The sequence below is a fragment of the Cupriavidus laharis genome, assembly GCF_914271435.1.
In the GTDB taxonomy this organism is placed as follows: Bacteria; Pseudomonadota; Gammaproteobacteria; order Burkholderiales; family Burkholderiaceae; genus Cupriavidus; species Cupriavidus laharis.
Map to the genome: position 1 here is coordinate 1 of NZ_CAJZAI010000011.1, position 57,264 is coordinate 57,264.

Consider the following 57,264-nt stretch of genomic DNA (forward strand, 5'->3'; position numbering starts at 1 on the left):
CCCGAAGTCACTTGAGGGCAGCAGGCAGCTGTCTGCTTTGCCCGGAGCGCCTTATAAAGAAAGGCTTTGCGGGGAAACCGTAATATTTTGCACAAAAAGGACGACTACCCCAGACAACGCCAAGGCACGCTCCACATGATTCATTTGCGATAGCTGCAGCGCTTATCGGCACTATTCGATCGAAGCCGCCGCTCGAATGGCCGCTTGACGGTGAAGGCAAGCGGCAGTAACTGGCCGAGATGGAATGGACACCGCCCTCCCTTCGGGGAAGCAGGGCGCGAGAGGAACACGGAGGCCCTCCAGAACCGAACGGCATCAATGTGCCAAAGTGGAGATTCAACACTTCCACTCGAGGAACGGAGGGCCCAAATGAATGCTACGACATACGGACTGGATGTTGCAAAGCAAGTCTTCCAGATGTACTGGGTCGACGCGCAGACGGGAGAGATAGCAAATCGGAGATTCCGACGCGACGAGCTGATTTCGTTTCTAGCGCTGCGGCCTGGGGGTCGTGTGGCGCTTGAAGCTTGCGGCAGTGCGCACTGGTGGGCCCGCAAGATCAAGGCGCTCGGGCACGAGGTGGTGCTGTTGCATCCCAAATTCATTCGTCCATTTGTCCAAACGAACAAGACCGACGCAGCGGACGCGCGGGCAATCTGGACGGCGGTGCACCAGCCAGGAATGCGAACCGTAGCGGCGAAATCAGAAGACCAGCAGGCAATCCTCGCTCTTCACCGCATGCGCTCGCTGCTGATTAAGTTCCGTACCATGCAGGTGAACCAGATACGAGGGCTCCTCTACGAGTTCGGTGTGTCATTCCGCGCCGGACGCGTTGCCGGACTCACTGAGATCCGTGCACGAATGGCGGAGCTCGAAGACACCCTGCCGGGAGCCGTGATCAGCAGTTTGCAGGACCAGTTGAAACGCATCGACGGAATCGAGCAGGATATCGACAAGCTTGAGAAGAAAATAAACGTCTGGCACAAGAACGAGGAGGCGTGCCGCGCTATTGCTGAAGTACCTGGCATCGGCAAGCTCACCGCAACTGCGTTGGTCGCCACGATTGGTGATGCAAGGACGTTCAGGTCTGGACGTGAGTTTGCCTCATTCCTTGGGCTGGTACCCCGGCAAACTGGCACCGGCGGAAAAATCCGGCTGGGATCAATCTCCAGACGAGGTGATCCGTACCTGCGCACACTCCTGATCCATGGTGCGCGCTCCGTAATGTGTCACGCGAAAGTCCCGACGGCCTGGCAGAAGGCAATCCAGGAGCGAAGACCAGCGAACGTTGCGGCAGTGGCCCTGGCCAACAAGATGGCGCGGACGGCATGGGCTATTCTTGCGCACAGTGGCACATACGATAAGCACCACGTTAGCGTCAGGCTCGCTTAGCAGTCAGCAGTAAAGGTAAACGTTGGAGTACCGATAGGTTGCTGAGGTTGATTTCGATGTGATGGCAAAACAGGTCGGACCGCAGGAACGCAAACCTGAACACAGCCTTGCGCTTAAAAGTGCGTGGCCGAGATGAGGACGTTCCTGGCGAATTCCATCAGGGCCCGCAGGCTTCGGCTTGCAGAACAGGCCGGATATAAGACTGCAGCCGATACCCTGTTAAGGGCATCACAACAAGATCAACTTGGCAAACCGGGCGGTGTCCATATAAGGTTGTGTGAAAACACTAGTGCATCGCCTAGACTGAAGCAACTTGTCAGCGCGGGACGGTCCATGAACACTGGAACAATACGTTGGAGACCGTTTCCTGCCTGGACCATTTCGCGAGATAGGGCACGAACAATTGGGCGCAGCGGGGGTGTCGACTGATCTCTACTACGATGACTACTGCGACAAACCTACTCCGACCCCCCCTCCCGGAATTGCGTAGGCGATATGCCGGTCCATCGCCTGAACGCACGAGCAAAATTGCTGGTGCTGGTAAAACCGAGGAGGAAAGTGATTTCGGTGACGGAGCGTGTTCGCTGTTGCATGTAATTGCAAGCCAGATCGCTGCGTGTGTCGTCCATCAATTGCAGGAAATTGGTGCCGTGCTTCGCTAGACGCACCTGCAAAGTCGCCGGGCTCATGCACAACACTTCGGCGACCTTCTCCCTACTGCAGTCACCGGAGGGCAGCAGTTCGATGATCTTCTGGGTGACTCCAGTCACCACGTCGTTCTTGTCCGGCCGCGCAAGATATTGATTCGCGATGTTGTCATTGACTTGCGCCAGTTCCGGGCAAGCTCCGTTGAGCGACTGCAACAACTCATGCTTGTCGAACGTCAGCGTCGTGGCCTGATTCGAAAAACTGACCGGGGCGCGCATCAGGGCGCGGTATGGCTCGTCACCTTCACGCGGCATCGGACGATGGAATTCCACGGATAGCGGGTTGAAGCCCGGTTTGTACAACATGCGCATCGTCAGCACCAGGAGACGAACGCGTCCTCAGTTTCGCCGCTGACCTCGATATTGAAGTCGGTGCCGCGCAGGGCGATCCTGTTGCCTGCCTCAATGACACGGAGGGTCGCTGCCTGCGACACCAGCCGGAAGTGCCGCTCCAGCCGGCGACAGAAATCGAGCAACGTGCTGCTGGCGGCGAGCGCGTAGCCGAGCGCATGCAAATTGGAGATATGGATGTGCCGGGCGACCGACAGGCCGAAATACGGATTGTTGGTGGCGTCCACACAGGCGCGATATAGCCTGGTCAGGGTAGCGGCGGGCAGCCGGACCATGGGACCGTTCGCCATGTGGGGTTGCACGCCGACGGAGCGGAAAATGCGATCGCTGTCCACGCCGCGTGCGTCCAAAGCCTTGGCGATTGCCGTGCAGTACCCCCCTATGGTCGTCGCTTCCTGTGCTGCGGCGAGGGGGGAGTGGCGGTCGGATTTCAAGACGGTGCGATGTTGGCAGATGGGGCGCTGTTGATTCTACACCGCCCTTTCCGGTCAGGGCGCGCTCAAGGCGGCCACCTTGAGCCATGCCAGAAGGGCAACCTTTCCTCCACATTCTTCTCCCGCTTGTACGGTCCGCAGATGACTGCCCGGATCGCTTTGGGGAATGCACTTTTCGCTCCAAAGAGCCGCGCGGTCGCTTCCCTCTTCCTATGATGCTTTCCACCAGCGGACAGGTTTGCGCCATTCCGCCACAACAAGAATCACGGCCATCCAGGAGACACCATGACCGAAGAAGTATAGCTGTTTGAAGTCGCCGGCACGGTCGCGCGTCTGACGCTCAATCGTCCCAAGGCGATGAACGCGATGAATATGGCGCTGCTGGCCGAGCTGGACCGCCGGCTGGCACAGATCGCCGCCGATGATGCGATTCGCGTGCTGGTGGTAAGCGGCACCGGCCCCGCATTCTGCGCTGGCGCGGACTTGAAGGAAGTGCTGGCCAGTCAGAAGGCGGAGCCCGGCGAAGCCGATTTCCTCGACCGTGCCGACGCCACACTTGCGCGCCTGCGCAACTTCCCCAAACCGGTAATCGCCGCGCTTAACGGCGTCACCATGGCCGGCGGCTTGGAGCTGGCGATGTGCGCCGACATCGTCATTGCCGCGGAGAGCGCCACCATCGGGGACGCCCACGCCAACTTTGGTGTCTGTCTCGGTGCTGGCGGCGCAGCGGTTTTGCCGCGCCTCGTTCCTCAGAACGTCGCCATGCATCTGCTGTTCACCGGCAAGACGCTTTCGGCGGCGGAGATGAAGGCTTACGGTTTCGTATCCGAAGTGCATCCCGACGGCGAACTGGCCGAGGCCGCGATGAAGCTGGCTGGCCAGATTGCCGGGAAGAGTCCGATTGTGTTGCGGCGCATGAAGGAAGTCGCGCGCACCTCCGCCGACAAGAGCCGGGACGACGCCTTGCTGCATGAGCAAGTCATGTTGCGCCGCCATCTGCGCAGCTTCGACCTGCAGGAAGGCTTGCAGGCATTCGCCGAAAAGCGCGCGCCAATTCCAGGGCCGTTAAGCCCGTCCGATCTTTTCATCCCGCTTTTCTCATTCCTCTTTCGGGAATTACATGAACGATATCTATGTTGCCGGCGTCGGCATGACGCCGTTCGGACGCTTACTTGAGCGCAGCGTATACGACATGGTCGGCGAGGCTGTCACCCTGGCTTTGAAAGACGCCGGCGCAGAGGCTGCCGACATCGGCTCGGCATTCTATGCAACGCTGACCAATGGCCAGTTCCAGGGGCAGACCGCGATTCCCGGACCGATCGCCATGCGCCGCCTCGGCATCGAAGGCATTCCGGTGTTCACCGTCGAAAACGCCTGTGCCGCCGGCTTATCGCGAGCAACGCCACGGCTTCGAGAATGGAACACTAGCGCCTGCCATTCTGGCAGAGCTTGAGAAGGTGCAATGGGCCGACCTGGTGATCTTCCACTTCCCGATCTACTGGTTTTCTATGCCGGCGATCATGAAGGGATGGATCGACCGCGTCTTGATCTCCGGCCTGTGCTACGGCGGGATGCGCTTTTATGACCGCGGGGGACTGGCAGGCAAGAAAGCCATGCTGGCCGTGACCATCGGCGGCCAGCCTCACATGCTCGAAGACGGCGGCATCCATGGCGCGCTAGAAGACATGCTACGGCCGATATTGCGCGGCACGCTCGCCTACACCGGGATGGCGGTGCTACCACCGTTCGTTGCACACCACGTTCCCTACATTTCGCAGGAGCAGCGCGTTGCGCTGCTGGAGCAATATCGACAGACCCTGCAGCGCCACGCCGAACTTGTTCACTTGAGATTTCCGTCGATGGACGATTTCGATAACCAGCTCTGCCCGAAGCAGCTCTAAGCCACTCCTCGTGATCTCCGCGTGTAACGCGGGGCATATTTTTCCGGCGTGGCTCCCGGTCAGGTGCGTGCGCTTCGTTGGAGGCACAGTGATTTCAGGGCGGGCATGCAACGCTCGCCGCCAGACCACGAAAAGCCAGGAGACGTCCGCTCACGGCCTGTGGATGGGGATGCAGCCGACAGTCCGCTCAGGCTGAACTTACTGTATGACGCACACCAGGCTTCATCGGAGGGCCGAAACGGGTCGCTATAGGACCTTCGTCGCCCCCAGGAGCCCGCGATGAACCATTTTGTGATCTATCACACCAGCAGCGTGGCGCCTGCCCAAGCAATCAGCACGACACCAAGCACGCGGCCAACGCGCTCTCCTTCGGGCAGGATTTTCTCCACGAAGACGATGAGCGACAGCGCGGCAATCCAGACGAGATTCATGATGCCACCGACGAACAACAGCGCCATCAGCAGCCAGCAGCAGCCGACACAGTAAATACCATGGCGCACCCCGAGCAGGAAACTGCCCGCAACGCCGAGGCGCCAATGAGCGGTGAGGAAATTGACAGGTGAACGGCACTGCTTGAGGCAAGCGCGCTTGAGAGGCGAGAACTGATAGAACCCAGCCGCCGCCAGAACGATTGCGGAAAGGGGCGCGCTCTTCGACCACAGCATCATTTCCGAAATCAGGCCGGTCGGTTCCAACGTTTGCTGCAGCAGTGCTGCGCAGATCGAGAATGCCAGCCATGCCGTCAAGTAGCCGGCCAGGAGAAACATTGACGGAATGGCGGGCTTGGCATCGACCGCGCTGTGATACCGCAATACGCGTCGATACAACAGGATGAGCGGCGCCGCGCTGGGCGTCATCATTGCGATCATCATCACCCACCACATGAGGATCACGGTCGGCAGCGGCGGATCCATGCTCCCGCCGCCGTCTGCCAGTCGATGAGGGAAAAGCGTGACAGCCGTCATCTCGAGCGCAGACATGCCGACCCCTGCGCCCGTCCAAAGGTAGTACCACGACAACCCGGCGAGGGCGGCTATGCCAAGCGCTGTGATGACGCGCTCACGTCCGAGGATATTTTCGATGCTGCTCATGCAGCAGCGCGATGCCGGATCAGTCCCTTGTTATTCATGTGCAGTCGCGCGAACTGCGCATAAGTCCCATTGAGATCCAGTGCGATATTTCCATGCGAGCGACTGGTGCCGGAGCCGATCTCGGCAAGCTCATATTCGAAGCCGTGCGGCAAGTCGATCCGGGCGCGATGCTCGTTGCCCGTCACCGGATTGCGAATTGGTTCGCCGACGACGTCGAATACGCCCTCGACATGAATCCGACCGCGCCTGGCATCGACATCGACGTCGAAGTCGATCTTCGTAAAGATCGGATCGAATGCCTGGTCAAGCGTCGATGCGAATACGGAGAACATCGTGGCGAATGGCTCGGTGTCCTGCCCTGTCATGATTTTCAGAATCGCTTCGCGTTGTTCAGGGCTGGCCCGTTCGTCGACGATTGGCTGGCACTTGCCCTTGCCTTCATGGATCGGTCCCGGCCACTGAAACACGACTGCGATGTTGATGTCGTCGAGTCGCACTTCGCCGTAGTAACCGTTGCTGATCGCGATGGCGCCCATCGCTTCGCAGAAACCGTGGGTCGGCAGCGCGTTGAACTGGCAAGGGCAACCGTATGAGCAATTGCAGTTGATCAATTCGGTGCCTTGAATTTCCCAGGGAGTCACGGTTGTTCTCCTTATACTCCGCGCGGGGTAGCGTGGTTCGAATCTAGTGCACGCCTAGGTGGAAGTCAAAGTTGGGGGTGAGTGGGCGAGCAGGCTGTTGTGATGGACGCCGCATGTGATGTTTTGTCGGAGAAGCCAACCGTCAGATTGACCGCTATCTGATCGCAAGCCTGCCATCGATACACCCAATGTCGTCAGGCAGCTTCGGGTCGATTTGAGACGATCAGCCATGCAGTGCCCGTGGCGCTTGACGATGAGCGGACACAGACACGAAATTCCTCTTATAGATCATGGCGTTATGCCATATTTGGCGAAAATTTCACGATTATGCTCAGCGCCGGATTATGCGCAGCGACGGCCTGAACACTGCTAGTGGCGGGCGTTCCGGGCCGAACGGGCCGAGGCCGAAGTGGCGCTGGCGCGCCAGCTGCTGGCAGAATTGCGGATGGGGCCACCTGAGCGAATGGGTGGCGGTGGGCGGCGGCGCCAGGCGAAATACGGGACGAACAGCAGGACGACAAGCAGGGCGCGCCAGCCGATGTCCTGAATCCGGAAGTCGGCAGCGACAGCAGTGACAACAGCAACGACACCAATGACAGAAATCAATGAGCGGGCGGCGGAGATCCGCTGGATCCAGAATGAGATGGCCGACTACGGGCTGACCATGGAGGAGCTGGCAGCGGCGGGGTGCTTCGACCCGCCTCCGCCACCACCACCACCGCCGCCACCCGCACCCGCGCCACTGCCAGTAGTGGTCTGCTACCGCAACGCCGCGGGGCAGAGTTGGGACGGGCAGGGCGATATGCCCGACTGGCTGCGGCGGGCGGTCAATGCGGGGCAGTCGGTGGAGTTTTACCGGGTCGGATAAACGAAGCTCAGTTACTGCAAGCGATGATTGTTCTTTTCAATAATCGGCTTGCAGAGGGGATATGGGCGGATTTTTTGTGAATCCCGGGCGTGGGGTGATCGTGCTTTCGCTGCAAAATGATACGTCGGCTGGCGAAATCCTCTTTGAAATCAACAATTTACAGAACAACGGTTTTTCCACGAAAAGCTCTTTGCACAACTCGTTGATACAGAAGGATTTTCTTGCGGACATCGCGTCAATCAGCACCGAAAGCACGATCACCGTAACCGTCTGCGGAACCCGTCTGGCGAGTAGAGGGCAGCGATGAGAAGGTAGGAGCTTCACGATCTCTGGGGGTGAAGCGATGGCTGATCAGCGGGAAGGTAAGAGCGGACGAGCCGGCGCAAGGTATGATCGCCACGATGTGGCTTTCTGGCGCGATCTACTGGCGCAATGGCGGAGCAGCAGTGGGAGCATTCGCGCCTACTGTCGGCAGCACGGCTTGGCGGCTAGCACTTTCGGCATGTGGCGCAAGCGTTTGAACCACGAGCAGCAATCGCCGGTGGCGCCGCCAATGGCATTGACGGCAGACACGGCATTCATCGCCGCGGCAATGGTCGCAGTGCCGACTGTCGTGCCGGCGAGCGACCCACTACCATTCCTTCAGTGACTTAATTCAGTGACGAAGGCTCGACACACCTGAGATTCGTCTGGATCTCCGGTGCCTCATGCTTGCTGCAGGGCTGCCCGTAGTCCGTCGTTACTCACCGTTCATATTGCCTGACCGGGGCAGCACGTTTCGCCTTTTTTACTGAAGGAACGCCTACTAAAACGTCACGTATGCTGAATAGATTAGCAATCGTTGCACTTTTCCTCGGGACGATCCCGCTGGCCTTGGCTGGCGACGCAACGCCGTACGTTGTGGGCCAGCATGTCGAGGTGGTGGGCCACGTCTACATGCGCGGCAACGCACCCTTTCTCTACCCCGTGCTTCAGACAAGCGGTGGAATCATATGGGTTTTGGACGGCGTTGACCGCCAAGCAATCGAGCCCTGGATCGGAAAGGCGGTTCATGTGAGCGGCGCCGTTTCCAGATGGGATGAACCCCATTCGAATCTACCGATCATTGATGTCGACGCGTTCCGTCGAGCGCCACCCTGACCAGCGCGCTAGCGATACACGCACATTGTCCCCACCATTTTGCCGTCGGAAGAAACGTTGTTCGTGCCATGGCAATCGCGATGGCCACGCCGGCCTCCAAGGAAACAAGATCAAACTCGCGCTGGCAGGTCTGTACAAAAGTCTCTTTCGGACATGCCTTGCCGCGCAAGTTTTCCTAGTTCAACCATTTCGGGCGGCAGTATGTGACACCGCAATGACGTCAGACGCCCGCAGCCTGCGCGACACCATACGTTTTTCGCAATCCGACCCCATTTCTCTAGGGAATTACCCTTGTTTTCTCTAACATACATCACGACATGATGTATGGTTTGGCCCTTTAGAAATCGACGCGGCCTGGCGAGGATTAGTCTCAACGCCTGCCAATGCGTCTTCAAGGAGCCAGCCGCATGCGCATACGCAAGCAAACAGACTTCCTTTCCGGCCTGATGTTCATCGTTGTCGGTCTGAGTTTTTCCTTCGTCGCCCGTGGCTACTCCATGGGCACCGCTGCCCGCATGGGCCCTGGATATTTCCCGTTCTGGCTTGGCATCGTGCTGGCTCTGCTCGGCGCCGTTGTGGCGTTCGGCGCCACCTCGAAGGAAGGCGAGGCCGATCGCATGGCCCGCTGGGACATCAAGACGCTGCTGTGGATTCTCGGCTCGGTTGTGCTTTTCGGTCTTATGCTCAAGCCGCTGGGTATGGTGGTGTCGGTGCTGGCGCTAGTGCTGGTGTCGTCGATGGCCAGCCATGAGTTCAACTGGAAGGGCGCCATCCTGAATGCGGTGGTGCTGGTGGCGATCAGCACGGTCGCATTTGTCTACGGCATCAATTTGCAGATGCCGATGTGGCCGGCAATCTTCACCAACTAGGAAACTCTCGATGGAACTGCTCAGTCATCTCGCACTCGGGTTCTCCACCGCGCTGTCGTTGCAGAACCTGGCCTATGCCTTCCTCGGCTGCGTTCTCGGCACGCTGATCGGTGTGCTGCCCGGCCTGGGGCCGCTGGCCACCATCGCCATGCTGCTGCCGATCACCTACACGCTGCCGCCAGTGGCCGCACTGATCATGCTGGCCGGCATCTACTACGGCGCGCAGTACGGCGGCTCGACCACCGCTATCCTGGTCAACCTGCCGGGCGAGTCCTCGGCGGTGGTGACCACGCTCGACGGCTACCAGATGGCTCGGCGCGGCCGGGCTGGCGTGGCGCTTGCCACGGCGGGCATTGGCTCGTTCTTCGCCGGCAGCGTGGCCACGCTTATCCTGGCCGCCTTCGCCACACCGCTGTCGGAGCTGGCGTTCAAGTTCGGTCCCGCAGAGTACTTCTCGCTGATGGTGCTCGGGCTGATCGGTGCCGTGGTGCTGGCGTCGGGCTCGCTGGTCAAGGCAGTGGCGATGATCGTGCTGGGCCTGCTGCTCGGGCTGGTTGGCACCGATGTGAACTCCGGCGCCGCACGCTTCTCGTTCGACGTGCCGGAACTGACCGACGGCATCAGCATCACCGCACTCGCGATGGGCCTGTTCGGATTTGCCGAAATCATCGCCAACCTGGAGCAGAAGGAGCACCGCGAGACCTTTACCGATCGTGTCACCAACCTGTTCCCGAACAAGGAGGACTTCAGGCGCATGATCCCGGCCGTGCTGCGCGGCACTGTGTTGGGCTCGTCGCTGGGCATCCTGCCGGGCGGCGGCGCATCGCTGGCATCATTCGCCGCGTACTCGCTGGAGAAGAAGGCGTCCAAGCATCCACAGGAATTCGGCAAGGGCGCGATCGAAGGCGTTGCAGGGCCCGAGTCGGCCAACAACGCCGCGGCACAAACGTCGTTCATTCCGCTGCTGACGCTGGGCATCCCGCCCAACGCGGTGATGGCGCTAATGGTCGGCGCCATGACCATTCACAATATCCAGCCGGGGCCGCAGGTGATGACCAGCAACCCGGCGCTGTTCTGGGGACTGATCGCCTCGATGTGGATCGGTAACCTGATGCTGGTGGTGCTGAACCTGCCTCTGATCGGCATCTGGGTCAAGCTGCTGACGGTGCCGTACCGCTTCCTCTATCCGGCGATCCTGGTGTTCTGCAGCATCGGCGTCTATTCGGTCAACAACACGGTCTTCGATGTCTTCGCCGCGGCCGCGTGCGGCCTGATTGGCTACATCTTCCACAAGCTGCGCTGCGAACCCGCCCCACTGCTGCTGGGCTTCGTGCTGGGGCCGATGATGGAAGAGAACTTCCGCCGCACTTTGCTGCTGTCGCGCGGGGACTTTTCGGTGTTCACTACACGGCCGCTGTCACTGGGCCTGCTGGTGGCCGCCGCGGCGCTGGTGGCTGTGGTGGCACTGCCCTCGATCAAAGCAAAGAGAGAGGAGGCGTTTCAGGAAGAATAGGATGGCAGCGTTGCGGCCTGAAGTGTGCTCGCATTTCAGGTCGCTCTCCTTTCCTTGAATCAGGTGGTCAGATCCAGCCACATAGCCGGCGATTCTTTGAAGACAATCTGACAAGCAATTCGCGCACCACCATGCGTGACGATAGTGCCCATTCACCATCCCATGATTGATCCAACTGGCAGCCATGCCGATGAAACGAGCGAGTCCACTCCCTTCTGGAAGAGGTGCTCTTTCAATCCCTTGTGACCGTGCCGCAAACACAGGTGGTCTGTCCGCTGGGACAATGAATACCGGCTGCAGGTGACTCTCAGCGCAATGAGGCGGTTCTGCCTGCTGTTCGAGCCACGACTGGTGCCGGTATGCTGCCATCCGCAACTCGCTCAAACCTCGCGACAACTGAATCTGGCCCGTTATATGCGAGAGATCGCGAAAGCTAAAAACGAGCAACTCGTTGTGGTCCATCTCATCGGAACATGGCACTGGATTGCCCGAGCCGGCCGCTACTTGATTGTGATGCGCTCTGTATGATACTTAAGATGCCGCACGGATGTTCCGTCGCATTTTATTCATATTGATGTCGCCTTTCCCGAAGCCAAGGTGCCTCCGTGTCTGTTACTCCGCTGTCGCCACAGGCTTCTGCAACCGGGGGGAGTGGCCCCCGCTCTTTCGAAATGCGAATGGTACAGAACCGAAATCTACATGTTGTGTACGACGGCACGAAGTGGGCGATAGCTGAGGAAGGCATTGGACGCGTGGCGTCAAATCTTGAACTCGCGAAGGCCATCGCAATTGCGACCTCGCTTGCCGTCGCGCGGGGGATACTGATATATGTTCACGAGAAGGATGGTTGTATTGCTAAGCGGGTTGATTTTAGGGGACCGCTCGACCTCCGGGAAAAGAATGTCCCCTAGCTAGTCTAGCAGGCCGCTGAAGTACTCACCGCGCAAGCGGTGAGGCCTCTCCCGCAAGGCTTGCGAGTCCGCTATGTTTCACAATCCGGAAGCTGAGCGTCACTGCATCGACTTTTTCCGCATTTTTCGCCAACTTGCGCTTCTGCTGCGAGACGGCATAACCGGCGCTGCAAGCTATGTCATCAGGAACAGCCGAGGCGCCGCCCAGAAGTGTTCTGCGCCACGTGAGGCGTCACCTTCATTTCCAGGCAGGCTTGAATGGCTTGAATGGCTTGAATGAACTCGTCGGAGCCTTTGTCCGCGCCCACGGTGACTTCCACATTCAGGTCTTCAGTCGCCTGCCTGGCATAGTTGAGCAGCAACAACTACTTGCCACTGCTATGGCTGGCGGCATTTCCGTGCGCACCGGTCGGTGATGCTGCGCCTGGCACAGGTGCTGGAATAGGAGTCGACCAGCCAGTCGCGCACGCTGCTGGCGGCACTTGCGGCGGTGCTGGACAATGAATCCCTGCATCGCAAATGGATTGCCGCCGACGCCGATGTGAGCTTCGCCTCGGAACGCTGGCGCAAACTGGTGCGCCGCCCCCGCGACCAGGGCGCCCCCACCAACCGGGGCTCTGGAACTGTGCTGATGGGGGCCAGTGGCCTACCGACACGTGGCGGACGACTACATTGCGGTGTTCCGGCACTTCATCCCGCCTGGCGTGTGGGAAGCGATCTACGTGATGGAGGGCCTGCTCAAGGGATGCCAATGCGAAATACAAGCACATCGACCGCTGGTTCTCTGACACGGTTGACTGGGACCTGATTCCCTTCCACTGGCAGGACCTGATGCAGGTCGCGCTGTCGATCCAGGCGGGAACGATCTCCTCTCCGCTCCTGCTGCGCCGGTTCGGCTCGGAAAGCCGCCGCAATCGCCTTTTCCTGGCCGCGCAAGAACTCTGATCCAGCGCGTTCCCAGCCTCGGTCGCATCGGTCGGCGGCTCTCGTGATGCGCCCCGATGTTCTGTCACAGGCCGCGCCCAGCGCTGGCGTGATGCTTGCGGCGCTAGCCGTGCATTTTGCACTGTCCGTCGCGCTTGGCCTGATCATGGCACCGTTCAGGTTTGATTCGAGCTTCGGCATGGCATCGCTCGCAGGTGCGGTGTTCGGTGTCTTACGGCCCGCTCAGCGATTCCGCAACCTGCCAGTGTCACTGAGTAGAGAAGTGCCGACTCTTCTTTGGCTCGATCTCGATGCCATGGATCATCAGCACCGCGTCTTCTGCTATAGCCATATGTACGCCTGCGGCAATCGCTGCACCGCGAGATGGATAGATAACCCGAGTCCTGCTCAGATCGTCGGTCTCTACCGCCCAACGTGATTCTTCGGTCAGTATGACCCGAACTTCGGTGACTAGCATATTGTTCACCTCTTCGTATGAACATGTTTCTAATGGTCTAGTTGAATCATGCCAATTCCGGTGTCAGGCGACCTCCTACTTTCGCGAATGGCGATATCAAAAGGGCCCTTAGCGACGCTTTCAAACCTCAAAGGTGAGTCGCTGCGAGTGAGATCGCTGCGATCGGGAAGCCATAAGCTGGGCGTCCACAACTTATTGCTGGCGGCCGTCGAGAGTCGATTCGGAAACGCACTACAGCTGGAAACTGATGTCTGAGCGACATCAATTCGGAGCTACACGGGGAACAGGAGTCGTGCCTACTATGCTCTAAGCAGGATTCGATTCACCGGGATCGAGGCATCTCGCCTATACAATTAGGGGGCATACCATGGGAAGGAATGTTGCCCAGAAGCTTATCGACGCCCATCTTCTTGAAGGTGACACGCGGCCGGGTAAGGAGATAGCACTCCGTATCGACCAGACTCTGACCCAAGACGCGACTGGGACATTGGTCATGCTGGAACTGGAGGGAATGCAATTGGATCGCGTCAAGACCGAGCTTTCGGTCCAGTACGTGGATCACAATCTGTTGCAAGAGGATTTCAGGAACCCGGACGATCATCTGTTCCTCTACAGCGCCTGCAGGCGCTTCGGGATCTGGTACAGCCGCGCTGGCAACGGCGTCAGCCATCCCACTCACATGCAGTACTTCGGCTGTCCCGGCAAGACACTAGTCGGCTCGGATAGCCATACGTGCGCTGCGGGCTCGCTAGGCATGCTGGCGATCGGCGCTGGCGGCATTGAAGTCGCCATGGCCATGGCGGGTGAGCCCTTTTTCCTGAAGATGCCGGCGATCTGGGGCATCACGTTGACCGGCGAGTTGCCTTCCTGGGTTAGCGCCAAGGACGTGATTCTTGAGATGCTGCGTCGATATGGCGTCAATGGTGGTACCGACCGCATTATTGAGTACCGTGGGCCAGGCCTGATTAAGCTGTCGGCCATGGACCGCCACGTGATTGCCAATATGGGTGCCGAACTCGGCGCGACGACGAGCGTATTTCCCGCTGATGAGGCAGTGCGGCGTTTTCTGGCGGCCCACGCTCGCGAATCCGATTTCGCCAACTTGCTGGCGGACGAGGATTGCCAGTATGACCTCGAGGACCAAATTGACCTATCGTTGCTCGAGCCGTTGATCGCCAGACCTTGCAGTCCGGACGATGTTGTTCCGGTGCGAGAAGTGGCTGGCGAGGAGATATATCAGTCCTATATCGGGTCCTCGGCCAATCCAGGCTATCGAGACTTTGCAATTGCGGCACAAATAGTCCGGGGGCGAATGGTTGCGCCGCATGTTTCTTTCGACGTCAATCCGACCTCCCGCGGCCTGTTGGAGGCCTTGATACGCGACGGTCACATTGGACACTTGCTGCACGCGGGAGCGCGCCTGCACCAGGCCGGCTGTAACGGCTGCATCGGCATGGGCCAGGCACCCGCGACCGGGAAGAACAGCCTGCGCACTGTGCCGCGCAACTTCCCTGGCCGCTCAGGTACCCGAGACGATCTCGTGTGGTTATGCAGTCCGGAGACAGCCGCAGCTTCGGCCCTGGCTGGACGCATCACAGATCCACGCGAGTTGGAGATGGACTACCCGGATATCGCCGAGCCTGGCGATTCAATGATCGACTGGCAGAATCTCGTGGCGCCGCTGCCCCATGAGCAGGCGCGCGCGGAGACCTTGGTGAAGGGTCCGAACATTCTTTCATTGCCTGACTTTGAGCCGTTTCCGGAGCAGATCAGGCTGCCACTGCTGCTTAAGGTCGGCGACGACATTTCCACGGATGACATCATGCCGGCGGGCGCCGCCGTGCTCCCCTATCGGAGCAACATTCCTGCCATCAGCGAGTTTGTCTACGAACCAATTGACAAGTCTTATGTGACGCGCGCAAGGGCAGCTGGCGATCACGCGATCGTTGGCGGGCTGAACTATGGCCAGGGCTCGAGTCGCGAACACGCGGCAATCGCGCCGCGGTATCTTGGGCTACGAGTGGTAATCGCCAGGGGCTTTTCCCGCATCCACTGGCAGAACCTGGTCAACTTTGGGATCCTTCCGTTAAGGTTTGGCGATGCGGCTGATTACGACAGACTTGCGCTAGGCGACGTGCTCGTGCTCGAGCACCTCGATAGGGCTCTTGCCACGGGAACCGAGATCGTGGCCAGCATCGCCAACCGCGGCGAGCGCCTGCTATTGACTCATGGGCTCTCGCCGCGTCAGGTGGCAATACTACGCGCGGGAGGGTTGATCAATTGGCTGCGGGAGCTGAGCTGAGCACTGCCGAACTAGCCTGCCGTCCAATGCGGCCACTGGCAGGCGGACCGTCGAGCGGATTGACGCTTTCGACCCCAGTCGTTTTCCCCCGATATGCGCGAGGCACAACCAATGGGGAACCGGAATGTCGCGATCGGGCCGAGCCAATGCAATCAAGACGTTCTTGCTGAGGACGCATCAGCGGAAGCAAACGCCGACACCCCTCTCACCGCACTGAGCCCTATGCTCAGCGGTCTCTGCTGATCGCCTCCAGAAATTGTCGGCCTTTCCCGGTCACCTGGATCTGACTCTGGCGTGGTGTCGCAGCTTCGAAACGGACCAACTGGCGTTCGACAAGGGCGCCAATGTCAAAGGGGTCCAGTTCACAGGATGCCTCCGCGTCACTGAGTACCATCAGGGCTGCGATCTCGTGGGGACTAAGCATCTTTTGTCTCCGGCAGAATTTGACGGACCAAGCGTGGTACGCAGCACCAGCCTTTCCTGACATCTGCCTGTCACTATAGAAGACGATGCTGCGAAAGGAGCCGCCAGATTCCGGATGTTTGCGCTCCATCAAGATGGAGACGTCACTTTATGCTCCGCGCGCAACCCTAATGTGGAGAAAGCAGGCCTGCCACAGCCAAAGGGAAAAGGAACAGGGCCCGCTCACGCACTAAAAAGATCAGGCACCGACAGCCCGGGAGGCCGTCAGTAATTCTGCAAAAACGCACACCAGTAAGCAGCTCGCGACGCTCTCTCAATTGAACAGGCCATTCGGAGACATAGACGTCCGCATATGGCAGTAACGAATGCATCACTTCACGCTACTGCATGGCGTGGTGGCCGGCCAGCGGCGCGCAGAGCAGGACGCGGCGTGCCAACTTGCTAGTTCTGTCTCGAACACAAGAAAAGCTGCGCAACCGCCAAAATTCGGTCTCCGCCACCACCGACTCTTGTACCGGCATTTTCCGACCATCGAACTCAACCTGCTCAATGTCAAACGCCGGCGGACCCAGTGACTTGATGGCTTGCTGGAAGAGCCCCATAGCAATGCGTAAATTGCTGGGCCTTCGAGGCCTCCGCCAGCTGCAGCATTCCGCGAAACGGCATCATTCCAATCCATTCGCCCCATAGGGCAAGCGGGTTGAACAGGGCCCCTGGGGACGCTGCCGACCTAATTCCATGGGCTTTCCTTCGCCAAGCGAGGCACGGATGCTGACCGAACATTTATAACTAAGGTTAGCTTGCGAACGCCTCCGCTTCGCATGACCTTTATCGCCAGCAACTCAGGCAATTCCGCCAAAGTGGTTTGCATTAGAGGGAATGCTTCCTTTCCTGGCACCATGCGGTTGCACTTTTGGTGCGCGTGTACACGTTGTCTGGAGACCCGTCGTGACGAATCCACAGCCTGAGACCAGAACACCCGGCGAACCCAGAGACCCTCAGGGGGCGGCTTCGAGGCCAGCGACTCCAGATCTGCAAGCCCCGCATCGCGATGAGCCGGGTGAGCTCGAGTTGTTTCGCGCAGTCGACCGCATTGCCGCCGCCGTGGCGGCAAGTGCAAGTGGCGGGATCTCACCCACTGCCTTGTGGCTGGCCTATTCCGACTGGCTAGTACATTTTGCCCGGTCTCCTGGGAAACAAGCTGAGCTTGTCATCAGGGGAGGGCTGATGTCGGCTCGGCTGGTAGCCCATGCCCTGCGCCGAATGCTAGCTGGAGGCAAGACACCACCTTGCATCGAGCCGCCTCCAGGCGATACGCGGTTTCGCGCCGAAGTCTGGACAGAGCCACCATTCTCGCTCTGGTATCAGACCTTCCTGATTACGCAGCGATGGTGGCATGACGCCACCCATGACACGCCAGGTGTCTCACCTCACCACGAAAATGTCGTGTCGTTCGCGACGCGCCAGATGCTGGATGTCTTCTCGCCGTCAAATTCGATCCTCACCAATCCGGAAGTGATCAATCATGCGTTGCAGACAGGAGGATCGAGCTTTGTCGATGGCTTCCAGCGGTTCCTTGATGACCTCAGCCGGAATTTGAACAGGGAGCCGCCTGCCGGCGCCGACAAATTCCGTGTCGGCAAGGAGGTTGCGGTCACGCCTGGCAAGGTCGTCTACCGAAACCACCTGATTGAACTCATCCAGTATGCGCCGTCGACCGACACGGTCCACGGGCAGCCACTGCTTATCGTTCCGGCCTGGATCATGAAGTTCTACATCCTGGATCTGTCACCAGAAAACTCGCTCATTCGCTATCTCGTCGGCCAAGGGTTTACGGTTTTCTGCATTTCCTGGCGCAACGTCACAGCCGCCGATCGCAATCTCGGACTTGACGACTATCGCCGTCTGGGGGTAATGGCCGCGCTTGCAGCCATTCGCACGATCGTGCCCGACAGCAAAGTCCATGGAATCGGCTACTGTCTCGGTGGCACGCTATTGTCGATTGCCGTCGCCGCCATGGCGCATGTGGAGGATGATCGGCTCGCCTCCATGACGCTGCTTGCCGCCCAAACCGATTTTAGCGAGCCGGGAGAACTCGAGCTTTTCATCGATCACAGCCAGCTCGAATCCCTCGAGGGTCTGATGTGGCAGCTGGGCTACCTCCCGGCGTTCCATATGGCAGGCGCTTTCCAGCTATTGCGATCGAATGACCTCATCTGGTCGCGTTTGCTTCGCCATTATCTGATGGGCGAAGCGCCGGCGATGAACGACCTCATTGCCTGGAACGCGGATGCGACACGGCTTCCCTACCGCATGCATTCTGAATACCTCAGGTCACTCTTCCTGAACAGCGACCTTGCTGCTGGCAGGTACGTGGTGGATGAACATCCGGTCGCAATCCAGAACATCCGGGCGCCGATCTTCGCCGTCGGCACAGAATGGGATCACATCGCACCATGGCCGTCCGTCTACAAGATCCACTATCTGAGCGACACCGACGTAACTTTTGTACTCACCAGTGGCGGCCACAATGCCGGAATCGTCAGCGAGCCCGGCCATCCGAGGCGGCACTACAGGCTCGCGCACAAGGCGGCGGAGGACCCGTGCCTGCACGCGGACCGGTGGAGCGAGCGGGCCGAACTGCACGAAGGCTCCTGGTGGCCAGCATGGGTCGATTGGCTGCAAGCGAGGTCATCGGGCCAGCGCGTCACACCCCCAACAATGGGCGCGCCAAGCCGGGGCTTGCCTATTCTGGCGGACGCACCTGGGACGTACGTTTATCAACGTTGACCCAACGTAACGGATTCAGCCCAAATCAAAAATACGCCATTACACGGCGCAGCCGGGCCTTGTCATAGAATCCGGTAAGCGTCGCGTGCTTCGAGACCCAGTCGAATAGAAGGGCAATCGCTAGTGCATTCGGAACTGCGCGGCCGGGACGGTGACGAAGCAATATGCGGACTGTAAACCTTGCCTCCGCGCTATCCGGCCTTTCTGTCCGCTTTTGAGGAGGTTCCGCACCACGGCCACCTTAGTGGCGCGGGCCGTCACGGCCAGCATTACGCTCTGGACATTAGAGGCGCCATGACACCGAGACGAAAGACCTTATTGGGCATAGTGCTCTTCTGGCTGAGCTGCTCAGCCCAAGGGGCGCCGCCGATCCCTGAAGATCTGTCGCCGTTGGCACGCCTGCTAGTCGGTCTGGCAGAAGGCCAGGAAATCGGTATGAATGGCGCAGGCGGATTGCAGCGCGGTGCCGAGGCAGCCAGTCATGCATTGCGCGATGCTTGCGAAGAGGTCGCCAGCAAGACGCCGCGATCAATCGATGAACTCAGTGAATTTATGGGTTGTAGCAACGACGGAATGCGACTCACCTTTATCGTCAGACTGAGCGGATTTGATGCGGACCGCGCCGGCACGCAGGATGCCATGTCGATGGTACGCAAGGACATCGGACGGCAGATCTGCCGAAATCCCGATGTGCCAGCATTGATTCGCCTCGGGGTAACGCTTGTGTATCGGTATATCGGAGCCCATGGGAGGCTGGTTGGTGACGTGGTTATCGGGCCGACCACGTGTACGGTATGAGGGCTTGGAGATCATCCTGGATAGCAATCCAATGCGCGCGAGCGCCATGCCCCCTGCATCGGGTGGAAGAACCTATCCGAATGCGTGTTCGCTGTACCTATGGCAAGCGGCACAGGAAGTTCATCATCATGAAGCTAATTTTTCATCGCCGTGGTCATCCAGAGCAACCCTTGCACGGGATTCGCTACTACTTGAGCATCGTAATAGGACTCGTCTTGATTGCTGCGTTGTACCTGCTGTGGCTTGAGTGAACCCGCGCGTGCGGCGGGCTCTCCATCACTACGGTACTGCTGCATTCGCGATTGGCGTAAGTCGACGATAACTAGCGGAGCCCGCCAGTTGGGGCGCCTTTCTGATCGTCATGGAACGTCTTGGGTGCGCAACTTGCTTGCGCATATCCTGCCAGCTCACGTTAGGGGAAGGCCATGGTTTCGCAAAAGCCTATCATTCTGATCACCGGTTCCGAAGGTCGGCTCGGGAAGGCGATCGCCGCCGAGTTGGCCGGGGCCAATGCGATCGTCGGCCTGGAACGTAAATGTCACGAGCAGGGGAATGACTGCATCGATGCGGACATCACATCCAGCGAATCGCTGGAGCACGCGTTCGCACAGTTGCGCCAGCATTACGGTACGCGCCTGGCCTCGGTCATTCACCTTGCAGCCTTCTACGATTTTTCAGGCGAACCCAAGCCGCAATACGAAGCGGTGAATGTCGAAGGGACGCAACGCCTGCTGCGCGCATTGCAGTCATTTGAGGTGGAGCAGTTTATCTATGCCAGTACCATGCTCGTCCATGCGCCGACGGCTCCTGGTCAGCCTATCAACGAAGATGCCCCACTCAAGCCGGCGTGGCCCTATCCGGAGTCCAAACTTGCTGCTGAGCGTGTTCTACATGCCGAGGGCGGCAGCATCCCTGCCTTGACTTTCCGCATCGCCGGAGTCTATAGCGATCTTTGCGAGTTGCCGGGGTTGGCCTATCAGATTCAACGCATCTATGAGCGGCAGATGCAAAGCCGTCTGTTTCCCGGCGATGTGTCGCACGGACAAGCATGCGTCCATCTGGAAGATGTGGCGTCGGCCTTTCGCAAGGCGGTAGAGCGGCGCGCGTACTTGCCTCAGGAAACTACGGTTCTACTTGGCGAGCCGGTGACGGAAAGCTATGAAGCCTTGCAGAACCTGATCGGGCAGTTGGTGCACGGTGAAAAGTGGGACACGAACGAAATCCCGAAAGCTGTCGCGGCCACCGGGGCATGGCTGCAGGACAAGGCGGAGGCGATGATCCCGGATGCCATTGATCGCGGGGAGGAAGCGTTCGTCAAGCCATTCATGGTCAGACTAGCGGACGACCATTACGAACTCGACATCGGGCGCGCCGAAAGCCTGCTCGGATGGCAACCTCGGCACAGCTTGCGCCGCAGCCTGCCGGCAATGATCGGGGCTTTACTCAATGATCCTAAGCACTGGTATCAGCGTAACAAGTTGCCGTTGCCTTTGTGGCTGGAGGACCGTGCAGACCAGGAATCGCCGAGCCCTGATGCAATCACCGATTATCACGCATTGGACCGCTCCGAACATCAACGCTCGCTGTGGTGCCACTTCGCAAATGTTGCCTTGGGGCTTTGGCTGGCTACGAGCCCGTTTATCCTGGGCTACGCCGACAACTGGATGCTGGCGGTTGAACCCATCACGCCGACGGGGCGCGGATTGGCTTACTCCGATACGTGGATGACCCTCAGCGATGTCGTCACAGGAACTTTGATTGTGCTATTCGGGCTGGTGTCCTTGTCGCGGGATGCCGGATGGGCACGCTGGACCGTGGCAGGACTTGGCTTGTGGCTGCTATTTGCGCCACTGCTGTTCTGGACACCCAGCGCGGCGGCGTACGCCAACGATACGCTGGTCGGCGCGCTTGCCATCGCGCTCTCGGTTGCCATTCCGTCCGCGCCAGGCATCAACCCGATGGCCCGCATCGGGGGCCCGGATACGCTGCCGGGCTGGGACTATAGTCCGTCAGGATGGACCAACCGCATGCCGATCATCGCTCTCGCGTTCGTCGGCCTGTTTATCTCGCGATACCTCGCCGCTTACCAGCTTGGTCATATCGATGCAGCCTGGGACCCCCTTTTTGGCGCCGGTACCGAGCGCATTGTCACCTCGTCGGTTTCAGAGGCATGGCCGGTCGCAGATGCAGGACTCGGCGCGACCGTCTACGTGCTGGAAATCATTACGGGCGTGATTGGCGACAAGCGGCGCTGGCGCACGATGCCGTGGCTTGTCCTGCTGTTCGGCATCCTGATCGTACCGCTCGGCGTCGTCAGTATCGGCTTCATTATCATCCAGCCGATCTGGATCGGAACGTGGTGCGCGCTTTGCCTCGTCGGCGCGCTGGCGATGCTGCTCCAGATTCCATACTCGTTCGACGAGATCCTCGCGACCTGGCAATTCCTGAAAGATCGGCGGCGGCAGGGCAAGAAGTGGTGGTACGTACTGATGCGCGGCGATTCCATGGACGGCGGCAGCGTCGATACTTCAGACGACTTTGCGGCACCTGCCGGCACGGTGGTGCGCGAAATGCTCTTCTCGGGCGTCAACCTGCCTTGGACTTTGCTCGCAAGCGGCGTCATTGGCGTCACGCTGATGTGCTCTCGCCTTCTTTTCGACGCTTCGGGCGTAGCGGCGAGCAATGATCACGTCCTTGGTTCCTTGGTGGTTACCGTCTCGATCATGGCGTGGGGCGAGGTCGCGCGTCCGTTACGCCTAGTGAATATCGGCTTCGGCGTGTGGCTGATGGCCACGCCATGGGTGATCCAGGGTTACACCGATCTGGGAGCAGCGGCTTCCGGTTTGCTCGGGGTGGCACTGGTCCTTCTTTCCATCCCACTGGGTCGCATCGAAGGCCATTACGGCGAATGGGACCGGATTGCACGCTTGCGTCTGCACATGCCATTGCGACAAGCGAGTGCCTGAATGGCGCAGATGGGGGCCATCCTGCGGCGCACTACGTTCCCATGTAAGCGATACTCATATGCAAGCCCATGTCGCGGCACCGCCTAAAGTTGGAGCGCGCATGGGCCTGCCGCTGGCCAGAACGGCTGGTTCACCGTCGGCGCCGAAACGAGCATGCCATGCCGTCGTCGTTTTCTCTTGGTCCGAAAACATGTCATCCCGGACGGCCTTGCGAAGCGTTCAATGGTCCAGAGATCATTTCTTAGCAAAGCGGTATACCAACCCCTTTGGCTGGCCATCCTGGATGGTGGCTTTCTTTACCTGGCGCTGCCCTTCGAACTCCGCCGTGATGCGATAGGCGCCAGGCGGCAACTTGGCGAATAACAAAGGGCCAGGGGACGTGGTGTCCAGAACCTTCGCATTATCGGCGTTCTCGATCATCACCCTGACATCGGCCAAGTACTCTCCGCTTCCCGGCCGCGCGAAGGTAAGGCGGAGGTTGTAATCCTTGCGCATGACATTCATCGCGTCCTGCTGTCTATCGCCGATACCGCCGCTCACATATTCAATGCCGGAAGGCGTCGTTTGTGGCTTAATGATCGTCGTTTCCTGCGCTATCGCGAAGGTGCAGGTTGCGGATATCGCCAACGCGAGAACCGCTCTGAGAGAGATCAATCTGCTGTTCATAGCAAAACCCCCTTCAATGACTTCGGTTTCCCTGCTCGTCAGAAGGCGCATCATCCATGCCAATCGCCAGACGACAGTTGTGCCGTGTTGCCGGGCAGCTGCCTCTCTACCATTTACAGCGCCTTCTGTGCTTCGGGCGGTACCAACTGGAATCCTGCAACGGGACGTGTGCAGCGCAAGGTGTCTTTATGCTGAACCCGTCTGCAGATCCGATCGCTTTTCCACTACCGGCAACCTGGCAGGTCTACCCTCGCACAGCATGGCCCATGCGCCCGAAGCATGTCGTTCGGGAGGCTACTGCTGGTAGATCATATCGAGCAGGGCCGGATCTGTACTCCGGCCTTGGCATGGGCTGCTGTCAGGGTGCGGAGGGCCAGCAAGCACGCCACATCCCAAGCTGTCCACCTTAAGCGCGATCCATTCGCAGCCCGAGGGACGATAGAAGTAGGGGCATGCTCGTATTTCCCTTGATCGAAAGCATCTCCTTCCCGTTCTAAGGCATCGAATGGCGACATGGCCAAAACCACAGTCGATGCACTTCGACCATCAACGCCGTACACGCCAAATCGACGCCAGCCGAGACGGGCGCATGGCCGTATTGCGATAGCGGGAAGATTTTCTACAACATTTTGTAACTTATGTTACCAACGATGCGCCAGATTTCTCCCGCGTTCGCTGCCGACAAATAGTTCTGCACCTGACAGCATCGTTGCCACGCATTGTCGGGGAAGCAATCTTGCCTCGGATTATGGGGCCGCCTTTTCCGGCACCGCTTTTGCCTGTTGTCGCTTATCCGTCGTGTCCCATTACCGGAGCGGTTATGGATCCTGGATTTCATTCTGTTCGAAGTGCCCTTCGCGGCATCGTGATCCTACTGACACTGGTGTTTCCTCTGGTATGCGTGGCGCAACTTGCGTCCGCGCCAAGTGGGCAGGCATCCGTTATCGAGTTGCCCAGCTTCGTCAATCTGGTGAGGCAGCAGGGGCCGGCTGTCGTCAACATCAGTATCCGTCGGACCGTACGCGAACAGCCGGCAATGCCTCCCGTTCCGGAAGGCGATCCGTTCTTCGAGTTTTTCCGCCGCTTCCTACCACTGCCCGATCCGGGTGAGGCACTATCGGTCGGGTTGGGCTCCGGCTTCATTATCAGCCAAGACGGCTATATCCTGACCAACGCCCATGTGGTGGCCGATGCCGACGAGGTGACCGTCAGGCTGACCGACAAGCGAGAGTTCAAGGCCAAGGTGCTGGGCGCCGATGCCTATACCGATGTGGCGCTGGTCAAGGTCGAGGCGGCCGGCCTGCCGGTGGTCACGATCGGCGATTCCAGTCATCTTCAAGCGGGGGAATGGGTGGCTGCCATCGGCGCGCCCTTCGGCTTTGAGAACAGTGTGACGGCTGGCATTGTCAGTGCCAAGGGGCGCATCCTGCCCAACGAAAGCTACGTGCCCTTCATCCAGACCGATGTAGCCGTCAATCCCGGAAATTCGGGCGGTCCGCTGTTCAACATGCGCGGCGAAGTCGTGGGCATCAATTCCCAGATCTACAGCGGCACTGGGGGCTACATGGGCGTGTCTTTCGCAATCCCGATCGGCATCGCAATGGATGTGGCGCAGCAGCTGCGCGCCTCCGGCAAGGTCGCGCGCAGCCGTATCGGCGTTCAGGCGCAGGAGCTCACGCGCGGTCTGGCAGCGTCATTCGGTCTGCAGGAGCCGCGTGGTGCGCTGGTGGCGAACGTAGAGCGAGGCGGACCGGCCGACAAGGCTGGCCTGCAGCCGGGCGACATTGTGCTCTCACTCAATGGGCAGCCGGTGCAAACCTCAGCTGACCTCGCGCGCCTCGTGGCAGGCGTCAAGCCTGGCACGACAGTGACGGCAGGAATTTGGCGCAAGGGCCACAATGTCCCGATCAAGATCACGACGGTGGAACTCGCTGCGCCCCCGCCGGCAGCCGGTGGTAGTGCAACGTCGGCGGCAAAGACCGGACTCTACTTGAGCGAGATTCCGGCCATGCAACGCCGCAGCCTGGGTATCGAGGGTGGGGTGCTGGTACATCGTGCAGAAGGTGCAGCCTTGCGTGCTGGCATTCAACCAGGAGATCTCATCCTGAGGTTCAACGACGTGCCGGTGCAAGGCGTATCGCAACTGGAGTCGTTGTTGAAAAGTCATCATGGAAAATCGGTTGCACTGCTAGTCAGACGGGGGCCAGATACGTTGTTCTTGGCTCTTCAGGTGCCATCGGCGCAATGACATGGTGCGCCGATGCCAGCCCGGGGTCCAAGCGGGGGGATCGAGCCAAGCGGGGTTGCCATGAAGAAGGCGGATACTACGAGGGGCCACAAGTTCAGGTGCAAATGGCGACGTGTGTCAAGCCGTGACACGGATCTGCGCCGGTCTGTGGTTACGCAGCCGCGGCAGAATGCTCTCAATGCCAAATGTCCGTAGGAGGACGGACTTTTCAGATGGCGGATTCGAAGAATCCAGATTGGCGGAATTCGTGCTGCCGGAATTTACTATGTTGACTGGTGTCAACGGGAATATATGTCCGCACATCGCCCCGGAGCACCAGCAGCGCGGCTTTCGTATCCGTGGCCGCCATGGCGGAATGCAACTGGGCCGCAGTAGTGACCGCAATGCCGTTGACGGCGAGAATCACATCGCCCGGCAGAATGCCCGCCCGACCCGCCGCGCCCCTGGCTTGCTCAACCAGCACCCCCCCGTTTATGCCGCTTGCATAAGCTTCCGAAGCAGCAAGACGACGTACCTGGAGTTCCGGGCCATGTTTTCCGCCTACGGCATCCGACTGGACGCGGTTCGCCGGGAAGGCGAGCGATGGAGGCGCGCCGATAACGACGACGACGGTTTGTAGTTCACCGTTTCGCACTACGTGCAGCCGGCTCTTGCTTCCCGGTAGCAGGTCGCTGACCGCCATTGCCAGCGCCATCGCGTCGGCGACCTGTGCATCGCCGATCTGTACGATCACGTCGCCAACCTTCACACCCGCTTGCGCGGCGGGGCTGTTCGCTTCGACCAAGTCGATCAACACACCCGCGACAGACGGTAAGCCGAAGGCCTCGGCCAGGTCCTGATCGACATCCTGCACGCCGACCCCAAGGTGGCCGTGATTGACATGGCTGGATGCGACGAGCTGTTGCGCGATACGCATGGCCGGGTTAATCGGAATCGCGAAGGACAGGCCCTGGAATCCACCGGTCAGTGTGAAGATATGAGTACTGACGCCAATGACCTCACCGTTAGCGTTGAGCAGCGGTCCACCAGAGCTTCCCGGATTTACAGCCACGTCGCTCTGGATCAGCGGTATAGGCGCGGAGCCGGCAGTGATAGTTCGTCTGACGGCGCTGACGATGCCGAATGAGGCGCTGTTCTGGAAGCCGTATGGCGCGCCGATTGCCACGACCCAATTCCCGGCGCGGATCCGTGACGAATCGCCTATCGTTGCGACAGGTAGGTGATTGCCCTGAATGCGCAAGACCGCAATGTCACTGCGCAGGTCGCTTCCAACCACCGTGGCATCAAACTCACGACGGTCGGGCAGCTTTACGCGCACGAACCTGGCGCTCTCGACCACGTGTGCACAGGTTAGGATCAACCCTGCCGGGCTGAAGATGAATCCGGAACCGTTGCCGCCAAGAACCTTCTGACTATTTTCTGATGGCGAGTATGCACCCGAGTATGCGCGTTGGGACCACCGGATACGGATATCACCAGGCGCGGGATCGGGAGTCGCTTGCCCAAGATAGGCGCGCCCGTCGGAGCTCACGCTGATACTCACGACAGCACTACCGGATGTCCCGATCACGCGGGCAAGGTCCGGAGGGGGGACCATGCTTTGCCGGTCAAGTCCCTGGGCACAAGCCGTGACCATGACGGGCAACGCACACGCCAGTAGAGAACGCAGCATCTTCATTCGATTTCGCGTAACGGCTACACGGCATCAAGGCGTGGGAGTTGTACCCCACACCTAGCACCATACAAGTTTTGACGACGCTCGATCACCCCGGTTCCGCGCGGCGCGTCGCGCGGGCCGGTCGACAGCCTTTTCCGGACTACGCGTGCTGGTCTTGATAAAGGTGGGTGGCCACCAGCAACACCGGCACGGGTGCCGCCGACAGAACACGCGCCGCGACTGAACCCAAGATCGCCGCCAGGAATGCCCCGCGACCGTGCGTGCCCATCACGATCAGATCGGCGTTGCAGGCGCGGACAACCTCCAGGATCTGAGGGGCGGCTTCGCCAACGCGGCAGTGTTCGGTGACAGTGCATTGCGCCTCTCTGAGGATAGGCCGCATGGGAATGAATGCTTCCTCCGCCGCCTCGCTCGCCCATTGGTCCATCTGTGTTCTGGAGAAATAGGCTTGTGGCCTACCGGTAAGTTCTGGGAAGGCGTGGATCAGATGGACTTGCAAGGGCCTTTCGAACAGCCCGGGAGTCACGAGCCTTCGCGCGGCCGCGATGCTGTGCGGCGAGCCATCGCTCGGGAGGGCCACGATTGTCATGATTGTGGAATTGCAGGCCGCTGCGGTCGTGAATAAGGCGCCAATATCGGTTGGACGCGCGATATGGGGAGCAGTTCGCTACCCCTGCCACGACATAGCTATCTACAAGCCCTTATCGCTGCCTCGAGCCTCTCCTCATACCGAATCCGTTGCTCGATTTCTGCCAATGCAGCCTTGCCTTTGGTGTAAATGTCGGCCTCCGGATCTATCGAGTCCAGCGCCCACGCCGGACGATCAATCTGCTGCACCTGACATCGGATCTGCGGCGTGTGGACTGCCGTCTTGGGCTCTGCTGCACATCCCGCGAGCAGAATCGTGATGCACTGCGCACAATAGACCGCACCTTTCCAAAGCGTCGGGGAGCCAGCCTGCATCGGAAGTCTCATTGTTCTCTCCGACGCTTGATCGTGTCGGTTAGCAAGTCGTCGAGTTTCTCGCATGCGTTGGCCGAATCCGCGACCAACGGTCGGCGCGGCTGATCGTTCGCCCACTTTTGCGCCAACTCGGCTTGCTTCCTGGCAAGAGCCAAATCGTCTTGCGCGGTGGCAAGCGCCGCTTCCGCCTGGCTCACCCGTTCGGTCAGGGCCGCCGTCAGGTCCTGCCCCGCCTTCTTTGCGAGCGCGAGGCTCTCCTGGCACGACCGGAATCGTGCCTCGCTGACGTCCAGCTTCTCACCAAACGCTCTGAGCGTATCCGTCGTACTGGTGAGTAGGGGGCTGTACCACATATTGGTGGCCCCAATCCCCAAGGCCAGTCCGAGAATACCAGCTACGATCCAACGCCATCGATTTGCAGTGCGCGGGTCCATGGATATGCTTGGTCCCATATGAATTTCGAAGTTTCCTGCCGTATTCGCCAGCCAGCTCTGCTCGCTTCGCTTCCATTGAAAGCGCAGGCGTTCACCTCGTTAATCTGGCATGCTGATCCAAGAGCAAGGCCGTGTTGACCAGCGCAATATGGGACAGCGCCTGCGGGAAGTTTCCGGCCATGCGACACATGACCGGATCATATTCTTCGGCGAGCAAACCGACATCGTTGCGCAGCAATAGGAGGCGCTCGAACAAGTTTCGGGCGTCGTTCCAGCGGCCCGCCAGCGCATAGGCGTCGGCCAACCAGAAGCTGCAGGCCAGAAAGGTTGCTTCCTGGCCCGGCAGTCCATCCGGTGCTCGGGATGCAACGTAGCGGTGTACGAGGCCATTTACCTGCAGTTCTTCTTCAACAGCACGGATGGTGCCAAGCATGCGCGGATCCTTGCCATCGATGAAACCGACCATGGGCAGCAACAACAGGCTGGCGTCGCAGGTACTGCCCCCGTACCGCTGGACGAAGCTGTGGCGAGCCGGGTTGAAGCCATTAGCCATCACATCGGTGTGAATGGCCGCGCGAACCTTGCGCCAGCGGGACACGGGCGCCAGCAAGTCATGATGTTCAACAGTGTCGATCGCTCGGTCCAGCGCGACCCATGCCATGACCTTGGAGAACGTGAACTGATGGCGTCCGTTGCGGACTTCCCAAATGCCTGCATCCGGCTGGGTCCAGATCGATGCGACATGCTCGACCAGCGCCCGCTGTAGGGCCCAAGAGGCTTGGTCCAGGGGCAATCCGCCACGGCGAGCCTGAAAGAGGGTGTCAAGTACCTCTCCGTAGACATCGAGCTGGAGTTGTGTCGAAGCCAGGTTGCCTACGCGAACAGGCCGTGCCCCGCGATAACCAGGCAGCCAGTCGAGTTCCCACTCCCACAGATGGCGCTCGCCGCCAACACCGTACATGATCTGGGCCTGCTCGGGACTGCCCGCCACCGCGCGTACCAGCCAGCTGCGCCAGGCCTGCGCCTCGGCATAGTATCCGGCCGCCATCAGGGCCCGAAGCGTACGCGTGGCGTCGCGCAGCCAGCAGTAGCGGTAATCCCAGTTCCGCACTCCCTCAGGCGCCTCCGGTAATGACGTGGTCGGGGCCGCCACGATGCCGCCCGTCGGCTCGTAGGTCAGCGCCTTCAGTGTCAGCAAAGACCGCTTGACCGGTCCGTGCCAATCGCCACCGACAACACATTGGTCTGACCAGTTCGTCCACCAGCGCTGGGTGCGCGCCAGTTCGTCGAACGCGTCGATCGGTGGCGGCGTAGCAAGGTGAGAGGGCGAGTACGTCAGGACAAAGGGCACGGCCTGTCCTGCCTCAACGGTGAACTCTGCCACCGTGGACAGGTCTTCGCCGTGCAAGGGAACTGGCGTACGCAAGACCGCCATGGCGGGGCCAGCCACCGCGCGTATGCCGTGCTCACCTGTCAGCCGTGTCACCCAGGGCACCGTCGCACCATAGTCAAATCGCAGAGTCAGGTCCATTCTCATTCGTACCCTGCCGCGCCGACCGTATACGATGCGAATCACGTTCGCCGACGCGCTTGAATCGGACATGCGCTGGCGTACCGGCATATAGTCGACGATCGCCACCACACCTTCGGGATGCTCGAATATGGTTTCCAGCACCATGGTGCCCGGGTGGTAAGAACGTTTGGTTTTGCCTTCGCTTGCCGCCGGCGCCAGCCGCCAACGCCCATGCTCCGGGGTGCCGAGCAGCGCGGCCAGGCAGGCGGGCGAATCAAAGCGCGGCAAGCATAGCCAGTCGATGCTCCCTGCCGCGCTGACCAGTGCGGCCGTTTCACAATCGCCGATCAGCGCGTAGTCTTCGATGGAAGCAGGCATGGCATATCCAGATCAGGAGGACCAACGGGCCATTGTGTTGAGTGGAGTCAAGGGACCGCCGCGTGGGCTTTGCTTCCGCAGGGATGCATAGCACCTCAACGGTTCGACGCGAGGTAGCCGCGAAGGTGCCAGCTCTAGTTCATTGGATGCAGCGCGACGGCTCTAACGCGTTGTTGCCTTCTGGGCTTTTGCAGCACATTTTCCTAAACTGAAGAGGCGGACGCCGCACGGCAAAGCTGCCTAGTCGGGCCGGAAATTGCCAGTCAGTGGTGCAGCGATGGTGGACGCATCGACTTCGTCCTTTGTATCGTCGGAAGCGTCAGTCAGTGGAGCGCAACCATGGAATTCGTCGTCAGCGCCACCAGCATCGCGGTCTTGGGAATCCTGCTTGTCATTTCATCCTTCCGTGTACTGCGAGAGTACGAACGGGGCGTGGTGTTCATGCTGGGGCGCTTCTGGAAGGTCAAAGGCCCGGGGTTGGTACTGGTCTTGCCGATGGTCCAGCAGATGGTGAGAGTTGACTTGCGCACCGTGGTACTGGACGTGCCGCCGCAAGATGTCATTTCGCGCGATAACGTTTCAGTGAAAGTCAGTGCGGTCGTGTACTTCCGAGTCGTTGATGCTCAGTTCGCCATCATCCAGGTGGCCAATTTCCTCAATGCCACGAGCCAGTTGTCGCAGACCACATTGCGCTCCGTCCTGGGCAAACATGAGCTGGACGAGATCCTGGCCGAGCGCGAACGGCTCAATGCCGAAATCCAACAGGTACTCGATGGCCAGACCGAAGGTTGGGGGATCAAGGTGTCGAACGTTGAGATCAAGCATGTCGATCTCAACGAGAACATGATTCGTGCCATCGCCCGCCAGGCCGAGGCTGAACGCGAACGCCGCGCCAAGGTGATCCACGCCGAAGGCGAACTGCAGGCTTCGACGAAGTTGCTCGAGGCTGCACAGATGCTTGCCAAAGCCCCTGAGGCGATGCAGCTGCGCTATCTGCAGACGCTCACGCAGATCACTGGCGAAAAAAGCTCGACCATCGTCTTTCCGCTGCCAGTCGATATGTGATGACACTCAGTTGCTATTCGGCGCTTGGACAAAGCAACACCTTTTGACATGCCTAGCGGCGACTACCCTCGCGCTGTTGCTGGCGGGTTGTCCGACGCGACGCCAGGAAAATGCCTGTGTTGCGAAGGGGCAAGTCTGCTGTGTGGTGGATACCGGTCCCGCACAAGACATACAGATGTGTGTAACAGATGGCAATGCTTGCTTGGCGAAGTGGTCCGCCGGGACAACAACACCTTGCCGGGACAACAACACCTTATTTATCCGCGGCCTCATACCGAAGCCGCTGTCGATCTGTGCACCGGCGGCTCTAGGTCAGCCTGCGCCGGTGGAACCGTGAGTTTGTGTCGACTCCAGCTAACTGTACTGGCCAGACGCATAAGGTACGTGTCTCGTGCGAGATTTATCAGTCTTTCCTGTAGAATCTCCACAGGGTGTCAGCACTGCACATTGCAGTGAGACAGGTTGACGCGTTGGTCGGGCCGCCAACGCGAATCTTCTATGACCGTGGACCGCCCTCCATCCCAACAGGAGCTGCCGCGCGCGCAGGCCTTGGCTGAAAAGGCCTTCTCGGCGCTCGAGCACTTCATTCATATCGAAGCCGTAAGCGGCATAGTGTTGCTGGCCGCCGCCGGGATCGCGCTGCTTTGGGCGAATTCGCCAGCAGCCGAGAGTTATCACGCGCTCTGGCACGCCCCGCTGTCGGTGGGGGTTGGCCCCTATTTGGTATCGCAGTCGCTCCATTTCTGGGTCAACGACGCCCTCATGACCATCTTCTTTCTCGTTGTGGGGATGGAAATCCGGCGCGAGATCCATGAGGGTGCGCTGGCGAACTTGCAGTTGGCGACACTACCAATGGCGGCTGCGCTTGGGGGCGTGATCGCCCCGGCATTGCTGTATCTTACGCTGAACACAGCGATGCCAGAGCGAGGGGGTTGGGCGATACCGACCGCGACCGACATTGCATTTGCCGTCGGCGTGCTGGCACTGCTTGGCAAAGCGATACCCGGCAATGTTCGTGTGTTCCTGCTTGCGTTAGCGATTATCGACGACATCGTCGCCGTGCTGATCATAGCGGTAGCCTTTTCCGCCGGGCTGGATTATTCGGGGCTACTGGTTGCCGGCGCAGGTATTCTGATGGTTCTCGGTCTGCAATGGATCGGTGTGGGGAGCGCCTACGCTTACATCATCCCCGGGGCCATTCTATGGTTGGGCATGCTGAGAACGGGTGCTCACCCGACCCTCGCTGGCGTTGTGCTGGGTATGTTGACCCCGGTGCTTCCTGGCCGTACGCGAGAGAGACCCCTCGACGCTGCGACCCAAGCGCTTCATGATCTTCGTGTGCGCGCGCGCGGTCCGGCACCACAGGCCGAGCATCTCGCAGCACCACTCAAGCAACTTCGTCAAGCGCAGCGCGAGGTGCTGCCGCCGGTGACGCGCGTGCAGATGGCGCTCCATCCTTGGGTTGCGTATCTCATTATGCCGCTCTTTGCGTTGGCAAACGCGGGAGTCAGCCTCGATGGCGTTGATCTCGGGGTGGGCAGCGCGCAAGGTGTGGTGCTCGGTGTAGCGGTTGCATTGATTGTCGGCAAACCACTGGGCATTGTGTCGGTCAGCTGGTGTGCAGTGCGTCTGGGCTGGTGCAAACTGCCGCCAGGCGTGACATGGGGCGGCGTCTGCTTGATTGGCCTGTTGGCGGGGATCGGCTTCACAATGTCCATTTTCATTGCCACGCTTGGCTTTTCGGATGCCAACCTCCTTGGCGCTGCTAAGCTTGGTGTGCTGTTGGCATCCGCCCTGGCCGCGGTCATTGGGCTTACTTGGGGCTTCATCTATGCAAGGCGCCTGAAGCCTGAGAGCGAAGATGATGCAGGCGAATCTGGTGCGACGACCACAGACTGATTCTTGCGCAACGCTGGCGAACTACTATTGAAGCCGCCTTGCTCAGTAAAGGGCACATGCATGCGCGCGGAGCGACGCTGTGATCCAACATTGCATGCCGGGGCGCGCAGTCGATTGCGAATCCGAGTTCAGTGAAATGGGAGGAGACGTTATGGATGGCAGCTTGAAGATCGGCTTGACGGTTTTGGCACTGGTCACGGGTAGCATCTACACGGCAGCGCGATTGATGGGCATGGATATGAGCGCAGCGGATGTGGTGAGGTTGTTGGTGCAGCATGGCACCGAGTTTCTGCATCGTCTTTTCTATCCATGATCGCTCAAATTTGGTGGTTTTCTTTCGCTCCTGGCGCAGTGTGGCCGACTTCGGACGCCGCGCATCCTGCAAGCAAAAGCGCGATGTTGGGCTTTTCCGTCGATCTGGGTCATCGGTCACCCTCCTCATCCGTTGGGAGAGTGCACCGTAATCCGGCCTGGCGCTCGCTCGTGACTGCAGGCGGAGACACCCCATGCGAAGACTGCGCCAATGGCTGCCTAGCGCCGAGGCCATACGGAGTAACCGATGGCTTCGTTGGCTTGGTCCAGCGCTTCACCATCCAAGACTGTGGCACATGAGCCGGCGAGGACTGGCGCTCGGCATGGCACTCGGATTTTTTTTCGGCCTGCTGATTCCGCTGGCGCAGATACCACTGAGCGCAGCCGCCGCGGTGGCGCTGCGCGCCAACGTGCCCGCCGCAGTAGCCAGCACCCTAGTGACCAATCCGCTGACCTTCGGTCCGATTTACTATGCCGCCTGGCGCGTAGGCAGCGCGATTCTCGGGGAGCCGATCGATGTTCCGCCGGCACAAGGCGCAGAGGCACAGCACGAGCCGGCCGACGAAAGCTGGTTTCGTATGGTGACTCGGCGAGTCCTAGGCGTCGGCAAGCCCCTGCTGCTGGGGCTGGCAATTATGGCCATCGCGGTCGGGATCACGACCTACTTTCTGGTCTCTGCGGCGTGGAAGGTCTCGGTGCTGTGGAAGCGGCATCGCAGGCGCCGCTGACCAGGGCATCGTCGCAGCTACCGTTTTTCCGTACTGCCCGCGAAGTGCTCGATCTTGCTGGTCAGCCCGGAAACGACTAGAAGGTCTCCCGGCTGGATCAGGGTGGTGGCTGTCGCGTGCTCAAACTCTTCGTTGGCACGCTTGATGCCAACCACCGTGACGCCGAAATGCTCACGTACCCTGGACACCAACAGCGTCTTGTTGTGGGTTGACGCCGGCGCATGGATCCTGGCGATCGCAAAGCCATCGTCGAATTCGATGAAATCGATCATTCGGCCGGTGATCAGATGCGCAACTCGCGCCCCCATGTCCGCTTCCGGATAGACGACGTGGTGCGCGCCGATGCGTTGCGCGATCTGGCCATGTTCAGCGGTAAACGCCTTGACCCAGATATCCTTGATCTCAAGCTCGGTCAGCGTCATCAAGGTCATCAGGCTGGAAGACATGTCTGTGCCAATCCCGACAATGGCGTGTGAGAAATCGGCCACGCCGAGCTGGCGCATCACGTTCACATCGGTGGAGTCGGCCTGGACGGCGCAGGTCAACGCATTCGACCAGCGCTGCACAAGCTCGGCATCCTTGTCTATGCCCATGACATCGTGGCCCAGGCGGATGAGCGATTGCGCCACCGAGCTGCCAAAGCGGCCAAGCCCGATCACGACGACGCTGTCGCCTGCAGAGAAGGCGAACTGCTCGGTAAACAATCTAGCCAACAATTGGGTGCTCCTCCGGGTAGCGGTATGGTGTGCGATGTTCGCCCAGCGCCAGGGATACCGCGAGCGTAATGGTGCCGACCCGGCCGGCGTACATGAGCGCTATCAGCGTAAGCTGGCCGGAAGCGGGAAGGTTGGCCGTGATACCAGTCGACAAGCCAACTGTACCGAAAGCTGAAATGACTTCGAAGATGACTTGATCGGTCGGCAACTCGGTAACGAACAGGATGGTCAGCGTTCCCAGCGTAATCAAGGCGCTTCCCAACGCCAGCACGGTGATCGCCTGCCGCTGCGCCGAGCCGCTGACGCGCCGCCCGAATGCCTCGCTGTCGCCGCGCCCGCGGATCTCGGCAATCACCAACAAGGCCAGGATGGCGACGGTGCCGACTTTGACGCCGCCGGCAGTACTGGCACTGCCTCCGCCGACGAACATCAGGAAGAAATGCAGCGCCAGGCTTTCATGAGTCAGCGCGCCGATGTCGATCGAGTTGAATCCGGCAGTACGGGCGGAGACAGAGGCAAACGCTGCGGACAACAGCTTCCCGGCAGGCGGCATCGCGCCGAGCGTTTTTGGGTTATTCCATTCGAACAATAGCAGGCCAAGAATGCCCGTGACCAGCAGCACCGCCGTAACCGACAAGGTGAGCTTGCTATGCAGGGACCATCGACGTGGATCGGATGCCTTGTTCCGCAAGTCGTGCAGCACAGGAAACCCGATGCCGCCTACGACGATCGCCGCCATCACCGGCCCCAGCACCCACAGGTCGGCCGCATAGCGCGTCAGGCTGTCTGCGTGGGTCGAGAAGCCAGCGTTGTTGAAGGCTGAGATCGAATGAAACAAGCCATTCCATGCTGCCTCGGGCCAGGGAAGGGCGTACGTGAGATGCAGCCTCGAGGCTAGCCACACCGCGATGACCATCTCGAAGCTCAACGTCACCACCAGCACCAGCCTGGCCACCCCGGCGATGTCGCCCAGCCCGATCGCATGGGTTTCGACCTGGGCAATCAGCTTGGTCCGCAATCGCAGCGAGCGATTGACCATCAGGCCAAGCAGCGTGGACGCGGTCATCATGCCAAAGCCGCCAAGCTGGAATAGCACCATGATGACCGCCTGGCCGAAGCCGGACCAGTAAGTTCCTGTATCCACGACCACCAGGCCAGTCACGCAGACGGCCGAGACTGCGGTGAAGAATGCGGTCAGCCAGGGCGCGCTCCCGCCATCGACTCGGGACCAGGGCAACATCAGGAGTAAGCTGCCTGCCACGATGGCCAGCAGGAAACCCAGGGCAACGGTCCGGGTTGGATGCAGAGATGGTCTCATTCCGGAATTGTGTCCTGAAATGTGTCACAAATCCACGTTTCCAAACGGACCGCGCCGCGTCCGAGCGGTGCCCGCTCGTCGTCGCAAAGGTTGGCGCACCCAGAACAAACACGCCCCCCTTGCGGCCACCAGCAGGTGTCATGGCGCTTACGCGGACTCTTGACTGCTTGCGAGGTCATGAAGCCGTGTGGATCTTTCTGCAGGAAGACATCCCAAGGCGCCGGAGGGGGAGCGCCCGGCTAGGCTTGGGGGCGGCGCGGTGCGCGCACCAGCGTTACCGGCACCGGACGGCAAACCGTATTGCAGACCGGGGAGTGCTGTTGCGAAAACTGCAGCAATGCATCCAGTTCCGCCTCCGAGCAATCAGCCTCGATCTCCATTGTCACCACGATGCCCTGGTACCCTGCCGGCACTGTGTCGTCTAGCGCAAGCAGTCCCTGCAGGTCGATATCGCCGCGCAGTTCCGTGGAGATCGATGCCACGCGGATGCCACGGGCGGCGGCATGCAGTACCGTCGTCGTTGTCACGCATCCTGCCAGCGCATGCAGCAGGAACTCAACGGGGTTGGCGCCCTCGTTGTTGCCGAGCAAGACCGGCGGTTCGCCATTGGTGAAGACGAATGGCTCCGTACGCGAAGTGTCCTCGGCCCCCGCACCATAAAAGTCCTTGATGGTCGAGCGGTTCTCGCCGCCACCCATCCACTGGTTGCGGGCGCGGAACTGGAACCGCGCAAGCATCGGCTCGTGGCTGAGCGCGTTCACTGTCTGCGCCATCTTGTCGAGGTCCAGGCCGTTCAGGCAGCTTGCCGTTGTTGCTTGCATATCCATGGTCATCTCCTTTGGGCCTTTACGGCCGTGATGTCGTTGGTGCCGGGTTGCCCTTTCAGCGGGCGCCGGCTGACTGAAGCGTAGGATTTGACGTAGTCCTGGATAAGCTGGATTCTTGCCAAAATCGGTTGTTTTGTGCCAGGGAGCTCGCAATGGCCAGGATGCTTCGGAACGCACCCCTTGACGTGCTGATCGTCGCCGTCGCGCAAACAGCTGGCTCAGCGCTGTATGGCATGGTCGACGTGCTGAATGCCACCGGCAGCATCTGGCAAACGCTCGCGCGCGCGGGCACTCCCAGCACACCATTCCGGGTCCGGATAGTGGCCCCACACCTGCGGCCTTTTCGCTGCGGAAACGGCATTCCTGTGATTCCGGATGTCGCGGTGCACAGTAACCCGGACGCGGATATTGTCATCATCCCCGAACTTTGGCTCGCCCCGGACGAGCATCTCGGTGGGCGCTATCCGGCGCTCAATGCATGGCTCCGGGCCCGCTATTGCGCGGGAGCCTTCCTCTATTCCGCCTGCTCCGGTTCCTTGATGCTTGCCGAGACGGGGCTGCTCGACGGATGCGAAGCGACGTCGCATTGGGGTTACCAGGATCTCTTCAGGCATCGCTTCCCGCAAATTCGGTTCCGGCCGGAGCCGAATCTGTGCTTTTCCGACCCAGCCGGCCACATCGTCACCGCTGGCGGTACAACCAGCTGGCATGACCTTGCCCTGCATATCATTGGCCGGCACGTCAGCCCGGCGGAGGCATTGCGCATCGCCAAGGTCTACCTGCTCAAGTGGCACGAAGAGGGGCAACTGCCCTATACCCCGCTGGTCCGGACCCAGCCGCACCAGGATGCCGTCGTTCAGCGCTGCGAGACGTGGCTGGCGGACCACTACGGCCAGCCTGGCGTCGTTGCGCAGGCCGTCAGGCACGTTCGAATCCCGGAGCGCACACTCAAGCGCCGCTTCAAACTCGCCACTGGTCTGAGCCTGATCGACTATGTGCAGAACCTCCGGATAGAGGAGGCCAAGCGCTTGCTGGAATCGAGCAGGCGTGCGGTGGACGAGATCAGCGCTGACGTCGGCTACGAGGATCCGTCATTCTTTCGAAGGCTGTTTAGACGGCGTACTGGCCTGGCACCGCGCCAGTACCGACAGATGTTCGGAGCGGGAGGGCACGTCGGCAGGTAGCGCGGAAACACTGGAACGAGCAACAAGATGATGCAGGCCAGGGGATTAGCGGAGGACAAGCGACCGTTTCGCCGCTGACCCGAGAGCGAGCAGAGTGCGGAAGAGATACTTTGAGCCCGACAATCAGCGGCGCACAACTTGGCCCCAGAGTTCAACGCGGCCGCGGATTCGAGCGCAAGATGCTAACCACCGGACATAAGCGGAACGTTCTCCAAGCTTCGCCCAGGGCGCTGTGCATTTCGACCGGTACGCGGCAGGCAACGCCGGAACGATCTAGTACGGGACGCGCCGCACAGCGCTGCAACGAGCCGGCCTAGAGAACCGACGATCGCCCGGAGTGAGCGACCGTTTCATAGTTGAGAGGGACGTCGTGCTTGGCGTCCGGCCTGTACGTCGGCTCCCGGTCTTGAAGCGACCGGATAGATATAGCCCTCAGCGCTGGCCGTGCCTGAGCTCGCTCTGCCTGCAAATCGCGATCCGATGCCGGGTCACGTCAAGGATGCCGTCGGCCTGGAGGCGCCGCAGGGTGCGATACAAGGCTTCGTGGGTGAGCCCCAGTTCCGCGGCCCATGCCTTGCGCGACTTGTTTAGCGTGATGACGCCGACTGTGCCCTCCGATTCGAGATAGTGAATGATGCGTTCCGCGGCAGTGTGAAGACTCAAGCGTTCACATTGGGCACGGAGTTTTCGCACTTCGTGGGCAAGCAGCATCCTCCACGTCTGGCCAAACGTGCTGTCCTCCTCCAATGCATTCCGGAATGCCCGAGCAGAAAAGCGCAGCGCCGCACCGGCCTCGGTGACCACGGCGTCACAGTGGTAGGCCTTGGTGTCTAGGCTCGCTTCGGCGACGAAGCCCCCGCGGGAGCGCTGCAGAATGATTTCCGCGCCATTGGGTGCGCGGCGCACAAGTCGCACCTCGCCGGCCATCACGAAATGGATGCCGACGGGACGATCGCCCAGCCGGAACAGGGTTTCCCCCGGCTGGAGTTCCAGCCGCTCCGCGGCTTCCCCCAGTGCTGACGGAACGCTCGCCAACGCCGGATAAGCCCTGACCAACGTTTGCCAGTTCATCAATGCCGCTGCCCGAGTCGATATGATTCCATTCATATTCCGTTGGCTCGGAAACGCCTAGCATGAAGCTTTCCAGATCTGAGCCACGGAGGCGCCCTTGCGAGCAACTTTCCTTATCTCGTCTGCCATGCTGTCAGGCCTGCTAACGTTGACCGCGTGCCCGGTGGCAATGGCGGCAGCCCCATCCCGTCAAGCCGACGTGGTGGCGCGAGGAGCGGAGGTCATGCCCTTCGATCTGAAGGCGACAACCCACGTGTTTACCAAGACTAGGGATGGCGGCGTCCAGCAGGTGATTGCCAGGGTTCCGGGGGACGCGGAGCAGATCCGGTTGATTCGCGAGCACCTCAGCGAAATCACGGGGCAGTTTCGTCGCGGCAATTTCTCAGGGCCGAGCGCGATCCACGGTCCGGCCATGCCCGGGCTGGCAGAACTTAGGGACGCCAAGCCGGGCGCGATCGCGGTTACCGGACCATGTGTCATCAACTTTGCGTCCTGAATGTCATCAGTTTTGTGTCAACAGCCGACGCTCCCGTTCGAGCTTAAACGCCCTGAAACCGCCCTTCTGCCTCATTTTTGACATAGCGCCAGCTATGTCAAATTGCATAGCGCTGCAACGATACGGAGGAAGCAAAAAATGAGGGCCCTAGCGGGGGGTTAGCGGCGCGTGGCCGGCCGCACATGCCATTCGCCCCTGGGCGAGCCCGGCGCCTCAACCAACATTAGGATCGTCTGAAGAGTGCCCGCGACGCGGTGTAGCAGCGATCTTGCGCTCGGGCTTAGCGAGCGGGACAGCTTCCACGATGACCGTCGTCGTCGGACGCGCGCTCGGCTGGATGGTCGGATCGCCGGCCGGCGTCAAACCTGCCGCACGCGTCCTGCCCACCGCCTGCTCGATCGCACGTCCGACCACGTCTTGAAAGCGTTGGCTCATGATGTAGTAAGTCAGTTTCGAAGCCATGGCGCCTCCGCCTCTGTGGTTTGTGAGTTCATCATAGCCGGCCGCGGCTAATCTCGCATCCAGGTGAGCCTGTCCAACGCGTGAGGCCCGTCTGGACCGCGGTTTCATTGCCCGCTTCGCACGGATCCTGCAATCCGCAACAGCTCGTGCCAGGCGTCACCGCGCGTCGCCGGTTGTCTGCTACCGCAACGCCGCGGGACCATGCTGGGGACGGGACCGGCGAGATGCCCGACTGGCTGCCCCGGCGGTCAATGCAGGGTAGTGCGGAGTTTTTTTGGGTCGGATAATGGACTCAAGGTTTTCCTCCCTCAATAGCGGACCGGTCTGGGGCGGTACACTTGTGATAGCGGATTCCCACGTTTGTGACCTCCGCCTGGCAATCCGGTAAAAACGCCGCCCTCGAAGCCACGCGCTACGGTCGTGTTTCTTCCCCCACAGCCCACCCCTAAGGGAGAGGGAAGCAGGTAGTCAGCCTCGTTGCGCCTTTCCAGCGTGACGATGGGCTGGCACAGCTCAAAGTTGGCCGCCAGATTCGCCGGAAGGTCGCCACCGGTTCATCGCGGACTGAGAGCCGCTGTGCCATTCGCCGTTCCTTAAACTCTTCAAATCGGACTCCCCGATGATCGTGCACCGCCACAACGGGTGCGCCGCGCTCGGCTGCATCGCTTGGCCGTTGGCAGCGCGGCGGCACTATCGGCTACATCGTCCCGATGGGCACTTTGATTCGATCGCGAGCGACACACACCTCGTCTTTGACGATGTAGCATTCCACATAGTGGTCGCCGGCGAACGAAGTGCGCTCCTGGCGTTCTTCTGAACCCTGATCTTCCAGCAACTGGCCGCGAATGTCCTGGCGGTAGCCTGCGAGCGGCTTGTTTCTAACCTTCCAGAAGACGCTATAGGGCTTGGGCACGTTGTGTTCGGTAATCTGGAACTTGAGCTGCCAGCCCCACCGGAGATGCTCGAAAATCCGGGAGAGCCGCAGAATGGTGCCGGTGGTGGACACCTCGCAGTCGATGGCAAGCCGATATCGGATATCCAGCGGATACTGGTTCTCGATGAACTCTTCCGTGCTCCTCGCGCCGCCAAAGCTCTCTGTCGCCACCTGAGCCGTGGCCTTGACCATCTGGACCGCGGGCGGGAAACAACCGCCGAAAATATCGCGCCAGAGTTCCACACGTTTTTTCAGATCTCCTTCGGCAAGGGCGTCCGTCGCCTTCTTGGCAGCCTTCTTTGCCTTTGGAAGAAAGGAGCCGTCGTTTGGAACTCGGGCGCGGCTACCTGGCGCCAGCCAATACTGTTGGTTCGGTGAAAGCGCGGTAAGGTACAGGAAGAACTCTGCGACCAAGCCGGGGTAATTGTCGTAGGTCGCCGTATGGAACTTCGGGTGCTCCACGAAGAAGTTATAGCAAAGCGTGTCGACCAGCCAACCGCTCATCCCAACACCGCGATGGTTCTTCCAAGCACGAACCATCTTGCAGAGATGGCCGAGATTTCGGTTCGCCTTGGTATTGAGGGCCTTCATGGCGTCGATCTCTTCCCGGGGATAGGTCGGGCGCCACGATCCGCCATCGTGAGTGTTCGGGTGTAGATAGCACTTCTTAACAGGATCAAAATAGGCAGGAAGTACTTCCACGTGAAACCTCTTGAACTTCACGCATACCACCTGCCCATCCCCAGAGATATCCGTGTTGGGGTAGCGCTCGAGCAGCGCATTTTTTACTGCCTGGAGCAGGGCGCTCTGCCCATTGTATTCATAGGCAGAGTATTTCTTAAAAATCGCCTCCGGGATCTCGAACAGCATATCGAGATCGCTAATGCCATTGATCGCGGTATGTCGGCCATACGAACCAACACGCAGCCGGTTCTTGTCGGCCGAATCAATGCCCCAAAAGGTCCTGTTCAAACGTTTCGTGATTTCGTCGTAACTCGTCCCAATGTCCTCGTAATTCTTGACGGCGATGTTTTCTCTGAATTCACGAAAATATTTTGCGCTCATTTCTGTAGTTGATTAAGGCAAGCAACTGCGGCTTTGAAAGAATAGGGCGCTAAATGCCAGGCGCCGACGCCAAGAACGATCAACACAACGAGAAAAAACGACAGGGGAACCTTGTCCCGGAGGAATCGGAACTTCTTTTGCTCATCAATCCAGTCGATTTGGCATTGCCAAAACAGATAATAATGGGCCAACCAGTTGGAGCCGAAGATCTGCTTCGTAATTCCGGTTTTCAGTGCATCGCCCTGGATGATTTTCCAGTCTGCCTCGATGGACGTGAGATCGTCGGTATCATTTTTGCCCTTGCAATCGTAATACAGCGCTCGTAACCGATGCGTCAGTTCCGTCAGGGCCACACCACACTGATTATATTTCTCCTTCTCATGATTATAGCCGGACGCGTACATCGTCGATACGCCAAGGCATAACATCAGAGCTGAAATGTAGTTATTGTTCAACTCGGTTACGAACAATGCATAAAGGCTGATCGCAAAAGAGATAAGGCTGATCCATCCTGGAAACTTCTCAACGACGTGGTAAGTTGCGAAGTGCTTTTGGGCGCCGAAGTAGACGTTATACCCCGTCTCGGCAATGGCAAGCATCAAATCGTTCTTCTTCATTATTTAGCTGGATAGGCAAGGCCCTAGGGAGATGCCGCCAAGGCATAATTGGGTCGCCGTTTAGGAAAACAAGGGAAAATTCCGCATATTGGGCCGGTCGATCTAGCCAGAACCATCTTATACAGGAAAAAGGTCCGCCACCGCCAGCAAATGGGACCCCCGAAATGAGGGCATCGTCAGCGCCATTGCGGTGGCATGCTGTATGGATGTACAGTCTCGGAGGCTCGTCTGGCTCGTGCGCGGGATGAGCTGGCGCCAGCTGTTTCTGACAGCCGTGCGTCGAAGGGACATCGCGATGGTCATTACCGCTCTCAACGCGGCCATCACACTCTTACTGCCGCAGAACAAGTAGCTCATGCCAGCGTTGCGAAAGAATGCACAACTTAAAACGAACAAGCCAAAAGCTCGGAAGCCGGTGGCTGGCAAAGTTAAGGCCATTGCCTCGGCAGCATCCACCGGTAACCTAGGCGGGACGTTCGAAACGCGGGCTCAGGCCGTCCGTATGTTGCATCTCTGCCTTGGCACAAGCGCGCCAGGCATATTGCCGGGCTGGAGGCTCGTAGAACTGCACTTTCAGGCCCGGGTGCTTGGCTTCCACACTGATGACCTAGTCTGCATTATAGAAAACGCCACCGGCCTGCGCCGCAAGGTTCTCCATCAAATGAAGATGGGGATGACCGCACGATTCTCTGACAAGGCGTTCAAGGAAGCTGTAGGCAATGCATGGCTCGACTTTACCTCCGAGCACTTCAATAAGGACGAAGATCGGATTCTATTGGTGTACGACGCGGCGCGTCGCCGCGAGATGTCAGGCGCCGCGGCGGTTGCGGCTACTGCTGCCACATCGCTGAAGCCAGAGGACTGGATAGCGAAACTGACGACGCCGGGAGCTAGCAACGCGTTGAAGCGAAATGCTTTGGATGCCGTTCGGAAGGTGGTAGCAGAGTATGCGGACGCCGAAGTGGGGGACGACAAGCTTTTCGAGTTCGCCAGGCACCTTCATTTCTTGGAACAAGACCTCGAGTTCGAGGACAGCGGTTTGGTAAGCATGTGCGTCGAGCTTATCGAGGCCAACTTCACCGTGGTCGGATACAAATCCGAAGCCAGGCAAGTGTGGGCGTCGCTGGTGTCGGCGTGCATGACTCTTAATGGAATATCTGGCGCGGTCTCTCACAAGAATCTCTCCGAGGTCATAGATCACGGCCTATTGTTGGCATTCGAGCAGATCAAAGACTTCAAGCAATCCGCCGTTCCGCTCGTACAGGGACTTCGCCAAGGTCGGGCACGCGCTTTCCTGTCGTCGGGGGGCGTGTCTCATTCTCGCCCATCGATCGAACCCTTCGCTTCAATGCAGGACGCGGTTCCCGCAGCGCGTGACTCTTCTCTGAATCCGTTCCTTAGCCGGCAACTTGACGGCGTCAATGACCGCATAAAGGCGGGGCGCTACCAAGATGCGCTGGACGACCTCAAAACGCTGGGCGCCGACTTGAAGCAATTCGATCAGCACCAGAAGGCGCGCTGGTTCCTAATGCGCGGTGCGTGTCGTGCGCATCGTCATGACTATAAGCAGGCGGCCATTGACTTCCTGCATGCGGCTGAACTCTGTGACGACGACGAAAAACTAGCTGCGGCGAGGGTGCGTGGGCACCTGCTGAACGATGATATCGACCTCGCATTCGGCGCCGCCGAGGAAGCATCGGAGCGTTTCCCACAGTCGCTCTCGGTGTGGAGCGTACTGATGAACGCAAGAGTGGTGCGCGGAGCCACGCTCAGTGAAGCGGATATTCCCACGGAGTTCCAGAATGAAGCGGACGCGTGGCATGTGGTTGCCTGGGCGGCGAATCATGCTGGGAATCGGGCCGCCGCCCTTGAAGCAGGCTTGCGGGCGCTCGCGCTGCCCGGTGCAAATCAGTTCACGCGTGACGCTGTCCTAAGTTACGCCCTCGAGTTCGCCACGGAGAACACGCTGGAGGCGATCTTTGGGATATTGTCTGAGAAAGCCAGGGACGGCCTCCGCATGGCCGTGGAAGCATTCGAGCCGCGCATCGAGAGACTATGGACTGTGCAATCGCCAGCGGCACTGGCCATTACCATCGCGAATCTTGGCACAGCGTACCTCCTCCTCCAACAGCCAGAACGTACTCTGGAGCTCTTCGCGGAAGCACGGCAGCGCCTACACGACGACCCTCGCTGGCTTCGAATGGTGCTCGAAGCGCACCGAGCGCTCGATCAGTTTGAAGAAGCGTTGCAGTTGGGGCGGAGCGCTCTGGACAAGATGTCGGCGGAAGCTCTGGTCGTGTTTTCCCAAATAGCAGTGCTCGCGGAGAACATGGGCGATGTGAGTGCTGCTGCGGACGCGGCGAAGCGGTTGACCGAGGATCGAGATGCAGCAGTAGAGAGCATCAAGGCATTGCGTTGGGAGCTACTTACCCGGTCCGAAGCGGGACTTGCCACGGTCACCAGCGAAGTGTCGAGCATCGATGCGGCTACGGAGAACTCGGTTCCGCTGCTTGTCGAAGCTGTTCAGATTCTGTCACGGACGCAGCCAAATCTGGCGCAGCCCCATTTGAATAGGCTCGAAACGCTTATCACCAATGAATCTAGTCCGGAGCATCGCTATTTGTTAGCGATGGCGTACTACCATGCAAGGAAGTTCTATGAGGCGTCAACGATCTTTTCGTCCCTCATCGGATCCTGTGAGCATAGCGAGATACACAATCGCCTGTTGAAATGTTACGTGCGTTTAGGAGCCACGAGCAAGGCGAAGGCACTCCTTGATACCATGTCCGACAGTTGGGCAAACGATAACGAAGCCCGATATCTGGCAATTGAGCTGGCACAGATGGTGGGCGATGTGTCGCTTCTCCAGGTTGTCGCACTCGTGCAGCTCGACCGCGAGCCGACGCGCGCGGCCAGCTGGATCCTGCGCCTCATAACCGCGAGACGCGAAGGAGATGCGGTGTTGGATAGCGTTCTCGCTGCCATCCCATTGGAGTTGGAGGGCAGTACGCGAGAGCAGACGCAAATCGCAACATTTGAATTGATGCATGGACGGGAGGACCAGGGCCTACGTCGCTTGTATCTGATGAGGCGGCAGCATATGGTTGACGTCGAAGCGGCCGCTGCGCACGTGTCTGCGCACATGATGGCCCAGCGCCGGTTACCGTTGCTCGATGCTCGGCCTGAGCACATCGGTCCGGGTACTACGTTTTCCGCGATAGATGACGGCGGCAACGAGTTCGTGCGTACCATCGATCCGAAGGGCATGCCGCTTCACGAAACCGAGAATTTTCGCTTACCAGATTCGAAGGAGATTGAGCGATTCCTGGGCGCCCGAGTGGGCGACGAGATTGGAATCGAGAATACGGCTTCCGGTGATCGTCGTCTGCGCATTGTTGCGATCGAATCGGCATTTCGAACGCTGCTGAACCGCTCACATGAGGCGCTTCGGGAATCTATCTCCCAATGTTCGTCATTGACCATCATCGATCTTCCGGAAGACGAGCAAGGTAACCTCGATTTCGCTCAAATCCATGCTCGGGTCGCTAGAAGAGCCGAGCGCGGTCGCGTGATCCTTGAGCTTTACCGACGCAACCCCCTTACCCTTGGTGGCGTCTGCCGGCTTATGGGTAGCAGCGTTGTGGATATCGTAGAGGAATGGCCCGGACAACTGGTTCGATTGCAGGTTGGAGAGGGTCAAAGAACGGACCGTGATAAGGCTGTCGCGCTACTCAGTCGTTCCGGCGCACGCTACGTCGTCGATGCTGCCATGCTCGTGGAGTTGTCGATTGTCGATGGCTTGAGTGCGCTGAAAGTTTGCCCGAAGCTGTATTGTGCAACCAAGACGTTCGACTTGGTTAAGGGTGAATTGGAGGCTCTCCGAACGACGCCATCGACTGGGTCTGCCATCGAATTCGAGGGAGAGCTTGCCTTCGTTGAGATAAGCGAGGAGATGCGATCCCTAAAGTCCTCTAGGCTAGAGAGCATTTTGGCTTTCATCGAGTCCGAATGCGAGTTGCTGCCGTCGTACGGCCCAAGTGACTTAGATCCACTCGAGCCGCGTTGGCAAGACATTCTCTCCGATGAGGAAAACGCCGTAATTGCTCTTGCGAGAGAATTGGATGCCACGCTTCTGTGCCTAGACTCTCGTCTAAGGCTGATCGGTCGTTCCATCGGGGTGGCGGGGATATGGCCACAAGCGCTTTTGGCACAGGCAGTTTCGAAAGGTTTGCTACTGCAACGGGACTACTCGCTGGCGACGCTTAAGATGTTCTTGCGTGGTCGGGCGTTTGTATCGGTAGGCCACATCGACTTGTATTTTGGGTTACTTCAGGGGCCAGACTTTGCCAACGCGGTTTTCGCCGGCCTGCAGGCTCATCTCGCGACCGATGACGTAGAGTTCAATTCTGCGTTCGAGGTTATCCGAAACTTCCTGCTCACTGTTGGGGCATTCGGGCCTTGCCAGTTTGGTGTGTTCCTCGAATTGGTCGAAACGACCGTCGAAGGCCTGGCTAGGCATCCTCAATGTTCTGCAGAGGCACTGGACCAATTGAGAAGCGTGCTTGGGCAGGTACAACCGGTCCACAGCCGGGAGGATGGGAGGAACATTCGCAGAGCCATAGACGCGGCAGTCGATCATGCGCGCGGTTCGTTGCGTCCGGTGGACCTGAAGAAGCGAGTTATCTACTGCGGTAACCCGCCGTGGTTACTCATTGGCGCGAGTAGTTCGGATGCGTCAACGGACCAACTCCAGACAATGGGGGAGGGACATTATTCGCCAGAGAGTGGCCCGACGATGGCCGCCAACGATTCATCCGATCCTTTCTAGCGTCTCGCCGTGGCATGCAAACTTTCGATGCTTAGCGTCGGTTTGCACGATAATGTTCCTGCTGTTCGCCCGCTAGCTGCCGTTCCCGAGGCGTTGGGAACAAATTTACGTCAAGAAATTTTGCGGAACGCTGTTCCTCCGACCGACGTTTGGAGTAATTTTGTTCCTTTGCCAACGGCTCGGTCCATTGCTGGCCGGGACGCTGCGGCTCGCGAAGCCGGTGATGGCTGCGGTTAGGACGGGCAAGCGATCAAGGTGCCAAGCGGGGCCACGCGGCGGGGGGGCGGAGGGGGCCACCGCCATGATCTAAACGCTTCGCAGTCGCGTCAGTCAGTCAGGCCCATGGTGCCAGGAACACTATTCTGCAAAAATCGGGAACAAATTGGTACAAACCGACGGGACCGGCCCTCCGGGCCATTGAAATAGAAACGAAATTTGACATAACGCCCGATCTAGCTCTCTTTGACCCCAAGCAGCCGCGATTGGTTGAGCGCTGAACTACTACGTGAACCGTCTGGATCGTGACACGGCGTACAAAAGAAGGTACCCATGTGGCGAGCCCGATGAGGAAATTGGTTATCGGCGGGCTTTGGCTGACGCCCTTCGTGCAGCAACATCGGGATGACATCGAAATCATCCCGCAGTTTCCCGTCGGCGCACATCAGACTTAAGCGCGGGATGACGAAGCAGGTGTCAACCTCGCCCCGGGTCGTGCTGAAACAGCGTGTAGATGTCTCTCCACGCTTGACAGCCTCCAGCGGCTAGCCGCTGCTCAGCATCGCTTCGATTATTGTTGCGGCCTTCATGACCATCGCGTCAGCTCCGCGCGGACCGATGACGGAAAGTCCTACGGGTGCGCCTTGCACGGTAATCCAGGGGAATGACACCTGCGGCAAGCCTGCCAGGCCGGCAGGGCATAGCAACAACTGGGCGCGCAGGCGGTTGCTCGCCAAGTCGGCCTCCGGATTTGTACAGAGCGGTGCGATCCCTGGCGCGGTTGGCAGCAAGAGCACGCTGTCGTCCCTGAGCAGCGTCGACAGCGTTTCCTTCGCCGCCAGTCGGCAAGAGGACTGCACGGCGACCTCGCTTGCGCTAACGTGTGACGCCGCAAGGAATCGGGACAGGACATCTTCGGCAAGTGTATGGCCGTGCTGCGTCACCCAATCCCCGTGTTGCTGCCAGATCTCGGCACCTTGCAGAAGTCGATGAGCCGTGGCCCAGATCCCAAGGGGCAGCGTGCCGGCAGCCAGGGTCTGGAGCGGCAGCTCTAGATGGCAATGCAGTTCGCGCAGGGCGGCCTGGACTTCGGGGTCGCAGGCGGCGATGGCGTCCTCGGCGATCCAGTAGAGCGCTGGCGCGGCGCCGATTGCCGGCGGCGCCAGCACTTCGAGAACCTGTGCCATGACGACCGCTGAGCGTGCGAACCAGCCTACGGTGTCGAAGGCCGGCGCCAGCGGAAAACCTGCGGTACCGGCCAGCAGCCCATGCGTGGGACGTATGCCCCAGACCCCGCAGTAGCTTGCCGGCAAGCGGGCCGAGCCGCCGCAGTCGGTCGCCAGGCCGATATCGGCATCTCCGCTTGCCACCGCGACCGCAGAGCCCGACGACGAGCCACCAGGCAGCCGCCGCGGGCAGGCGGGATTGACAGGCGTGCCATAGTGCAGGTTGATACCTGACAGGCTGAAGGCCAATTCATCGGTGACGGTTTTCCCGACCCATGAGGCACCCGCGGCAAGCAAGCCCGCGACCGCCGGCGCGGTGGCTGGCGAGACCGGCTGATCCTGTCGCCAGACGGGATTTCCGGCGCCGGTGCGCAGGCCTGCAACGTGGAACACATCCTTCACCGCGAGGCGCAACCCTGCGAGCCGCGACGATGTTTGGTCGATGCGGGGACCGCTGCCGAAGCCGTCCCTAACAAAGGCACCGTTCAGGCCAGGCTGCAATAGATCTGACATCGTTGCACTCATTGCAGCTGCACCTTTCCCGAGGCGATCATGCTCTTCCATCCCGCCTGCTCCTGGCGGATCCTTGCCGAAAAGGCCTGCGGGTCGCTGCCGACAATATCGAGCCCATTGTCGGTGAACACTCTGCGGACGTCGGCGTCGGAATTCAGGATCCTGCGGATCTCCTGGCTCAACCGGCTGATGACGGGTGCTGGCGTGCCGCGCGGCGCAAACGCGCCGATCCATACGATTGCATCGACGCCCGGTACGCCCTGCTCGGCAAGGGTGGGTACGTTTGACAGCAACGGCGAACGCTTGTCGCCGGTCACCGCCAGCACGCGGACGCGGCCGGCATCGGCCAGGGGCTTGGTCGAGCCGACGCTGTCGAACTGCATTTCGATCTCGCCTGACATCAGCGCGGTGGCGAGTGCGGAGGTGCCCTTGTACGGGATATGGGCAATCTCGGTTCCTGTCTTCAGCCTAAATTGCTCGCCAGCGAGATGGGTTATGCTGCCGACACCAACGCTGCCGAAATTGAGCTTCCCGGGCTGCTGCTTGGCCAGCGCGATAAGCTCGGCGACATTGCTCGCGCGGACCTTGGGATTTACCTTCAGGGCCAGCGGATAGCTGCCGAGCATGGCGATCGGCGCGAAGTCCCGGAGCGGGTCATACGGCGGGGACGGCTGCAGCAAAGGGGCCAGTACGTGGCTGCTGTTGCTTGCGATCAACAGCGTGTGCCCGTCGGGCCGGGCGCGCATGACGTAGGATTCGCCGATCAGCCCGGTGGCGCCTGCGCGGTTTTCCACAATGAACGGCTGTCCGAGCGCCGTCGACAGCTTCTGCCCCAGCACGCGCGCCACGAGGTCGGTGGCGCCGCCGGCAGGGAATGGCGACACCAGCGCCACCGGACGCTCCGGATAGGCAGGGTGGGCCAGCGCCAGCGCGCATGGCGTGGCCAGCACCCATCCACACAGTGTTCTTGCGAGCCTCATAGTTGTCCCCTTCAGTGAGGCCTTCAGTATCGGAACGGCGCCACCGTGCGACAAGCGGGCATTCGCAACTGCACCTTTTGTCTATGGCAAAGGTCGCGCAATGTCCAGTTCTGTTGCGATAATATGGACCGATGCACTACGACCTGACTGACCTGAGGCTGTTCCTTGCGATTGCCGAGGAGGGTAGCGTTTCGCGCGGCGCGCAACGCTGCCATCTTGCGCCATCCTCCGCTAGCCTGCGTATCAAGGCATTGGAAGAGGCGGTCGGAACGCCGCTGTTCCGGCGCCTGGCGCGCGGCGTGGAGCCGAACGCGGCGGGGATCGTAATGATGGAGCATGTGCGGCGATGCATCGCGCAACTCGGTCAGATGCATGCGGACCTGACGCCGTTCTCCGCGGGGATTTCGAACCATCTGACCCTTTTTGCGAATAACAATGCGATCAATTCCTGGCTGCCGGACGACCTGTTGCCGTTCCTGCGCGCGCATCCGTCAGTACGGATTGCGCTGGAGGAGCGGCTTGGCACTGACATCGTTGTCGCGGTGGCGACCGGCAGGGCCGACCTTGGCGTGATCGCCATCGATGCCGAGCACCCGGAGCTCACGCTGATCCCGTATCGCGAGGACCGCTTCGTGGTGATTGCGCCGGCCGGCAGTCCGACGGCGAAGAAGAAATCAGTACGGTTCGCCGCGTGCCTGAGTACGCCATTCGTGACGCTGCTCAATGGCACCGCGCTCCATACCTACCTGTTGAACCATGCCACGGCGCTCGGCCGGCAACTCGATGTCCGCATGCAGGTGTCCGGTTACCGGGCAGTCGCAAGGCTTGTGGCAGCCGGTGTGGGCATCGGCATCGTGCCGGAGTCCGCCCTTGACGCGGCGGAGCGCCGGCGCTTGGCCATTATCCGATTGGATGAACCGTGGGCAGTACGCCATCATCAGCTGTGCGTGCAACCAGAGGCACTTGCAAGCAGTGCTTTGCTGGCTTCGCTGGTTGAGACGTTGCGCAAGACAGCTCGGTAGCTGCTTGCCTTGCCGTCGCGAGGTTGCGGCGATAGGGCGCGATAACGTTGTGCTTATCGCTTCATCGGCAGCGAAATGCTAGCGCGATGGCACGCCGATGGCGGCTGCGCTGAAAGCTGATCTAAGCGTCGTCAGCGGGAATTGCATGGCCTTGGTCCTGCAAGGCCTTGGTCCAGCGCTTGATGCGTGCACGCAGTCGTCCCTGCGCAGCTCTGTCTATCGGCATGTCGTCGACGCGACTGATCGCTGTACGGGGCAAGACATAGCCATGTTGTATCAGGGCCATACAGAAGACTCGGTCCTTGTCGCGATCCGCTGCTGCCTTCGCCATAAAGAGGTCAACAAGGTCAAGGCAATAGCCAACCCGCCCATTCGTAGCCGCTGTCTGGATGCGCTGCAAGCGGCTTTCCCACCCGGCCGGAAGACATGCTGTCTCCGGCCCGACGCCCTGCGCGTAGTAACCATACGTCTCGTGAAAGCGCGAGCCTTCTCCAATCGCCGCGTCGATCGCATCCGCCTTGTGGGTGGCATTGAGCGGGTATATGTCCGCCTCCGCGGACATCGTGAAAACCGCCGGGGGATTGGGAATCGGCCCCAGGATGGACTGGCTGCCAACGACAACGAATTCATATTCGTTCGTGATGTCGGCAGCAGCCCGAATGATGTGCTCCAGATCTTCCCGCTTCATTCCTGGTCCCCGAGGACAACGCCTTTTTTCAACGCCTGAACCTGTGCTAGCACTTCCTGCCGAATGGCATCTGGTAAAAGCGTGGGCAGCGGAGACGCTTGGCGCAGCTCTTGAGCACGCCGAGTTCGGCCGAGCGCTTTGCGCCACGACTGGTTCGCAAGAATCGTTTCCCACTCGGACCAGAGTGAATCAGACCGTGAGTCTCCCTGCGCGCGCCATCGCCTGAGAACTTCTCGGGCCCGGTCCAGTAGCGCTGGGTCATCCTGAATCAGGCGGATTGCTTCCTTGTGGAGCGCCATGCTCTGCAAGTCCTGAGCCTCATGGCGGCTTGGATCAGTCCTTACCCGAACCTGAACCTGCGGAATGGCGCGCTTGGATGAGGCGGCCGCAGAGTTCGCGGGCGCCGGTTGAAAAGTATCGCTGACTAACAGGGCAAGGTCACCGGCAACCCCCAGCACGGACATGACACGCAGATATGTGCCCATGGTTGGCGCGGGGTCGCCTGCCTCTACCGCAGCGAGGGTCGTCCGGGAGATGCCGACGCGCTTCGCCATCTCAACCGTGCCAAAGCCCTGAGCCTTCCGCAAGCGTTTGATGCGGTCGCCGAGCTGCAAGAGCAAGTGGCGCTCGAGGACGGAAGTAGTATCGGTAAAGGCTGGCATATGTCCAGTATTTTAGACAAAAACCGGAAATTTGACTAGGTTGCTGAACAGATCAATGCTGGAAGGAGTGTTACGTCGGATCCACCTGGAGGTACCGCCGTAGAGCTTCTGCGCCACGCCCCCGGTTATTGTCGTGTATCCAAGCAGCCAACCAAAGATGAGCGGCCTGACGGCTCAGCACTTCGGCCTGGTCGGGCGTGGGGTACTCGCCGAAGGCAATTTCGCCGACATCACGGTCTTCGATGCCGCACGCATCATCGATACGGCGACGTTCGAGCAGCCGGTGGCCCAGGCCACCGGTATCACCTGTGTTTTCGTGAATGGCAACATGGCATGGCGTGACGGGGCCACCACCGGCACGCGGGCCGGCACAGTCATCCGGCGCGGCGATCGCGCATAATCCCACTATCCGCTAATCCAGCACCTGAAGAATCATGACGCAATCTGTCTTTCACCTGGCGTTCAATATCACCGATCTCGGGGAGGCGCGCCGCTTCTACGGCGGCGTGCTTGGCTGCAAGGAAGGCCGCAGCACTGACACCTGGGTCGACTTCGATTTCTTTGGCCACCAGATTTCGCTTCACCTCGGCAAGCCATTCGAGACCGCGCGAACCGGGCACGTCGGCAATGCCCTCGTGCCGATGCCGCACTTCGGCATTATCTTGCTGCTGCCGGAATGGCGTGCGTTGGCCGACCGCCTGGCGGCGGCCGGTACGGCTTTCGTGCTGGCGCCTCAAGTGCGGTTCGAAGGCGAGCCGGGCGAGCAGTGGACGATGTTTTTCATTGATCCCTTCGGTAACCCGATTGAAGTGAAGGGGTTCAAGACCTGGGAGGCCGTGTACGCGCACTAGCGCGTAAGCGCATTGCATAGAAGGCATCCCGGATTTGACGGCTCGGCAGCGTTCTCGACCCACGCCCTCCTAGAGGGTTGGCCGCTATTCGTAAAAAATCCGCCACATCTCCGCTAAGCGGCTGATTTTAAAAGAAATTCTATCGTTGAATCGAGTGGCGGAGCCCGTCTCTGGAGGTCCAGCAGGTAGTCCCCGAGCCGATTGATATGCTCGCGCCGGTAAGGGGAAAGTACCTTCAGTGCAGTGGTGTTGGATGTGTACAGCCGGCGCATCGAACTGCCCGGCCCGCGCTGGCCGCATGACCTCGGCATGACCGAGAACTACTGCGTGCTGCATGACCTGCCGCTGTTCTTCGATCCGGAACGCCTGCTGGTTGTCGCGGTCCACCACGCCGTAGTTCATGTAGGGCGGGGTTCAAAGTACAGCTTGTTCTTGGCGCTTGCCGTGCCGACCAGGCGGTGCAGTTGAGCACCGCGCAGCAGGGAGACGGCAATCGTGTCGATGTCACGAAGAACGGTGCCTACAACCGGGCGCTCGTCGGGCAGTATGGGCAGGACAACCAGGCATATGTCAGCCAGACCGGACTCGGTGGCGCGGTGCCCCAGTTTGGCAACAATATGACCGCCACCATCAGTCAGCGCGGAGGGCGCCAGGTTCGTTGTGCCCGGTCGAGCGGGACGAGCCTGATTGCCCATGTCGAACGTCTTCAGAACAGATGCTTGATGCCCGCATAGGCCATTCGAGCACGAGCCCCCGCGTCCGCCGTCGACAGCTGGGATCCCGACTTCAGTCCGCCAACCCAGAAGTTATATCGCCCGTTGCGCTCGTTCCGCAGCTCCACATAAGAGACATCGAGTGTGGTGCGCTTGCTCAGGCTGTACTGATAGCTTATGGAAAGCATCTTTGCGCCGGTGTCATCCACCGTATGACCGTTTTCGTGCATCGAGAACGCCTGCCCCCAAGTCAGTGCGACCAGGTGCGGGCCAAAGCTGTACCCAAGCGGGACGGCGTAGGCGATCCGGTCCTGCCGCAGATTGGTTGCACGGTTGGTCACGCGGTTACGGTCAACCACGACGCCCACGCGGAAGCCGTTCCACGTGTAGCCAATGGCCAGCTTGTCGGCCGTCTGGTCCAGCGAGCCGACGGTCTGCAGAGGCAAGGTACCCTGGCTGTCACGCTGCATGTGGAAGTAGCCGGCCTTGAAGCCGCCGTTGGTGTACGTCGGACTGACGTACCAAGTATGGTTGCGGCCAGCGCCCGGCTGTTCGGCGTCAAAGGAGTAGGATGCCATTCCCGAGAAGCCGGCGATGACCGGAAACTCGTAGCGGACCGTGTTGTTCAGGAAGTTGCCGGCGAAGTTGGCGCCGTTGATGGTGCCGAGGACATTGAGCGAGTTGGCGGCATTGGGCGCTGCGTCAAATGAGCCGTGCGTGTCGTTGATGAACCAATGGTGGCTGAAATAAACCGACTGGCGGCCTAGTTTCAGGCGCCCAAAGCGTTCTTCGTCAAGGCCGACGTAGAACGTACGGCCGGCACCCTGGACGCCGGTGTCAAGCGCAAAGTCCCATTCCAGGTGATAGAGGGCCTTCAGGCCCGGCGCCAGTTGTTCCTTGCCGTCGATGAACCAAAAGCTCGTGTTGTTCGATTCGCGGTAGGCGCGGGCGGACGTGCCGCCTGTGCGGCCGGAGCCGCTGATGGAGGTCATGTCGAGGCCGAGCTTGAGCTGGCCGCCGACCAGCATGGTGGTCTGCGCGCTGGCGAGTGCCGGTGCGCAGAGCAAGGCCAGCGCAGCGGCGCAGGTGAGGGATTGCATGGGTTGTCTCCGTCCTTTCAATGGATTGGCTGGACCTCTGCGGGTCCTGCCGCGATGCCGGCGCGCCGCCGGGGCGCGCCGACTGGCTTAGTAGTTGCCCTGCAGGGCAGCCTCGAAGCCAGCTTCGAAGTCGGGCAGCATGTCCGGCGTGGCCCAGAACGCGTGCGCGCCGGTGGGCACCTGTTGCGGCAGCACGATCCGTGCGACGGGTCCCCGCGTGATGTCACGTGCATCGAAGATGGCGCACTCGCCCTTGCCGGTATTGAGGTTGGTCAGAAACGTGACGAGGTAGCCGTCGTCTTCCGCCGTGGCGCCACGCCGTTGCGCGAATGGCGCCTCGCTGAGGTAGCAGCCTTGCGGCAGCATGTAGGTCTGCGTCCGGCCGGTGAGCAGGTCATACTTCTTCAGGCCTTCGAGCAGCCAGAACCCCTTGTTCGGAATGGCGTTGTAACTGTAGCGGTAGGAGCGTCCGTTGTGCAGGCCGTTGACCATCGGGAATTCCGTCACCTGGTCGTCGAGGTCTTCCTCACGTGTCTGCCCGGTGCGCAGGTTGAAGCGCCAGCGATGCATGCGGGCCTTCTGCAAGTGTAGGTCGAGCATGGCCTTCAGTCGCTCGTAGCCTTCGGTCGGCAGGCCGGAAATGTCGGGCAGCGGATTGGTCTGGATGCAGCCGTCCATCACCACTTCGTCCCCTTCTTCGAAGGTATTGGACAGGTGCAGTATGTAGCAGGGCTCGGCTTCGAACCAGCGCACGTCGACGTTCTTTCCGAACCGTGGAATGATGCCGAAGCGTGACGGAACGTCACGCCAGAAGCCGAGCCGGTGCGAGCCCTGGCGCAGGCGTTCCGGATCGAAGAACAGCGGCAGGTCATGCAGCACGCAGTAGTTCTCGGTCATGCCAAGGTCGTGCGGCCAGCGCGGGCCGGGAAGTTCGATGGGCTCGAAGTGGACGAGCTGGTTGTCGCGGTCCACCACGCCGTAGTTCATGTACGGCGGGGTCTCGCCGAAGTTGAAGAACATCATGTGGCCGGTGTGCTCGTCGACCTTGAAGTGCGAGCAGATGCCGCGCGGAAACAGCGCACGCGCCCAGTTTGGCTCCACGCCGGTGGTTTCCAGGCTGAACGGTGATATGCGGTACGGTTCCGAACATTGCGACATAGCCGCCAGGATCTTGCCGCCGTGGACGATAATGTCCGTTCCCGCGTTGTCTTTCATGGCGCCGATCGAACCCCAGCCGCGCAGCGCGGCCTTGCGCGGTTCGATGATGCCCGGCCACAGCGACTTGCCCGCCGCCTGTTCGGCCAGGAAGCCCACCGTGCGCACCCAGCGATTGCGATACTGGACCTTGCCGCCGTGGAAAGCCATGGCGTGCACCATGCCGTCGCCGTCGTA

51 protein-coding genes and 3 pseudogenes (1 of these 54 only partly in view) are annotated in these 57,264 nt (G+C 60.0%); 29 read left to right on the forward strand and 25 right to left on the reverse strand.

Annotated features, from left to right (window positions below; genetic code table 11):
- Positions 1-369: 369 nt before the first annotated feature.
- A complete protein-coding gene (locus tag LDO29_RS20070) occupies positions 370-1,392 on the forward strand; it encodes an IS110 family RNA-guided transposase (protein ID WP_224081529.1) in 1,023 nt (340 codons plus the stop codon).
- A gap of 458 nt (positions 1,393-1,850) precedes the next feature.
- On the opposite strand, the gene LDO29_RS28120 is transcribed toward LDO29_RS20070, so the two are convergent.
- Complete coding sequence (locus LDO29_RS28120; RefSeq protein WP_253074132.1) at positions 1,851-2,411, reverse strand: AraC family transcriptional regulator; 561 nt, start codon at positions 2,409-2,411, stop codon at positions 1,851-1,853.
- Between the two features lie 2 nt (positions 2,412-2,413).
- Entirely contained in the window at positions 2,414-2,884 is a 471-nt protein-coding gene (locus LDO29_RS20080) for an AraC family transcriptional regulator ligand-binding domain-containing protein (protein WP_253074133.1), read from the reverse strand.
- A 366-nt stretch (positions 2,885-3,250) separates the two neighbouring features.
- Between LDO29_RS20080 and LDO29_RS20085 the strand changes: the two genes are divergently transcribed.
- The 3 genes from LDO29_RS20085 to LDO29_RS20095 are packed head-to-tail and all read left to right on the forward strand — an operon-like array spanning position 3,251 to position 4,785.
- A complete protein-coding gene (locus LDO29_RS20085; protein ID WP_396022698.1) occupies positions 3,251-4,060 on the forward strand; it encodes an enoyl-CoA hydratase/isomerase family protein in 810 nt (269 codons plus the stop codon).
- Complete coding sequence (locus LDO29_RS20090; RefSeq protein WP_224081530.1) at positions 4,005-4,337, forward strand: thiolase family protein; 333 nt, start codon at positions 4,005-4,007, stop codon at positions 4,335-4,337. Before LDO29_RS20085 ends, LDO29_RS20090 begins: the two co-directional genes overlap by 56 nt.
- A gap of 4 nt (positions 4,338-4,341) precedes the next feature.
- A complete protein-coding gene (locus LDO29_RS20095; protein WP_253074134.1) occupies positions 4,342-4,785 on the forward strand; it encodes an NAD(P)H-dependent oxidoreductase in 444 nt (147 codons plus the stop codon).
- Between the two features lie 299 nt (positions 4,786-5,084).
- Here LDO29_RS20095 and LDO29_RS20100 read toward each other — a convergent pair whose 3' ends face one another.
- Positions 5,085-5,876: a DUF2182 domain-containing protein gene (locus LDO29_RS20100; RefSeq protein WP_224081532.1), complete on the reverse strand. Its 792-nt coding sequence runs from the start codon at positions 5,874-5,876 to the stop codon at positions 5,085-5,087.
- Positions 5,873-6,517, reverse strand: a complete 645-nt coding sequence (locus LDO29_RS20105; protein WP_224081533.1) for a DUF1326 domain-containing protein — start codon at positions 6,515-6,517, stop codon at positions 5,873-5,875. The genes LDO29_RS20100 and LDO29_RS20105 overlap by 4 nt, the downstream gene beginning before the upstream one ends.
- A 592-nt stretch (positions 6,518-7,109) precedes the next feature.
- Between LDO29_RS20105 and LDO29_RS20115 the strand changes: the two genes are divergently transcribed.
- The 6 genes from LDO29_RS20115 (at position 7,110) to LDO29_RS28360 (ending at position 11,818) form a co-directional block, all read left to right on the forward strand.
- Positions 7,110-7,385, forward strand: coding sequence for an H-NS histone family protein (locus tag LDO29_RS20115; RefSeq protein WP_224081534.1), 276 nt, complete (start codon positions 7,110-7,112; stop codon positions 7,383-7,385).
- Positions 7,386-7,446: 61 nt separating this feature from the next.
- Positions 7,447-7,692, forward strand: a complete 246-nt coding sequence (locus LDO29_RS20120; RefSeq protein ID WP_224081535.1) for a hypothetical protein — start codon at positions 7,447-7,449, stop codon at positions 7,690-7,692.
- A gap of 36 nt (positions 7,693-7,728) precedes the next feature.
- Positions 7,729-8,034, forward strand: coding sequence for an IS66 family insertion sequence element accessory protein TnpA (tnpA, locus tag LDO29_RS28355; RefSeq protein ID WP_396022699.1), 306 nt, complete (start codon positions 7,729-7,731; stop codon positions 8,032-8,034).
- Positions 8,035-8,932: 898 nt separating this feature from the next.
- Entirely contained in the window at positions 8,933-9,394 is a 462-nt protein-coding gene (locus LDO29_RS20125) for a tripartite tricarboxylate transporter TctB family protein (protein ID WP_224081536.1), read from the forward strand.
- Between the two features lie 10 nt (positions 9,395-9,404).
- Entirely contained in the window at positions 9,405-10,907 is a 1,503-nt protein-coding gene (locus LDO29_RS20130; protein ID WP_224081537.1) for a tripartite tricarboxylate transporter permease, read from the forward strand.
- Between the two features lie 677 nt (positions 10,908-11,584).
- On the forward strand, positions 11,585-11,818 hold the full coding sequence (locus tag LDO29_RS28360; RefSeq protein WP_224081538.1) for a DUF2188 domain-containing protein: 234 nt from the start codon (positions 11,585-11,587) through the stop codon (positions 11,816-11,818).
- Positions 11,819-11,948: 130 nt separating this feature from the next.
- On the opposite strand, the pseudogene LDO29_RS20140 reads toward LDO29_RS28360, so the two are convergent.
- A pseudogene (locus LDO29_RS20140) lies at positions 11,949-12,180 on the reverse strand (IS5/IS1182 family transposase); the annotation flags it as partial.
- Here LDO29_RS20140 and LDO29_RS28430 point away from each other — a divergent pair.
- A pseudogene (locus tag LDO29_RS28430) lies at positions 12,173-12,431 on the forward strand (hypothetical protein); the annotation flags it as partial. The pseudogenes LDO29_RS20140 and LDO29_RS28430 overlap by 8 nt on opposite strands.
- A 22-nt stretch (positions 12,432-12,453) precedes the next feature.
- Positions 12,454-12,760 (forward strand): annotated as a pseudogene (locus LDO29_RS28365) (Tn3 family transposase); the annotation flags it as partial.
- A gap of 250 nt (positions 12,761-13,010) precedes the next feature.
- Here the strand turns inward: LDO29_RS28365 and LDO29_RS20150 are convergent.
- On the reverse strand, positions 13,011-13,220 hold the full coding sequence (locus LDO29_RS20150; protein WP_224081539.1) for a DUF2188 domain-containing protein: 210 nt from the start codon (positions 13,218-13,220) through the stop codon (positions 13,011-13,013).
- Positions 13,221-13,587: 367 nt separating this feature from the next.
- Between LDO29_RS20150 and LDO29_RS20155 the strand changes: the two genes are divergently transcribed.
- The 4 genes from LDO29_RS20155 to LDO29_RS20170 all read left to right on the forward strand — a co-directional run bounded on the left by LDO29_RS20155 (position 13,588) and on the right by LDO29_RS20170 (position 22,499).
- Positions 13,588-15,522, forward strand: a complete 1,935-nt coding sequence (locus LDO29_RS20155) for an aconitate hydratase (RefSeq protein WP_224081540.1) — start codon at positions 13,588-13,590, stop codon at positions 15,520-15,522.
- A 1,371-nt stretch (positions 15,523-16,893) separates the two neighbouring features.
- The gene (locus LDO29_RS20160; protein ID WP_396022700.1) at positions 16,894-18,735 is read left to right on the forward strand and encodes a PHA/PHB synthase family protein; all 1,842 of its coding nucleotides are present in this window, start codon (positions 16,894-16,896) and stop codon (positions 18,733-18,735) included.
- 294 nt (positions 18,736-19,029) lie between these two features.
- Positions 19,030-19,533 carry a hypothetical protein gene (locus LDO29_RS20165; RefSeq protein ID WP_224081541.1) on the forward strand — a complete coding sequence of 168 codons (504 nt, stop codon included), beginning with the start codon at positions 19,030-19,032 and terminating at the stop codon, positions 19,531-19,533.
- Positions 19,534-19,958: 425 nt separating this feature from the next.
- Positions 19,959-22,499 (forward strand): NAD-dependent epimerase/dehydratase family protein, encoded by a 2,541-nt coding sequence (locus tag LDO29_RS20170; protein ID WP_224081542.1) that lies wholly within the window; start codon positions 19,959-19,961, stop codon positions 22,497-22,499.
- 234 nt (positions 22,500-22,733) lie between these two features.
- Here the strand turns inward: LDO29_RS20170 and LDO29_RS20175 are convergent, their stop codons facing one another.
- On the reverse strand, positions 22,734-23,219 hold the full coding sequence (locus LDO29_RS20175; protein ID WP_224081543.1) for a carboxypeptidase-like regulatory domain-containing protein: 486 nt from the start codon (positions 23,217-23,219) through the stop codon (positions 22,734-22,736).
- Positions 23,220-23,985: 766 nt separating this feature from the next.
- Here LDO29_RS20175 and LDO29_RS20180 point away from each other — a divergent pair.
- Positions 23,986-25,413, forward strand: coding sequence for a Do family serine endopeptidase (locus LDO29_RS20180; RefSeq protein WP_224081544.1), 1,428 nt, complete (start codon positions 23,986-23,988; stop codon positions 25,411-25,413).
- 208 nt (positions 25,414-25,621) lie between these two features.
- Here the strand turns inward: LDO29_RS20180 and LDO29_RS20185 are convergent, their stop codons facing one another.
- The 5 genes from LDO29_RS20185 to LDO29_RS20205 form a co-directional block, all read right to left on the reverse strand.
- Positions 25,622-27,091, reverse strand: a complete 1,470-nt coding sequence (locus tag LDO29_RS20185) for a trypsin-like peptidase domain-containing protein (protein WP_224081545.1) — start codon at positions 27,089-27,091, stop codon at positions 25,622-25,624.
- Between the two features lie 139 nt (positions 27,092-27,230).
- Positions 27,231-27,680: a universal stress protein gene (locus tag LDO29_RS20190; RefSeq protein ID WP_224081546.1), complete on the reverse strand. Its 450-nt coding sequence runs from the start codon at positions 27,678-27,680 to the stop codon at positions 27,231-27,233.
- Positions 27,681-27,778: 98 nt separating this feature from the next.
- Positions 27,779-28,066 (reverse strand): hypothetical protein, encoded by a 288-nt coding sequence (locus LDO29_RS20195; protein ID WP_147318609.1) that lies wholly within the window; start codon positions 28,064-28,066, stop codon positions 27,779-27,781.
- Positions 28,063-28,488, reverse strand: coding sequence for a hypothetical protein (locus LDO29_RS20200; RefSeq protein ID WP_224081547.1), 426 nt, complete (start codon positions 28,486-28,488; stop codon positions 28,063-28,065). The genes LDO29_RS20195 and LDO29_RS20200 overlap by 4 nt, the downstream gene beginning before the upstream one ends.
- Before the next feature lie 91 nt (positions 28,489-28,579).
- Positions 28,580-30,379: a glycoside hydrolase family 15 protein gene (locus LDO29_RS20205; RefSeq protein ID WP_224081548.1), complete on the reverse strand. Its 1,800-nt coding sequence runs from the start codon at positions 30,377-30,379 to the stop codon at positions 28,580-28,582.
- Positions 30,380-30,718: 339 nt separating this feature from the next.
- On the opposite strand from LDO29_RS20205, the gene LDO29_RS20210 reads away from it, so the two are divergent.
- The 4 genes from LDO29_RS20210 to LDO29_RS20225 all read left to right on the forward strand — a co-directional run bounded on the left by LDO29_RS20210 (position 30,719) and on the right by LDO29_RS20225 (position 34,383).
- Positions 30,719-31,444, forward strand: a complete 726-nt coding sequence (locus LDO29_RS20210; protein WP_224081549.1) for a slipin family protein — start codon at positions 30,719-30,721, stop codon at positions 31,442-31,444.
- Between the two features lie 498 nt (positions 31,445-31,942).
- Positions 31,943-33,343 (forward strand): Na+/H+ antiporter NhaA, encoded by a 1,401-nt coding sequence (nhaA, locus tag LDO29_RS20215; protein ID WP_224081550.1) that lies wholly within the window; start codon positions 31,943-31,945, stop codon positions 33,341-33,343.
- Between the two features lie 151 nt (positions 33,344-33,494).
- Entirely contained in the window at positions 33,495-33,656 is a 162-nt protein-coding gene (locus LDO29_RS20220; RefSeq protein WP_224081551.1) for a hypothetical protein, read from the forward strand.
- A gap of 295 nt (positions 33,657-33,951) precedes the next feature.
- Positions 33,952-34,383, forward strand: a complete 432-nt coding sequence (locus LDO29_RS20225) for a DUF2062 domain-containing protein (RefSeq protein ID WP_253074135.1) — start codon at positions 33,952-33,954, stop codon at positions 34,381-34,383.
- Between the two features lie 17 nt (positions 34,384-34,400).
- Here the strand turns inward: LDO29_RS20225 and LDO29_RS20230 are convergent, their stop codons facing one another.
- The 3 genes from LDO29_RS20230 to LDO29_RS20240 all read right to left on the reverse strand — a co-directional run bounded on the left by LDO29_RS20230 (position 34,401) and on the right by LDO29_RS20240 (position 37,244).
- Entirely contained in the window at positions 34,401-35,099 is a 699-nt protein-coding gene (locus tag LDO29_RS20230; protein WP_224081553.1) for a potassium channel family protein, read from the reverse strand.
- Positions 35,089-36,417, reverse strand: coding sequence for a TrkH family potassium uptake protein (locus LDO29_RS20235; RefSeq protein WP_224081554.1), 1,329 nt, complete (start codon positions 36,415-36,417; stop codon positions 35,089-35,091). Before LDO29_RS20235 ends, LDO29_RS20230 begins: the two co-directional genes overlap by 11 nt.
- Before the next feature lie 239 nt (positions 36,418-36,656).
- Positions 36,657-37,244: an OsmC family protein gene (locus LDO29_RS20240; protein ID WP_224081555.1), complete on the reverse strand. Its 588-nt coding sequence runs from the start codon at positions 37,242-37,244 to the stop codon at positions 36,657-36,659.
- 152 nt (positions 37,245-37,396) lie between these two features.
- Here LDO29_RS20240 and LDO29_RS20245 point away from each other — a divergent pair, with 152 nt between their 5' ends.
- Complete coding sequence (locus LDO29_RS20245; protein ID WP_224081556.1) at positions 37,397-38,428, forward strand: GlxA family transcriptional regulator; 1,032 nt, start codon at positions 37,397-37,399, stop codon at positions 38,426-38,428.
- A gap of 432 nt (positions 38,429-38,860) precedes the next feature.
- Here LDO29_RS20245 and LDO29_RS20250 read toward each other — a convergent pair whose 3' ends face one another.
- Positions 38,861-39,499 carry a Crp/Fnr family transcriptional regulator gene (locus LDO29_RS20250; protein ID WP_224081557.1) on the reverse strand — a complete coding sequence of 213 codons (639 nt, stop codon included), beginning with the start codon at positions 39,497-39,499 and terminating at the stop codon, positions 38,861-38,863.
- A gap of 223 nt (positions 39,500-39,722) precedes the next feature.
- Here LDO29_RS20250 and LDO29_RS20255 point away from each other — a divergent pair, with 223 nt between their 5' ends.
- Positions 39,723-39,995, forward strand: a complete 273-nt coding sequence (locus LDO29_RS20255) for a hypothetical protein (RefSeq protein WP_224081558.1) — start codon at positions 39,723-39,725, stop codon at positions 39,993-39,995.
- A gap of 213 nt (positions 39,996-40,208) precedes the next feature.
- Here the strand turns inward: LDO29_RS20255 and LDO29_RS20260 are convergent, their stop codons facing one another.
- From LDO29_RS20260 to LDO29_RS20270, 3 genes are all read right to left on the reverse strand, one after another.
- Positions 40,209-40,457, reverse strand: coding sequence for a hypothetical protein (locus LDO29_RS20260; RefSeq protein ID WP_224081559.1), 249 nt, complete (start codon positions 40,455-40,457; stop codon positions 40,209-40,211).
- Between the two features lie 697 nt (positions 40,458-41,154).
- Positions 41,155-42,456, reverse strand: a complete 1,302-nt coding sequence (locus LDO29_RS20265) for an SMODS domain-containing nucleotidyltransferase (protein ID WP_224081560.1) — start codon at positions 42,454-42,456, stop codon at positions 41,155-41,157.
- On the reverse strand, positions 42,453-43,073 hold the full coding sequence (locus LDO29_RS20270) for an SLATT domain-containing protein (protein ID WP_224081561.1): 621 nt from the start codon (positions 43,071-43,073) through the stop codon (positions 42,453-42,455). The genes LDO29_RS20265 and LDO29_RS20270 overlap by 4 nt, the downstream gene beginning before the upstream one ends.
- Positions 43,074-43,428: 355 nt before the next feature.
- Here LDO29_RS20270 and LDO29_RS20275 point away from each other — a divergent pair, with 355 nt between their 5' ends.
- The gene (locus LDO29_RS20275) at positions 43,429-47,901 is read left to right on the forward strand and encodes a PIN domain-containing protein (protein ID WP_224081562.1); all 4,473 of its coding nucleotides are present in this window, start codon (positions 43,429-43,431) and stop codon (positions 47,899-47,901) included.
- Between the two features lie 761 nt (positions 47,902-48,662).
- Here LDO29_RS20275 and LDO29_RS20280 read toward each other — a convergent pair.
- Positions 48,663-49,856: an amidase gene (locus LDO29_RS20280; RefSeq protein ID WP_224081563.1), complete on the reverse strand. Its 1,194-nt coding sequence runs from the start codon at positions 49,854-49,856 to the stop codon at positions 48,663-48,665.
- 8 nt (positions 49,857-49,864) lie between these two features.
- Positions 49,865-50,749: a Bug family tripartite tricarboxylate transporter substrate binding protein gene (locus LDO29_RS20285; RefSeq protein ID WP_224081564.1), complete on the reverse strand. Its 885-nt coding sequence runs from the start codon at positions 50,747-50,749 to the stop codon at positions 49,865-49,867.
- A gap of 218 nt (positions 50,750-50,967) precedes the next feature.
- Here LDO29_RS20285 and LDO29_RS20290 point away from each other — a divergent pair, with 218 nt between their 5' ends.
- The gene (locus LDO29_RS20290; RefSeq protein ID WP_224081565.1) at positions 50,968-51,858 is read left to right on the forward strand and encodes a LysR family transcriptional regulator; all 891 of its coding nucleotides are present in this window, start codon (positions 50,968-50,970) and stop codon (positions 51,856-51,858) included.
- Positions 51,859-51,979: 121 nt separating this feature from the next.
- Here the strand turns inward: LDO29_RS20290 and LDO29_RS20295 are convergent, their stop codons facing one another.
- Together LDO29_RS20295 and LDO29_RS20300 are read right to left on the reverse strand one after the other, a co-directional pair.
- Complete coding sequence (locus tag LDO29_RS20295; RefSeq protein ID WP_224081566.1) at positions 51,980-52,546, reverse strand: DUF6036 family nucleotidyltransferase; 567 nt, start codon at positions 52,544-52,546, stop codon at positions 51,980-51,982.
- Complete coding sequence (locus tag LDO29_RS20300) at positions 52,543-53,208, reverse strand: helix-turn-helix transcriptional regulator (RefSeq protein ID WP_224081567.1); 666 nt, start codon at positions 53,206-53,208, stop codon at positions 52,543-52,545. Before LDO29_RS20300 ends, LDO29_RS20295 begins: the two co-directional genes overlap by 4 nt.
- A 157-nt stretch (positions 53,209-53,365) precedes the next feature.
- On the opposite strand from LDO29_RS20300, the gene LDO29_RS20305 reads away from it, so the two are divergent.
- From LDO29_RS20305 to LDO29_RS28370, 4 genes are all read left to right on the forward strand, one after another.
- Positions 53,366-53,608 carry a hypothetical protein gene (locus tag LDO29_RS20305; protein ID WP_224081568.1) on the forward strand — a complete coding sequence of 81 codons (243 nt, stop codon included), beginning with the start codon at positions 53,366-53,368 and terminating at the stop codon, positions 53,606-53,608.
- Positions 53,609-53,642: 34 nt separating this feature from the next.
- Positions 53,643-54,059 carry a VOC family protein gene (locus LDO29_RS20310; protein WP_224081569.1) on the forward strand — a complete coding sequence of 139 codons (417 nt, stop codon included), beginning with the start codon at positions 53,643-53,645 and terminating at the stop codon, positions 54,057-54,059.
- Between the two features lie 255 nt (positions 54,060-54,314).
- Positions 54,315-54,527, forward strand: a complete 213-nt coding sequence (locus tag LDO29_RS20315) for a carotenoid oxygenase family protein (RefSeq protein ID WP_224081641.1) — start codon at positions 54,315-54,317, stop codon at positions 54,525-54,527.
- A complete protein-coding gene (locus LDO29_RS28370; protein ID WP_082818885.1) occupies positions 54,518-54,793 on the forward strand; it encodes a curlin repeat-containing protein in 276 nt (91 codons plus the stop codon). Before LDO29_RS20315 ends, LDO29_RS28370 begins: the two co-directional genes overlap by 10 nt.
- Here LDO29_RS28370 and LDO29_RS20325 read toward each other — a convergent pair.
- Together LDO29_RS20325 and LDO29_RS20330 are read right to left on the reverse strand one after the other, a co-directional pair.
- Positions 54,766-55,872: a porin gene (locus tag LDO29_RS20325; RefSeq protein WP_062798641.1), complete on the reverse strand. Its 1,107-nt coding sequence runs from the start codon at positions 55,870-55,872 to the stop codon at positions 54,766-54,768. The two genes, LDO29_RS28370 and LDO29_RS20325, sit on opposite strands and share 28 nt — an antisense overlap.
- Positions 55,873-55,959: 87 nt before the next feature.
- Positions 55,960-57,264 carry the 3' portion of a carotenoid oxygenase family protein gene (locus tag LDO29_RS20330; RefSeq protein ID WP_082818884.1) on the reverse strand. It continues 210 nt past the right edge of the window, so only the last 1,305 of its 1,515 coding nucleotides appear in the window; the start codon falls outside the window, past its right edge — the gene reads right to left on this strand; the stop codon is at positions 55,960-55,962.

Coding starts and splice junctions, on each gene's coding strand:
- LDO29_RS20070 (WP_224081529.1), top strand. CDS start 370: ATGAATGCTACGACATACGGACTGGATGTTGCAAAGCAAGTCTTCCAG.
- LDO29_RS28120 (WP_253074132.1), bottom strand. CDS start 2,411: ATGCGCATGTTGTACAAACCGGGCTTCAACCCGCTATCCGTGGAATTC.
- LDO29_RS20085 (WP_396022698.1), top strand. CDS start 3,251: ATGAATATGGCGCTGCTGGCCGAGCTGGACCGCCGGCTGGCACAGATC.
- LDO29_RS20090 (WP_224081530.1), top strand. CDS start 4,005: ATGAACGATATCTATGTTGCCGGCGTCGGCATGACGCCGTTCGGACGC.
- LDO29_RS20100 (WP_224081532.1), bottom strand. CDS start 5,876: ATGAGCAGCATCGAAAATATCCTCGGACGTGAGCGCGTCATCACAGCG.
- LDO29_RS20115 (WP_224081534.1), top strand. CDS start 7,110: ATGACAGAAATCAATGAGCGGGCGGCGGAGATCCGCTGGATCCAGAAT.
- LDO29_RS20120 (WP_224081535.1), top strand. CDS start 7,447: ATGGGCGGATTTTTTGTGAATCCCGGGCGTGGGGTGATCGTGCTTTCG.
- tnpA (WP_396022699.1), top strand. CDS start 7,729: ATGGCTGATCAGCGGGAAGGTAAGAGCGGACGAGCCGGCGCAAGGTAT.
- LDO29_RS20125 (WP_224081536.1), top strand. CDS start 8,933: ATGCGCATACGCAAGCAAACAGACTTCCTTTCCGGCCTGATGTTCATC.
- LDO29_RS20130 (WP_224081537.1), top strand. CDS start 9,405: ATGGAACTGCTCAGTCATCTCGCACTCGGGTTCTCCACCGCGCTGTCG.
- LDO29_RS28360 (WP_224081538.1), top strand. CDS start 11,585: ATGGTACAGAACCGAAATCTACATGTTGTGTACGACGGCACGAAGTGG.
- LDO29_RS20150 (WP_224081539.1), bottom strand. CDS start 13,220: ATGCTAGTCACCGAAGTTCGGGTCATACTGACCGAAGAATCACGTTGG.
- LDO29_RS20155 (WP_224081540.1), top strand. CDS start 13,588: ATGGGAAGGAATGTTGCCCAGAAGCTTATCGACGCCCATCTTCTTGAA.
- LDO29_RS20165 (WP_224081541.1), top strand. CDS start 19,030: ATGACACCGAGACGAAAGACCTTATTGGGCATAGTGCTCTTCTGGCTG.
- LDO29_RS20170 (WP_224081542.1), top strand. CDS start 19,959: ATGGTTTCGCAAAAGCCTATCATTCTGATCACCGGTTCCGAAGGTCGG.
- LDO29_RS20175 (WP_224081543.1), bottom strand. CDS start 23,219: ATGATGCGCCTTCTGACGAGCAGGGAAACCGAAGTCATTGAAGGGGGT.
- LDO29_RS20180 (WP_224081544.1), top strand. CDS start 23,986: ATGGATCCTGGATTTCATTCTGTTCGAAGTGCCCTTCGCGGCATCGTG.
- LDO29_RS20185 (WP_224081545.1), bottom strand. CDS start 27,091: ATGAAGATGCTGCGTTCTCTACTGGCGTGTGCGTTGCCCGTCATGGTC.
- LDO29_RS20190 (WP_224081546.1), bottom strand. CDS start 27,680: ATGACAATCGTGGCCCTCCCGAGCGATGGCTCGCCGCACAGCATCGCG.
- LDO29_RS20195 (WP_147318609.1), bottom strand. CDS start 28,066: ATGAGACTTCCGATGCAGGCTGGCTCCCCGACGCTTTGGAAAGGTGCG.
- LDO29_RS20200 (WP_224081547.1), bottom strand. CDS start 28,488: ATGGACCCGCGCACTGCAAATCGATGGCGTTGGATCGTAGCTGGTATT.
- LDO29_RS20205 (WP_224081548.1), bottom strand. CDS start 30,379: ATGCCTGCTTCCATCGAAGACTACGCGCTGATCGGCGATTGTGAAACG.
- LDO29_RS20210 (WP_224081549.1), top strand. CDS start 30,719: ATGGAATTCGTCGTCAGCGCCACCAGCATCGCGGTCTTGGGAATCCTG.
- nhaA (WP_224081550.1), top strand. CDS start 31,943: ATGACCGTGGACCGCCCTCCATCCCAACAGGAGCTGCCGCGCGCGCAG.
- LDO29_RS20220 (WP_224081551.1), top strand. CDS start 33,495: ATGGATGGCAGCTTGAAGATCGGCTTGACGGTTTTGGCACTGGTCACG.
- LDO29_RS20225 (WP_253074135.1), top strand. CDS start 33,952: ATGAGCCGGCGAGGACTGGCGCTCGGCATGGCACTCGGATTTTTTTTC.
- LDO29_RS20235 (WP_224081554.1), bottom strand. CDS start 36,417: ATGAGACCATCTCTGCATCCAACCCGGACCGTTGCCCTGGGTTTCCTG.
- LDO29_RS20240 (WP_224081555.1), bottom strand. CDS start 37,244: ATGGATATGCAAGCAACAACGGCAAGCTGCCTGAACGGCCTGGACCTC.
- LDO29_RS20245 (WP_224081556.1), top strand. CDS start 37,397: ATGGCCAGGATGCTTCGGAACGCACCCCTTGACGTGCTGATCGTCGCC.
- LDO29_RS20250 (WP_224081557.1), bottom strand. CDS start 39,499: ATGAACTGGCAAACGTTGGTCAGGGCTTATCCGGCGTTGGCGAGCGTT.
- LDO29_RS20255 (WP_224081558.1), top strand. CDS start 39,723: ATGCCCTTCGATCTGAAGGCGACAACCCACGTGTTTACCAAGACTAGG.
- LDO29_RS20260 (WP_224081559.1), bottom strand. CDS start 40,457: ATGGCTTCGAAACTGACTTACTACATCATGAGCCAACGCTTTCAAGAC.
- LDO29_RS20265 (WP_224081560.1), bottom strand. CDS start 42,456: ATGAGCGCAAAATATTTTCGTGAATTCAGAGAAAACATCGCCGTCAAG.
- LDO29_RS20270 (WP_224081561.1), bottom strand. CDS start 43,073: ATGAAGAAGAACGATTTGATGCTTGCCATTGCCGAGACGGGGTATAAC.
- LDO29_RS20275 (WP_224081562.1), top strand. CDS start 43,429: ATGCCAGCGTTGCGAAAGAATGCACAACTTAAAACGAACAAGCCAAAA.
- LDO29_RS20280 (WP_224081563.1), bottom strand. CDS start 49,856: ATGTCAGATCTATTGCAGCCTGGCCTGAACGGTGCCTTTGTTAGGGAC.
- LDO29_RS20290 (WP_224081565.1), top strand. CDS start 50,968: ATGCACTACGACCTGACTGACCTGAGGCTGTTCCTTGCGATTGCCGAG.
- LDO29_RS20295 (WP_224081566.1), bottom strand. CDS start 52,546: ATGAAGCGGGAAGATCTGGAGCACATCATTCGGGCTGCTGCCGACATC.
- LDO29_RS20300 (WP_224081567.1), bottom strand. CDS start 53,208: ATGCCAGCCTTTACCGATACTACTTCCGTCCTCGAGCGCCACTTGCTC.
- LDO29_RS20305 (WP_224081568.1), top strand. CDS start 53,366: ATGAGCGGCCTGACGGCTCAGCACTTCGGCCTGGTCGGGCGTGGGGTA.
- LDO29_RS20310 (WP_224081569.1), top strand. CDS start 53,643: ATGACGCAATCTGTCTTTCACCTGGCGTTCAATATCACCGATCTCGGG.
- LDO29_RS20325 (WP_062798641.1), bottom strand. CDS start 55,872: ATGCAATCCCTCACCTGCGCCGCTGCGCTGGCCTTGCTCTGCGCACCG.